Source organism: Providencia rettgeri (assembly GCF_023205015.1).
Classification (GTDB): domain Bacteria; phylum Pseudomonadota; class Gammaproteobacteria; order Enterobacterales; family Enterobacteriaceae; genus Providencia; species Providencia rettgeri_E.
On the sequence record NZ_CP096258.1, the window covers coordinates 1 to 57,671 of the forward strand.

A 57,671-nucleotide genomic window follows, 5' to 3' on the forward strand; every position below is an offset into this window, starting at 1 on the left:
GTGTCACTTTCGCTTTGGCAGCAATGTCTTGCCCGATTGCAGGATGAACTACCTGCCACAGAATTCAGTATGTGGATACGCCCTCTTCAAGCTGAATTAAACGACAATACACTGGCACTTTATGCCCCAAATCGTTTCGTTCTCGACTGGGTTAGAGACAAGTACATCAATAATATCAATGAATTATTGAATGACTTTTGTGGAACTGACGCGCCTGCACTACACTTTGAGGTAGGCATAAACCGATTACAGTCGCACCGGCAGCAACACAAGCACGTACAGCTCAACAGGTACCTGCGTTTGCCGTTCCGTCAGCCCCAATGAAACCGAGTTGGGACAATTCAGCCAAAGTACAACCCGATGTTGCTTATCGTTCTAATGTAAACCCTAAGCACACTTTTGATAACTTTGTTGAAGGTAAATCGAACCAATTGGCTCGCGCAGCGGCGAGGCAAGTGGCAGAAAATCCAGGCGGTGCCTACAACCCATTATTTCTTTATGGTGGGACTGGTTTAGGTAAAACCCACTTACTACACGCTGTCGGCAATAGTATTATGCAGCATAAAGCCAACGCTCGCGTGGTTTATATGCATTCAGAACGTTTTGTTCAGGATATGGTCAAAGCTCTACAGAACAATGCAATTGAAGAATTTAAACGTTATTACCGTTCTGTTGATGCACTGCTTATTGACGATATCCAGTTTTTTGCTAACAAAGAGCGCTCACAAGAAGAGTTTTTCCATACTTTTAATGCGCTACTTGAAGGTAATCAACAAATTATTTTGACCTCCGACCGTTATCCAAAAGAGATTAACGGTGTGGAGGATCGCTTAAAATCGCGTTTTGGCTGGGGCCTAACCGTTGCAATCGAACCACCAGAGTTAGAGACTCGAGTGGCGATTTTAATGAAAAAAGCAGATGAAAATGAGATCCAACTTCCGGGTGAAGTCGCCTTTTTCATCGCCAAACGCCTTCGCTCGAACGTTCGTGAGTTAGAAGGGGCGCTAAATCGCGTGATTGCCAACGCAAACTTCACTGGCCGAGCGATTACTATCGATTTTGTCAGAGAAGCACTGCGTGACTTATTAGCACTACAAGAAAAGCTGGTAACTATTGATAATATTCAAAAAACAGTTGCTGAATATTATAAAATTAAGGTAGCAGATTTACTGTCTAAACGCCGTTCCCGTTCTGTCGCACGTCCGCGTCAAATGGCAATGGCTCTGGCAAAAGAGCTGACTAATCATAGTTTACCTGAAATCGGGGATGCCTTTGGCGGCCGTGACCATACCACGGTGTTACATGCTTGTCGTAAAATTGAACAATTACGGGAAGAGAGCCATGACATCAAAGAAGATTTTTCTAATTTAATCAGAACATTATCATCTTAATTGCTATGAAATTTACAATAGAACGCGAGCAGTTATTAAAACCGTTACAACAGGTTAGTGGTCCTTTAGGTGGGCGTCCAACTCTGCCTATTTTAGGTAACCTTTTATTACAGGTAAAAGAAGGCACCCTCCAACTCACTGGAACCGACCTTGAAATGGAGATGATGGCCAATGTTGCCCTAACTGGGGAGCATGAAATTGGCGCAACCACCGTGCCCGCACGCAAGTTTTTTGATATCTGGCGTGGGTTACCAGAAGGTTCTGAAATTCATGTAGAGTTGAATGATGACAGACTACTCGTCCGTTCTGGGCGTAGTCGCTTCTCATTATCCACTTTACCCGCAGCTGACTTTCCAAACTTGGATGACTGGCAAAGCGAAGTGGAGTTTTCGCTTCCGCAATCAATACTGAAACGTTTAATTGAAGCGACTCAGTTTTCAATGGCACACCAAGATGTCCGTTATTACCTCAACGGCATGCTATTTGAAACCGAAGACCAAATGCTCAGAACCGTTTCAACCGATGGGCACAGGCTTGCCGTCTGTGCAATGGATATTGGTCAATCGCTACCTTCTCATTCAGTGATAGTGCCTCGTAAAGGGGTAATCGAGCTAATGCGTTTGTTAGATGGTGGTGATACACCTCTACAGCTGCAAATTGGTAGTAATAATATTCGCGCTCACGTTGGGGATTTTATCTTTACCTCTAAATTGGTTGATGGTCGTTTCCCTGATTATCGTCGCGTATTACCCAAAAACCCAGACAAAACCTTAGAAGCTCGCTGTGATTTACTCAAACAAGCTTTTTCTCGCGCCGCTATTTTATCGAATGAGAAATTCCGTGGTGTGCGCTTGTATTTCAGTGAAAACCAATTGCGCATTACGGCCAATAACCCAGAGCAAGAAGAAGCTGAAGAAATTGTTGATGTTAGCTACCAAGGTACTGAGATGGAAATTGGCTTTAACGTCAGCTACATCTTAGATGTCTTAAATGCGCTAAAAAGTGAAAATGTGCAACTTCTGTTAACTGACGCAGTTTCCAGTGTGCAGATTGAAGACGCTGATAGTAAAGCAGCGGTGTATGTTGTCATGCCAATGCGTTTGTAATCGGTATTTATGATCCTTTCGCGTTTATTGATCCGTGATTTTCGAAATATTGAAAGCGCGGATCTCTCCCTTGCTAATGGGTTCAATTTTTTAATTGGCCCCAATGGGAGCGGTAAAACCAGTATACTGGAAGCCATATATACACTCGGTCATGGCCGTGCCTTTCGCAGCATTCAAGCGAACCGAGTTATTCGCCATGAGCAAGAACAATTTATTCTTCATGGTAAACTGAGCCATTTAGATAAACAGCGAAACGACCTTTCATTAGGCTTAAGCAAAAATCGCGAGGGTGACAGTAAAGTCCGAATAGACGGCACTGATGGCCATAAAATTGCAGAGCTAGCAAAATTATTGCCAATGCAACTGATTACCCCAGAAGGGTTTACCTTGCTAAATGGCGGCCCTAAATATCGACGTGCTTTTATTGATTGGGGCTGTTTTCACAATGACCCGCTGTTTTTTTCAGTGTGGTCAGATTTAAAACGGTTATTAAAGCAACGCAATGCCGCTTTGCGACAAGTCACCCGTTATGAGCAAATTCGTCATTGGGACAAACAACTGGCACCGCTTTCCGAACAAATAAGCCAATGGCGTCATGACTATATTGCAGGTATTGCCGAAAATATTGAGCAAACTTGCCAACAATTTTTACCCGAATTTTCACTCTCGGTATCCTTCCAGCGTGGTTGGGATAAAGAAATTGATTATTCAGAACAATTAGAGCGCCAATTTGAGCGTGATAGAGCACTAACCTATACCGCTTCAGGGCCACATAAAGCAGATTTGCGTATTCGAGCAAATGGAACTCCTGTTGAAGATATGCTTTCGCGGGGTCAATTGAAGCTGCTTATGTGTGCATTACGGTTAGCGCAGGGTGAGTTTTTCACCCATCAGAGCGGGCAACAATGCCTGTATCTACTGGATGATTTTGCTTCTGAACTTGATGCCGGCCGTCGCCAATTACTGGCAACCCGTCTCAAAGCTACACAAGCACAAGTGTTTGTCAGTGCCATTACACCTGAGCAAGTTAATGATATGATAGATGCAAATAGCAAGATGTTTCGTGTAGAACATGGCAAAATAGAAGTTCAACCTCAGGAATAGAAAGAGCAGGAAACGTTGATGTCGAATACATATGACTCCTCAAGTATCAAGGTATTAAAAGGACTGGATGCGGTGCGTAAGCGCCCGGGCATGTATATCGGTGATACAGACGATGGAACAGGTCTTCATCACATGGTTTTCGAGGTTGTCGACAACGCCATCGACGAAGCCCTCGCAGGCTTCTGTGATGATATCGTGATCACTATCCATGCCGATAACTCTATCTCCGTACAGGATGATGGACGTGGTATCCCTACAGGTATCCACGAAGAAGAAGGTGTCTCCGCCGCAGAGGTTATCATGACCGTTCTGCACGCAGGGGGTAAATTTGATGACAACTCCTATAAAGTCTCCGGCGGTTTGCACGGTGTTGGGGTTTCCGTTGTTAACGCCTTATCTGAAACACTTGAACTCGTTATTCGTCGTGATGGCAAAGTTCATGAGCAAATCTACAAACACGGTGAGCCTCAAGGGCCTCTGACTGTTGTCGGCGAAACCGACCAAACAGGAACCCGTGTTCGTTTTTGGCCAAGTATGGACACCTTTAAAGGCGTGACTGAGTTTGAATATGACGTCTTAGCAAAACGCTTACGTGAGTTATCATTCCTAAACTCGGGTGTTTCTATCAGGCTCATTGATAAACGTGATGGCAAAGAAGACCATTTCCATTATGAAGGTGGCATCAAAGCCTTTGTTGAGTATTTAAGCCGTAACAAAACCCCTATCCACCCTTCTGTCTTTTATTTTTCCACTGAAAAAGACGGTATTGGCGTTGAAGTCTCAATGCAGTGGAATGATGGTTTCCAAGAAAACGTGTACTGCTTCACCAACAACATTCCTCAGCGCGATGGGGGGACTCACCTCGCTGGTTTCCGTGCAGCAATGACACGTACATTGAATAACTACATGGAAAAAGAAGGCTATCAAAAGAAAAGCAAAGTCAACGCAACAGGTGACGATGCTCGTGAAGGCCTGATTGCGGTTATTTCAGTAAAAGTTCCAGATCCTAAATTCTCATCACAAACCAAAGAAAAATTGGTCTCTTCCGAAGTGAAAACAGCGGTTGAAACAATGATGAATGAGAAATTAGTTGAATATTTACTTGAAAATCCAAACGATGCGAAAATCGTTGTGGGTAAAATCATTGATGCCGCACGCGCACGCGAGGCAGCACGTAAAGCCCGTGAGATGACTCGCCGTAAAGGTGCGTTAGACTTAGCTGGCTTACCGGGTAAATTGGCTGACTGCCAAGAACGCGACCCTGCGCTATCTGAACTGTACCTTGTGGAAGGGGACTCCGCGGGTGGCTCTGCAAAACAGGGTCGTAACCGCAAGAACCAAGCGATTTTGCCACTGAAAGGTAAAATTCTAAACGTCGAAAAAGCGCGTTTTGATAAAATGCTGTCTTCACAAGAAGTGGCAACCCTGATCACAGCATTAGGCTGTGGTATCGGTCGTGATGAATATAACCCAGACAAACTGCGTTATCACAGCATCATTATCATGACGGATGCGGACGTCGATGGTTCGCACATTCGTACACTACTATTGACCTTCTTCTACCGCCAGATGCCTGAAATCGTTGAACGTGGCCATATCTTTATCGCTCAACCACCACTGTATAAAGTGAAACGTGGTAAACAAGAGCAATATATTAAAGATGACGATGCGATGGACGATTACCTGATTTCTATCGCTCTTGATGGCGCGGAATTGCATTTAAGTGCAGAAGCGCCAGCCATGAAAGGTGAAGAACTCGAAAAACTGGTTGTTGAATATAATGCTGCGCACCGTATTATTCGTCGCCTTGAGCGTCTTTATCCTCAAGCCTTACTTAACAGCTTAGTTTATCAGTCAACCCTGACGGAAGATGATTTAAAAATCAGCGAAAAAGTTGAAGAGTGGGCGAAAACGCTGGTTAAACGCTTAGAAGATAACGAACAATTTGGTAGCACTTACAGCTACACCATTAACGAAAACCGTGAGCGTCAATTATTCGAGCCAACTATTCGTATTCGCACCCATGGTGTTGATACCGACTACAACCTCGACTTTGACTTTGTTCATGGCAGTGAGTACCGCCGCATTACGCATTTAGGTGACTTAATCAGTGGCTTAATTGAAGAAGGTGCTTACATCAAGCGTGGTGAACGTCGCCAAGACATCGATAACTTTGAAGAAGCTTTGACTTGGTTAACACGTGAGTCACGTCGCGGTCTATACGTACAGCGTTATAAAGGTCTTGGTGAAATGAACCCAGAACAACTTTGGGAAACCACCATGAACCCTGAGACGCGCCGTATGATGCGTGTAACGGTCAAAGATGCAATTGCAACCGACTTACTATTCACCACATTAATGGGTGATGCTGTTGAGCCACGTCGTGCATTTATCGAAGAAAATGCCCTAAAAGCAGCGAATATTGATATTTAATTATTCGGCTAACTAAATAATATTTAATAACCCCATACGAAAGTTTGGGGTTATTTTTTTATAAATTTTTTGATCACTATTATCTTATTTCCACTCCTTAATTAAACCAGTAATAAAAAAATAAAAAAACAAAGCCCATCAATAGAGAACCACATCATAAAAAACAAAACAATTTAAAATAAAGTTTATTACTTTAATTAATAACGATTTTGTATTTTCAAAACTGTCATAAAAAATAAATATATTATAAATAAACTCCGCCAAATGAAATTTTAACCAATAGCATCGGCGGGATTACAATGAGAAAAACCTGTATATCAGCATCAATAACTTTATTACCATTCATATTCACAAGTACTCTAATAGCAAAAAATCATATTATAGAATTAGAGAAAAATATTATCGATACAAGAAATGTATGGCTTGAAGATATAAAACACAATGTTATTAATAATACCCCTAAAGAAGGCAGCGAAGTTGCTGAGCAAGATAGGCTTATTAGCAATGAATACATCAATATCACGGGTGAAAGAAAAAATTTAGCACTCGCAGATAAATCCCAAAGCTCAGATTATTTATTTAATAGTTATCAAACGATACTGTTTGGCGAACAGGATATTAATATAAAAGACCATAAACAATATAAAGAAATCCGTTCGTTACATGATACAAGCACTCGTGCCTATGATGAAAAAAAACAACGTACTAGGTCAATTGATTTTATTCTAAAAGACCATTTTAAGCGTGGTCGTCCTTACCAAGTATTGGATGACGAAGGTCATTATATTGCAGGTTATTCACATATACAGGGCTCATCTTACCCTAGCGGCCATACATGGAATGGTTTTAAACAAGCGGCAGTATTGGCGATGATTTTCCCTGAAAAAGGCAGTGAAACGTTCAACCGAGCGATTGAATACGGTGAAAGCCGCGTGATTGTTGGTGCACACTTCGCTACCGATACCATCGCTTCTCGTGTCGGTAATTATTATTTATTATCACAGCTGCTATCCGATGAAAAAAACAGCAAATTCATTGTTGAGTCGGCTAAAAATATTCGTACAGATATTTCATCGTCATGTTCAAATAACAGTCAAAATTGCCTAACCGTATCTAACCCTATAACCAATGACCATATTGGTTACTATGGAAAAAAAGAAACGCAAAAGATATCTATGATCGAGCCTAAAAATATATCTAAAACAGCGGGTTATTTACTTCGATTACGCTTCCCATACTTGAATAAAACACAGTGGAACAATATTTTAGCCAGCACTGCGTATCCAAGCCAATCAATTGCGGGTTGGAATATCAAAGAAAATGATCCAAATAGCTATTGGGGGTTAATTAACTTACCTGCGGCTCATCATGGCCCCTCCTATTTATATGAAAACTTTATCGTCAATCAAGACGTTAATGACTTTGATATTGCCAATGTCGGTAAGCTAGATGAATGGAAAAATAATATTCAAGGTACGGGAAAGTTAACGAAACAAGGCCTAGGGACATTAGTATTATCTGGCAACAATACCTTCGCAGGCTTTACAGTAAACCAAGGCCATTTAGTCTTAACGGGTGAGAATAAATACTCGCAAAAATCCCATATAAATGGCGGAACGGTTACCCTTAAAAAACACTTAGATTCCGCAGTTGATGTCCAGAAAGGAACGTTAGTCTTAGATGACGGAAAAATCGGTGCTTCGGTGAATATTAACCACCACGGTTTACTGACGGGTAATGGGAGCATTCGACAATTAACCGCCAACCAAGGTGCAGTTGTTGCACCCGGTCACTCAATTGGCACAATTAACATCATTGATTCCGTAACTTTTGCCCCCAACAGCCATTATTTGGTTGAAATCAATTCAGCAGGTAAAAATGATAAAGTCATCAGCCAAGGCTCAGCTTCATTAAAGGGTGGTACCGTCAGTGTCACGCTTGAAAATCAAAATAACCCGCTTTCTAAGCAAGATATCAACCAGTTATTTGATACACAATATACGATATTAAGCGCTCAAAAGGGGGTTGATGGCCAATTTGATGCTGTTGTGCCTAATTACCAGTTTATTGGAACGACACTAAATTACACCCCCAAAGAGGTTACACTTAAGGTAGGGCGCAATAACACTGCATTTTCCAGTGCAGCTGCAACGCAAAACCAAACCGCTGTGGCTAACGCTATTGAAACGCTTCCTACGCACCATGCTCTCTATAACCAAACGTTAAAAAGCCAAACAAAACAACAAGCTCAAGCGATATTTCGCAATGTCACCGGGCAAATATACGCGGACCTATTATCCAATCAAATAAATAATAGCCGTCAGATTAAAGAAACAGTACTTGAACAAGCTCGCTTGTCTGGATCATGGGGTAGCGAAAGCAAAGGCAATGTATGGGTCAAAATGCTCTATGATTGGGATAAAACGACTGGCGATAACAATGCCACTGGGTATAAGTCATCAAATTATGGTCTATTGCTTGGGGCAAATCGACGTTTTATTAACGAAAAAATGACATTAGGTATCGCCGCAGGTTTTAGCCAAAGTGACTTATCTAACCACTTTGACCACGCTAACAGTAATAACTACCATGCCGCCATTTATGGTAGCGCTTTATGGCAACCTATCGCGGTTCGTGCAGGGCTCGGTCACACTTCACATCTCATTCATACCGAACGCTCAATCAGTGATGGCACAAGTCACTCAGCGAGCTATTATACCAACACACATCAAGCTTTTATGGAGCTGGCCTATCCAATTAACTCAAATGGGATAAATATTGAGCCATTCACCAATCTCACTTATATCAGCGCAATGAATCATGCTATTAATGAAAACATCAACAACACATCACTACAGGCACGTAAACAGCGCATCAATACGATGTTATCTACCCTTGGGCTACGCCTTGATAACCAATGGAAATTGAGTAAAACATCCAATATCGGTTTACACGGTGAGCTTAACTGGCAATATCAATACGGGAATTTAAATAGAGGACTAAAATTGAATTTTACCGATACCCCGAGCTCATTTACAACGCATAGTGTTCCTGCATCACGCCATGGTGTCGCATTAAAAATCGGTACTGATATCAATATAAAAGAAAATACTAAGCTATCAATTAATTATAATAAATTTTTATCAAAAAATTATCACGATAACAATATTGATGCCAAAATTGCGGTAACTTTCTAACTCAATACTTTACCTCCCCTCGCAACTTGTGGGGGGCAGGTCATGACTAAACCTAACGCTCTTTTACAGTTTTTTACGCCATTATTTTGATTACCTTACCTTTTTTTATGTTATAAACGAACAATGTCTTAAGTTAATTAGATGTTAACTTATTATTTTAAATTGCCTCTATAACCTCAGGTAAGGTCAAAAATACGTAAAATAACACTATGATACGCCAAATTATTATTTCAATTTATGCATTATTGATATCTATCACCCCTGTATTTTTCAGTGGAGATGTTAGCATTATCGCTGATATGGCCATCGTAATTTCAGGAGCACTGATAATACTGTTGTGTGCAGGTATTTATCGTTTTTTGCTTGGCAAAATTTTCACGGTGTTTGTTTCACTCCTGTGGGCTCTCAATTTATCTGTTTCATTCTTCTTTTATCAAAAACACGATATCCGCTTTTCTTCTTCGATTGCAGAAACTTTTATCAATACCAATAGCAGTGAAACTGTAGGAATGCTTTCCTATAACATTGGTTATGTTATTTTTTATTTATTTGTTTTTTCTGCTTATTTAGCATGTATTCATCAATGTGCAAAATACATGAATCGTCGTATAACAACGACAAGTATGGCTCTACTTTGTGGCTATCTATTAGCTATTCCAACCTATTACGCCTCATTACTAAGCAAGCCTGATAGCGCGTTATTGATCACAGAAAAATACTTCTTAAATACCCCTTTCTACAATGCGGCAGCTTTAGTCAAAAATTTATATGAAAACAGAGGCATAAAAAAAATATCATCACAAAAGGTCGCATTTAACTACCAGAAAAAAGCGTCTGAAACTGAAATCTATGTGCTTGTCATTGGTGAGTCATTACGCCGTGACCATATGAGTTTTTATGGCTATCAATATGATACAACGCCCAATTTAAATCAGCGAAAATCACAAATATTGGCGTTTCAACAAGCCTATTCCCCTGCACCGGTGACTATCTTGTCAGTCCCTATTTCACTGTCCAATATTCGTTTTGAGCAAATGCAGGAGAAATCACACTATTCCGACAATATCATTTCATTAGCCAATCATGCGGGCTTTAAAACCTATTGGGTCAGCAACCAGGGAAAAACCAATAAACGTACCAGTATCATTTCTGCTATTGCTTCTATGTCACAAAAGAAAACGTGGAACGAATTTGTCGGCTACGATGAAGAGCTGCAAGATGACTTCAATAACGCGATCAATGACCCTACTGATAAGAAAAAACTCATTGTGTTACATACTTATGGTAGCCATGAACCTGCTTGTAACCGCTTCCCTGAAACTGAACTAAAAACATTTAGTGGCCAAGAAGATGACGATTGCTACGACAGTTCCGTCGCTTATACCGACAAATTTATCGAAAACCTAATACAACAACTCGAAGGGAAACCTGCGACTTTGATGTACTATTCAGACCATGCGTTGCAGCGCTTAGACAGCGATAACAATATTCACTACCACCATGGTGTTAACAACCCAAGAAAAGAAGCCTATGAAATTCCTTTGCTGATTTGGTACAGCGAAAGCGCCAGTAAACCAAACATCAAACCAGTAAACTTGCAGTCACCTTATTCTACAGCGAATAATTATTGGCTAATCAGTGATTGGCTTAATATACAACAAGGTGTACAGCAAGCTTGCTTATCACCTTTACGTGAGTGTTATCAACCCAATAAAAATATTCAGGTCATTGATGGCAATCGAAATATTTTATCCATTAGCCAATTACCTTCTGAAACGATAGATCCACAATAAAACAGACCTACAATAAAACTCGATATTTTGGCAATATTTGCTCATAGTTAACAAATATGAATCCAATACACTTATCGAGTCGAGGCCTGAATGTTCGATTTAGTTTTTTTACGTGAATTACTGGTGTCTAGTGTTCACGTGCTTCAATTACTGTTAGAAGCAATTTCAGTTATCTGCGTAGTGATTGGGTTAATCAAGACCCTGATCGTGTGGATGAGAACCCAAAAAACACGAATGGCTCGCTATTGTTTTGGTGATTGGCTAGCCACTGCGTTAGAGTTCCAATTAGCCGCTGATATCTTAGCCACAACCGTTGACCCAGATTTAGATAGCCTCATTAAACTCGGTATTATTGCTGTGATCCGAACGTTCTTGAACTATTTCTTAGCAAAAGAGTTAGAACACCAGCCGCCGCAGAATGAACCGGCTCGTCACTAATTTAGGTACAAAAAAACCTGCATATTAAATTATGCAGGCTTATCGAATACGACTTATTGCGGTGCCGCGCTTATAATAAAATTCTTAACATACGACGAAGAGGCTCAGCGGCGCCCCACAGCAATTGGTCACCAACCGTAAAGGCGGATAAGTATTCAGGGCCCATATTCAGTTTACGCAAGCGACCAACAGGGGTGCTAAGCGTGCCAGTGACAGCCGCTGGAGTTAACTCACGCATAGTGATTTCGCGGTCATTAGGAACCACTTTCACCCAATCATTATGTGAGGCAAGCAATTGCTCAACTTCATTCAACGGAATATCTTTTTTCAGTTTCAATGTGAAAGCTTGGCTATGGCAGCGCAGCGCACCCACACGGACACACAGCCCATCAACTGGAATAATATTACTGCCCGTTTCCAAAATTTTGTTGGTTTCTGCTTGGCCCTTCCACTCTTCGCGGCTTTGGCCATTTTCTAACGCTTTATCAATCCATGGGATCAGGCTACCCGCTAATGGTACGCCGAATGCATCCGTTGGCATTGTGCCACTGCGAGTGAAATCTGTGACTTTTTTCTCGATATCTAAAATAGCGGAGGCCGGGTCTTGGAGTTCTTTAGCCACTTGCGTGTGCAAAGACCCCATTTGTGCCAGAAGCTCGCGCATATTGCGTGCCCCAGCCCCTGAAGCAGCTTGATACGTTGCCACAGATGCCCATTCCACTAAATTATTAGTGAACAACCCACCTAAAGACATTAACATTAAACTTACCGTACAATTCCCACCGACAAAGGTCTTAATGCCTTTATTTAAGCCGTCTTGGATATGTTGGTTATTCACGGGATCAAGAATAATAATCGCATCATCTTTCATGCGTAATGAAGACGCAGCATCAATCCAGTAGCCATTCCAGCCAGACTCACGCAGTTTAGGATAAACTTCATTCGTGTAGTCGCCGCCTTGGCAGCTAATAATAATATCCAATGCTTTTAGTGCATCGATATCAAAAGCATCCTGTAAAACGCTACGATGGCCACCATAAACCGGCGCTTCTGCACCCTGTTGTGATGTGGTAAAGAAAACAGGACGGATCGCATCAAAATCACGTTCTTCAACCATTCTCTGCATCAATACTGAGCCGACCATTCCACGCCAGCCAACAAACCCTACATTTTTCATTTTTTACTCACCCTGTTCGTTTGAATTTTAACCAAAAAATTTCTAGTTTCGACCCCTCAAAGTAAATACCGTCATTGTTGTCATTCATTCAGTATCCACAAAAATTGAAGCTAGAAATTTTTCGGATGTATTAAACCTGACAAAATATGCATCTATGTGCAAGTGAATTTCATCACTAATAATAAGAAGATTAGTAATCATGCTAATGATCGAGGGAATCAGTGGACAAAAAAAACAAATAAAAAAAGCCACGGCAGAGAGCAATAATCTGCAATGGCTAAGCAAATAAAATATAAAGCGATACAGGAAATTTTATAATTATATTTAAATTCAATAGTTAACGTTTTTTCTTACAGCCTTGCACTGCTTTAAAACGCGGGTTTGTTTTGCATATCACATACACCCGGCCGCGGCGGCGAACAATTTGGCAATCTGGATGACGGGTTTTTGCCGTTTTTAATGAACTCAGTACTTTCATCTTTATTTACCCTCTGACTGTAAAAAACGACCAAAACGCTTTTGAAACTGTGCCGTTTTACCTTCCTGTGAAATCATTTTTTGTTTACCGGTATAAAACGGATGCGACTGAGAAGAGACATCAAGCGTGACATACGGAAATATTTCACCCTCATACTCGATTGTTTTTTCGGTTTTTATTGTTGACCCTACTTTAAAATAGGCATCTGCACTTGTGTCATGGAAAACCACGGTACGATATTGTGGATGGATCCCCTGTTTCATAATAACCACCTAAATGTAATGTTATAATATAACAATACATTTTTTTAAAAAACGATGCAATAACTTTGTCGATAATAATAACAACTAGCAATCAACTAATTGTTTTATATAGCTTAATATCTTAATTGTTAGTCATGTCATTATAGATAAACAATCTTTATTTGATACTGTGTTTGTCTGTTGATTGATAGTTTTATCGAGAAGTATCCCAATCAATAAGGACTCCTTATGACATCAATATACAATAAAATTAAGTGCGCAATTACACACAGACCTAATTCAACAGTACCCGATACCACCAATCTAGTATTGAAAAATATAGTATCGATTAAGAATCAATCGCCACAAAGTACACCCAATAATATCGGTAACAACATTTCTGTAGGACTTAATGACGGCAAAACCAAAGGGCAGGCTTCATTTCATAACATGAAAGAACTCTCCGGCGATGATGTAGATGGCTCTCTTTTGGGCAGACATACAGAAAAAAGAATTCCTGGAAAGCCATTTCAATTAGCTATTGCTTATTCAAATAAATTTAATATAGAGAAGAAAGAAGCAATAACCTGTTTTGATAGCGTCACGGTTATTGGTGACAGCTTATCTGACTCTGAAGGAAGGATGTATAAAAAGTCGGGTGGATTACTCACTAATGCTAACCAATACCATGATGGGCGGTTCACTAATGGTTTCACATGGCCTGAGTTTCTCACCATGCCAAATACGATGAAAAGCCATTCAAGTAAAGGTAAAGTTACACTCACAAATAAGTCTGAAGGTGGTTCAGCTTGCGCACCTTATTTTAAGTCCACACTTCACCCTCAATTTGCCATACTTTCAAATATTGAAAAACAAACAAAACACCTTAAGTTTGATGAAAAAAGTTTAGGTATTATTTTTCTTGGTGCCAATGACTATATGACCTATTCGAAAGAAAATGTCGATGTCGTTATCTCTAGTCAAGAAAAAACAATCAAAAAAATGATCAAAAATGGTGCGAGAAATATCCTCGTGATGGGACTCCCTGATCTATCCCAAACCCCTGCAATAAAAACCTGCTCACCGAAAAAACAACGAAAAATACAAAATCTCAGCATAGAGCATAACAATAAGCTTCAGACCCTAGTTAATCTCTTAAAATTAAACAAAAACATTAACATTAATTACTTCAATGTTAATGACGTAATGAAAAATATAACTAATATTGTTGACGATATAAATAAAAACTCTCTGGGAGCATATAATAAAGAAAAAGCTTTTACTAATGGTTATATTCTCCGCGATAATTCTAAACCATTAGAAATTGACCCCCATTATATTTTTATCGATGATGTTCACCCTACTCAGGAAGTCCATAACATTCTTGCGATGGAATTGCATAACTTTATCTTAAAAAAGTATCAACCACTAAAAAACCAAAAATAACGCGTTATATATCAATCAAAGCTAGCAGGTACCTCCTAACTTTGATTGATAAAACGAGATAAAAGTGTGATTTTTTCACTTTGTTTTATCCGATGAAAATCAATACCTAGTTTGACTAGCCCCAAATATTGTATGTTTGTCAGCAAACTAAGGCTAACTTCATGTAAATATAAAAATAAATATTAAATCAATAATTCTTTCATCAAATAACTTTTGTATAATCAGGCTAATTAGTACTTTCATTTATTATTTATCATATAGATACATGATACATAAATAACTAAAGGATGATGAAAATGTATTACGGCTTTGACATGGGCGGGACAAAAATTGAACTTGCCGTCTTTGACAACGAATTAAATCAGGTCTGGCAAAAACGCGTTCCTACACCTAAAGATGATTACCAGACACTCTTAAATACGTTTCTCGAACTCACTCAAGAAGCAGATAAAAAATTTAACTGCCAAGGAAAAGTCGGTGTTGGCGTCCCTGGTATCGTAAACCATGCGGAAGGAACCGTATTTACAACCAATGTCCCTACTGCACAATACAAACCTTTAGTTCATGACCTTGCTAATATATTACAACGTCCAGTAAAAGTGGAAAATGACGCCAATTGTTTTGCATTATCAGAAGCTTGGGACCCTAATTTCAAGCGCTTCCCTACTGTTCTTGGCTTAATTTTAGGGACTGGTGTGGGCGGTGGGTTTATTATAAATGGCAAAGTTTTATCCGGTAAAAATGGAATTGCAGGGGAAATAGGTCACATGAATCTCAGCGTTCGTGGAGCCAAGCTATTAGGGGAAAAAGTCCCTGAAATAACTTGTGGCTGTGGCCAAACAGCTTGCTTTGAAACCTATCTATCCGGTCCGGGCTTTGAGCGTATTTATTCCTCATTCACCAATGAAAAACGTTCAGCTATCGAAATTATTGAGCTATATAAGCAAGGTAATATTCAAGCAAAAGAACATGTTAACCGTTATATGTCATTACTTGCGATGTTTATGGGGCAAATCGTCACTGTTTTTGACCCCGATTTAGTGGTGATTGGCGGAGGCTTATCACAGTTTGAAGAGATCTATAAACAACTACCAGAAGTGCTTCCACAATACCTATATGGCATAGCAACATTACCTGCAATCGAAAAAGCACGTTATGGTGACTCTGGAGGCGCACGAGGTGCGGCATTCCTGAACTTGATAGACTAATCTTACTTTTTTGCGCTTCATAGATAATTTAAATAATGAAGCGCAAATTTATCACCCTAATCATCCCTATTCTCCCCATTTTGTACTTTAAACACCTGTTCTTTGTTTGAGAATGATTATCATCAACTTAATTTTTAATGGTAAAATCCTATCTCATTGATGCCTTGCTGTTATCAATAAAACTTTAGGAATAACTTCACCAAATAAGGCTGGATAAATAACCAGCATTATAAGAAACTCAAAAAAATAAAAAGTGCTTATAGACTAGTCTGATACTGCTATTAATTAAAAAATATATTATTAAGCTAAATAATTTTATGGTGATAAATTAAACAAACGTTCCTTTTCACATAAGCTCAATAATGCATTAATAATAAAGAGAAAACCCTATGAGTTTGTTTTTCCATAACAGTTTGATGTTCCCGACAATTATCTTTAGTGGTTTGCTAATCATTGTTCTATTTTATTGGTTATGTGCCGCTTTTGGATTATTGGATATCGACATCTTTAATCTTGATACCGAATTTGACGCCGGTATTGATGCAACGGGTTTCGCAGGCTGGTTAACCAAACTTGGCTTAGCAGGGATCCCGGTCACCATTATTGTCACGTTATTTACTCTTTTTGGCTGGATAATCAGTTATTTCAGCGTACATATCTTTATTCGCTTCATTGATACTGATTTATTACGTTATCTCGTCAGCTTCGCCGTTTTTGCGATCACCCTATTTATCTCTCTTCATTTAACCGCTTTGTGCTTAAAACCTGTGCGCAAAAAATTGGTGAATCTCAATAAACCTAAAACAGTACAACAGCTTATCGGTAAATACGCCACAGTACGTTCAGGAACGGTAAATGAACAAAATGGCGAGGCACTATTAGAAGATGGCGGGGCTGGGTTAATTTTACAAATACGCGCCCCATCCTCCGAGCAGTTAAAACGCGGTGATCGTGTTGTCATCATTAGCTATGACGCATCATCGCACAGTTACCAAGTTGTCAGTGAAAATGAGTTTCGCCACGGATAACTTCACTTTTAAAAAATAAATATCTTGCTTGCATAATCGAAATGACGTCATCGTCAGAACCAATGGAGAATTAATATGGATTTGGCTGCACTAATGCCCTTTTTAACCATTATCGGGGGGATCATCCTAGTTATTCTAGGCTTCTTTGGATTATTCAAAGCCTTCTATATCAAAGTTCCACAAGGTACTGCTTTGATTGTCAATGACATGTCGTCACAGCCTAAAGTACATTTTACTGGGGCATTAGTTTACCCTGTCATCTATAAAAAAGAATTCATGCGCATTTCATTGCTGACCTTGGAAGTTGACCGCCGAGGCAAAGACGGGCTGATTTGTCATGATAACTTACGTGCTGATATCACTGTTGCGTTCTATTTGCGCGTAAATGAAACGACAGAAGATGTACTGAAAGTGGCTAAAGCTATCGGTGTTGACCGTGCATCAGACCATCAAGCAGTCAGTACGTTATTTAGCGCTAAATTCTCTGAAGCGTTAAAAACAGTGGGTAAGCAACTGGATTTAGCCACTTTATTTGAAAACCGACAAGACTTTCGTGACCGCATTGTTGATGTGATAGGAAAAGACCTTAACGGCTACGCACTTGAAGATGTGGCGATTGATTACCTAGAACAAACACCAAAATCAGCCTTAGATCCAAACAATATCTTTGACTCCGAAGGTATTCGTAAAATTACTGAAATCACCGCGATCCACAATATTGAAACCAACCAAAAAGAGCGTGACCAAGAGCTCGCAATTCAAAAGAAAAATGTTGAAACTCGCGAAGCAAGTTTGGCTTTAGAGCGCCAACAAGCCGATGCCGAAGCACGCCAAAAGCGTGAAATTGATAATATTCGCGCCCGTGAACAAGCTGAAACCTTACGTGTTCAAGAGGAAGAGCGCCTTAAAGCAGAGCAAGCACGTATTCAAACCCAGCAAGAAATTGAAATCCGCGAAGAGAATCTCATGCGAGAAGTTGAAGTCGCACAACAAAACCGTACTCGAGCTGTAGCTATCGAAGAAGAACGAGTGAGCCGCGCACGTGAACTTGAGATTGTTGCCCGAGAAAGAGAAGTTGAGTTACAACGTATAGAAAAAGAAAAAGCACTCGAAGAAGAACGCAAAAATATCTCCAATGTTATACGTGAGCGTGTAGCCGTTGAAAAAACCGTGGCACAAGAAGAAGAGCGCATCAAAGAAGTTCGTGAAGTCTCTGAAGCTGAACGCATGCGCCAAGTCACCGTGATTAATGCACAGGCAGAAGCAGAAGAGTCACTCGTTCGCCAAGTGAAAAAAGCCGAAGCTGATGAAGCCAGTGCTAAACACCGTGCAGAAGAAATAAGCACCATGGCACAAGCAGAACTCGAAGCATCTGCAAAGCAAGCTGAAGCCAAAAAACGCTTAGCTGAAGGGGTTGAGGCCGAACACGCGGCATTAGGTTTAGCAGAAGCTCGAGTTCGTCAAGCAACTGCAGAGGCAGAAGAAAAAGAAGGTCTTGTTCTTGCCAATATTACGGCTGAGAAACTGTTAGCAGAAGCTCGAGGGCTGAAAGAAAAAGGCTTAACGGAAGCTCAGGTTATGGAAGCTAAAGCTAAAGCAGAGCAACAACAAGGGTTTGCTGAAGCAAAAATCCTTGAAGAGAAATTAGCAGCCCAAGCTCGTGGTGAAGAACAACAAGCAAATGCTAAAGAAAAACTAGGCTTAGCTGACGCGAAAGTACTGGAAGAAAAACTGGCAGCACAAGCTCGAGGGGAAGGACAATTAGGTTCAGCGCAAGCCGAAGTTATCCGCCAACGCTTGAAAGCTGAAGCCGATGGTTTAACCGACAAATTTAAATCAATGGATCACCTCAGCGATACCGCACGTTCACATGAAGAGTTCCGTATGCGCCTTGAGAAAGAGTTCGAACAATCCATGGCCTCTATCGACGCAAATAAAGAAATTGCCCGCGAGCAAGCTGATGTACTGGCTGCAGCACTTAGCAAAACCAATATTGAAATTGTGGGCGGCGACGGCAGCTTCTTCAATACCTTCTCTAAAGCACTAAGCCTCGGTAAAGCGGTTGATGGCTTTATGGATAAAAGCAGTTTTGCAAAAGAAAATGTCGAAAAGCTCATTAATCGAAGCAAAGAAGACAAGAAAATTGATATTGCAGCATTACTGAAAAACCCAGAAGTTCAAGACCTTATAAACGGTTTTATGGCAACTAAAGGCACTAACCAGCCAGCCAAAACAGTCTTGTCAAAACCGATTCCACCAACGGATGACCAGCTGTAAACCTTTAGCACATTGGGGTAGTGAACCTGCCCCCTATTATTTTCCATTATTTGTTTTCCATTTTTATTGTCTTAGTTAAGGGAATTCGCTGCGCAATGTCAGATATTCAGGATACGGATCGCGAACAAGAAATACTCGATAGCGCTGTTGCAGAAGGCGGTGCTTATGAAATATTACGTAAACGCCTGACAGACCAAGGGCAACAACTGCATCAAAAAGCCGCACAACTTAATGAAATGCGGTTGGATGAATTTGGTCAAAGCCAAATGGATATTATTGGTCGTATTCGCATTCGTACTGAAAATAATTGCCAAGCAAGGGATATTGTCCGCGTCGGTGAATGGCTTTTATTTGGCTATAACGTATTCCTCGGCCTAAAAAAAGAAACACACCTCGAAGATGTATTTTCACTATATCGGTTAATTGAAAACAACGATGAGTTTGATGTTGAAGCCGTCCCTTATGAAGAAACTTTCTTAAATGATAATCGCTTTGTTCAAGACTTTACTGAACTCTATACCTATTATAAGAACACACAGTTACTGCAACTTGTTGAACGGGACGGCAAACTTCTCGCTAGCTTTCAAATTGGCGATCGCATCACGGATGTGCGAGTTTTCCGCTGGTCAATCTCCAGCGACAAACGCAAAATTGAGTATATTGATAACCGGGGTGAACGCGATATTGCCCTCCCACCTGCTTATGATTTTGAATGGCAAAAAACCACGCGGGAAGACACCGTTAACGGCCGATACCCTCACATCAATGTTCTTGACACTGTATTCATAGAAACTATTGGTGGTGATTTAACCATCAAATGTGAAAATAATACTGAAGATGGTTTAGGGATTTACCGAGAAGCAGTTCTTGATAAAAACCAATCTTTAGATGACGCACAAATTGAATATGCACAAACTGGCAGCCTAATTCTCTTAAAAGTTTTACCTTATCGGGAAGAAACTTGGCGTTACTTGGTTTACAACACACTCTCTCAATCCGTACAACGTATTGATGCTATTGGGCAAGCATGTGTCCAGCTACCAGAAGACCACGGTATTATTTTCCCTGGCGGCTACTACTTACAAAATGGTGACTATAAAACGTTTGAGCAATCTATGGATGGAATGCGTTTTCGCCGTTTGCGTCGTTCTCCAAATGGAGAGGATGTCCTATATGTTTTCTATTCACCAAATCAAGGACGCATTGCCCTATTCAATTATAATTTAATTGAACGCACACTTTCGGTTCCACTTATTGGCCATGGCTATGCCATGCTTGAAGATGGAAAAATGGTGTTATTTGAAGGTGAAGGGGAAGAAGCGACTCGCGTTCACCCTATGCAAGTTTGGCAGACCCCATTTTACTCAGAAGAATTTGCCGACCAACAGCCAACTCGTAGCGGTTTTTTAGGGCGTATAGGCAATGCAGATTTAGTTCGGGGCATTTCTGAAATATTGAATATTTCCAAAGAAATAGAAGGCAGCCAAATTTCCATCGCTCGCTACGAGCTACTCAGCCAACAAGCGAAGAATTTACTGGATATTTATTACTGGTTTGGTGATGAACAATGCCTTGGTATTGGCAAATTGCTCAAAGAAATCACCCAAACAAGTGAGCTCGTTCTTGATGAATATGAAAAGGTCGAAAGCATACGACAGCAATCTGCCAAATCAATGAATGAGGCCATCAGCCGCCAAAAGTCACTACTTTCACTGACGTTACCTGAAAGTTGGGCTGATATTCAACAATTTGTTGATGGCTTAAATGCCCTAAGTGCTCAGCGCGGGCACTTGATTTCACTACGTGAATTTCGCTATATGGATTTAGAAAAGCTTAGCGAAATGGAAAGTGAAATAGAGAAAAATCAACAGTATGTCTCACAAGAGACCGCTGTCTTTCTCGCTAGCGATAAAGCATTACAGCCCTTTAAAACACAATTAACTGTTTTCGAAGAACAAATAGAAAAAGCCCAAAACAGTGCTCAGCTAGACATTCCAATGAAAGATATGGAAAAAATGTCTACTGATTTAGATATGCTATCAAACTTAATGGCTTCACTGAGTTTCAACGATGTCACACAACAAACTCACATTATTGATGCTATTTCGCAAATCTATGCTCAGCTAAACCAATCTCGAGCTCGTTTACAACAAAAACGAAAATCGCAAAGCAGCGTGGAAACTGTTGCTCAATTTGGCGCACAATTCCGGCTGTTCAGCCAAGGCATTACCAATGCCCTGTCTCTTGCCACTGATCCTGAGCGTTGTGATGATCAGCTATCAAGATTACTTGTTCAGTTAGAAGAACTCGAAAGCCAATTTAGCAATCATGATGAATTTCTTGATGATATCTTGGCTAAGCGGGAAGAATTACTCGAAACATTTGAATCACATAAACAAGTTCTTATTGATGACCGCCAGCGCCGCGCACAAAATTTAGTTACTGCGGCTGATCGTCTACTAGACAGCCTGCAACGACGAACAGCTCGTTTACAGTCTCAAGATGAACTCAATGCCTTCTTTGCCTCAGACCCTCTAGCGCTTAAAACACGTGAAATAATTGAAAAATTAAGGGAAATTAACGATAACGTTAAAGCTGATGACATTGACGCACGTTTGAAATCCTCTCGGGACCAAGCCATTCGAGTTTTGCGTGATAAAACAGATATTTTTGAAGATGGTGGAAATGTCATTAAGCTCGGGCGTCACCGGTTCAGCGTAAACACCCAAGAGCTTGACCTTACTATTTTACCCAAAAATGAACAACTCTGGGTTTATCTCACAGGAACAGACTTCCAAGAACCCATAGAAAATGAACAATTATCACAGCTCAAACCTTATTGGAGCGCTTCATTAGAATCTGAGTCTGATACGGTTTACCGTGCCGAATACCTCGCTTATTCAGTTATCTATGCCGCAACAAAACGCCAAGATGGGCTAGATTTTGACATTCTAAAAAACGCATTAACATCAACAGAAAAACTTGAAAAAATTGTCCGTGATTTTGCGAGCCCACGTTATAAAGAAGGCTATGAGAAAGGTATTCATGACCACGATGCAGTCGCTTTACTGAAAAAACTACTGCCACTCGGTGAAAGTGCAGATTTATTACGGTATAGCCCAACAGCCCGTGCTATCGCAGCTATTTATTGGGAGCAAGTTCAAAACGACGATTTCCCCGCTTTATGGCCTGAACGTGCAAGAACAGCTATGAATATTCACCAATTATTCCATAATGACAATGCACTGATTGACCTACAAGCTGAAATCGAAGCGGGGATTAGCTTATTTTTACACGATAACCCCATTCAATGCCAAGCCTATGAGCAAACCCAAGCCGCTGAATATCTTAGTTTTGTATTAGCAAGAACCCCAATAGAGCTCGTCTATAGCAAGTACGCCAGGGAGTTAGTTTTAGCGCTCCAGAGCCGCTTAGAAGACGCTCATATGTGGGGTGATTTTAATCGCTCACAACAAAATTTAGGCACTCGCTACGCTCAGCGCTGGTCATTAGTTCAAAACTGGCTACAAGGGCTGTGCTCAACCCCTGAGTTTGCTGACCTTGTTCCATACATACCGGGTGCTATTGCCATTATTATCTTAGATAAAGTCGCTTCTGCTCGTTTTAGTGAAGCTGATCTTTACTTTAAGGTTAGTGGGTTGCTCGGGGAACACCCGACCATTGAAAACCAAACTCTAGCACTGAGTTTAGATAACTACTTCAGTCGTATGCGTGGTCAAAGGAAGCGATTCATTCCCGAATTTCGTCAGTACCAAGCGCTGCGCCAACAGATTGTGACTGAAGAACGTAGTCGTTTAAAACTGCATGAATATAAAGCAAAGCCACTCAGCTCTTTTGTACGTAACAAACTGATAAACGACGTCTATTTGCCTATCATTGGCGATAATATGGCAAAACAAATTGGGGCTTTAGGGGAAGGTAAACGCACTGACCTCATGGGGCTGCTATTAATGATTTCACCGCCCGGGTACGGTAAAACCACATTAATGGAATATGCCGCTGACCGTTTAGGGCTAATTTTTATGAAGGTCAACGGCCCAGCTCTTGGCCATGATGTACTTTCTCTTGATCCTGAACAAGCACCCAACGCAACCGCAAGACAGGAACTAGAAAAACTCAATCTAGCTTTAGAAATGGGTAATAATGTGATGCTATACGTTGATGATATTCAGCACACACACCCTGAGTTTTTGCAAAAATTTATTTCCTTATGTGATGGGACACGGCGTATTGAAGGAGTTTGGAAAGGCAAAACCAAAACATATGACATGCGGGGTAAAAAATTCTGTGTCGTTATGGCAGGGAATCCATACACCGAATCTGGGGAAGTATTCCGCATTCCAGATATGCTAGCAAACCGTGCGGATATTTATAACCTTGGTGAAGTGCTTGGTGGTATGGATGAAGCATTTGCTTTGAGCTATATCGAAAACAGCCTGACATCAAACCCAGTATTAGCCCCTCTTGCATTACGAGATCTAAACGACCTGTACTTATTTGTCGATAAAGCGATGGGCAAATCCGTCTCTACCAATACCTTAAGTTACCCATACTCTGATGCTGAAATTAATGAAATCACTTCGGTAATCAGCAAGTTAATTAAGTTACGGGATGTTGTATTGAAAGTGAATCAACACTATATCGCTAGCGCAGCGCAATCCGATAAATACCGGACAGAGCCTGCATTTCGCTTGCAAGGTAGTTACCGTAATATGAATAAACTCAGCGAAAAAATCTCTTCAGTGATGAATAATGATGAACTTGAAAGATTACTCGATGACCACTACTTGGGTGAAGCACAGCTTCTCACAACAGGTGCAGAAGAGAACTTACTCAAACTGGCTGAACTGCGTGGTACATTAACAGAAAAAGATTCTGCACGGTGGCAACAAATCAAGAAAGACTTTATGCGTAACAAATCGTTAGGTGGAGATAATGCAGATATTGGTGATCGGGTTGTTGGCCAGCTAGCGTCACTTGTTGAAAGTATTCAAGCACTAGGCAACCACTAATGAGCTATTTATCAGGGTATCCTCGCGTTAAGTTATTAACCTCAATTGTTGCAATTTTTATTATTGTTCAATCGGTTAATAGCTTAACTGCTGGCGGACTAACCCAGTTTGGGCTAGTTCCACGTACAGAATGGGGCTTACTCGGTATCTTCTTCGCTCCATTTATTCATGGAAGCTGGGAGCATCTACTCAGCAATTTGCCCCCATTTATCATCTTAAGCGCATTATTGCTTCATCGCACCATCAAAGCTTACATATTGGCATCACTGTTTATCATTATTGCGGGTGGATTAGCAGTTTGGCTCATTGGTAGGAATGCAGTTCACATCGGCGCAAGCGGGTGGGTTTTTGGTTTATGGGGGTTGTTAATTGCTCAAGGCTTCTTCCGTCGAAACTGGGTTGATATCGCTATCGCATTATTAGTGCTGTTCTATTTTGGCACAATGGCGAGTGGCTTGTTACCGACTCACTTATACATTTCAACGGAATCTCATATAGCGGGGGCTATTGCTGGGGCTATCTATGCATGGCTGAGTCATCGTTACCATCAAAAAACCAATAATCGCTCACCTTAAATTAGCACCATCACAATTATGACTCACTTTTTATGCTTTATTTAAATTTATGTATCTTTTTATGTGATCGTGGTTCATATATTAACAGTTAACCACAAATTAACTATTTATTAACATTGCAATAATGATAGTCTCGAAAAATAATAACAACATGGGACTCAATAAATGAAAAAACACCTCATCTCAATCGCTATTGTTCTAAGTTTAAGCTCCTTATCACTGTCATCATTTTCTCAATCAACTCAAATTAAAATTGAACGAGATAATTATGGCGTCCCTCATATTTATGCCAATGATACTTATAGCCTGTTCTATGGGTACGGCTATGCTGTGGCACAGGACCGATTATTCCAAATGGAAATGGCCAAACGCAGTACCCAAGGTACTGTTTCTGAAGTATTAGGTAAGGATTATATTTCTTTTGATAAAGAAATCAGAAACAACTATTGGCCTGATTCTATCCATAAACAAATCACTCAGTTACCCTCCCAAGAACAAGATATTTTAAGAGGGTATGCAGATGGTATGAATGCATGGATTAAACAAATCAATACTAAACCAGATGACTTAATGCCAAAACAGTTCATTGACTATGATTTTTTGCCATCCCAATGGACGAGTTTTGATGTTGCTATGATTATGGTCGGTACAATGGCAAACCGCTTTTCCGATATGAATAGTGAAATTGATAATCTAGCATTACTCACTGCGCTTAAAGATAAGTATGGTGAACAATTGGGAGTAGAGTTCTTTAACCAAATTAATTGGCTTAATAATCCCAATGCGCCAACAACAATATCATCAGAAGAGTTCACCTATTCAGATTCACAAAAAACAAAAAATATATCTCAATTGAATCAAATTAGTGATTACCGACTTACTGCTCCCATGTTTGAACGCACAGCCAAAGATACAACTGGAAAAGTCATTGCGCTTTCTTCTCAAGAAAATAATGCGTTAATCGCTAAGCAATATGAACAAAGTGGTGCGAATGGGCTAGCTGGCTATCCAACCACCAGCAATGTTTGGCTTGTTGGAAAAACAAAAGCTTCTGGCGCAAAAGCCATTTTACTTAATGGCCCACAGTTTGGTTGGTTTAACCCAGCCTATACATACGGTATCGGCTTACATGGGGCAGGGTTTAATATTGTCGGAAATACACCGTTTGCTTATCCCGCGATTTTATTCGGCCATAATGGACATATATCTTGGGGTTCTACCGCTGGGTTTGGTGACGGTGTTGATATATTTGCAGAACAAGTTTCACCTGAAGACCCGAATAGCTACTTCCACCAAGGGCAGTGGAAAAAAATGCTTTCTCGCCAAGAGACATTGAATGTAAAAGGTGAACAACCCATTACTTTTGAAATATACCGTACTGTGCACGGTAATGTGGTTAAACGAGATAAGACAACTCACACCGCCTACAGCAAAGCTCGCGCATGGGATGGCAAGGAGCTTACATCCTTAATGGCTTGGGTAAAGCAAGGGCAAGCGCAAAACTGGCAGCAATGGCTAGACCAAGCACAAAATCAAGCACTGACGATCAATTGGTATTATGCAGATAAAGATGGAAACATTGGCTATGTCCATACCGGACACTACCCCGATCGCCAAATAAACCATGATCCTCGTTTACCAGTATCAGGCACGGGAGAATGGGACTGGAAAGGTATACAACCTTTTGCTAATAACCCAAAAGTGTATAACCCCAAATCAGGTTATATCGCCAACTGGAATAACTCCCCAGCTAAAAATTACCCCGCTAGCGACTTATTTGCCTTCTTATGGGGCAGTGCAGATAGGGTGACAGAAATCGATAACCGCATTGAAGCCTATGATAAGTTAACGGCTGATGATATGTGGGCGATTTTACAGCAAACTAGCCGTGTCGACCTTAATCATCGCTTATTTACACCATTTCTAACTCAAGCGACACAAGGTTTGCCATCAAATGACAGTAGCGTCAAATTAGTGTCCATGCTCCAGCAATGGGATGGCATAAACCAGTTATCAAGTGATAGAAAACATTATATTCACCCAGGGTCTGCTATCCTCGATATCTGGTTAAAAGAAATGCTTAAAGCCACCCTAGGCCAAACCGTCCCTGCTCCATTTGATAAATGGTACCTAGCGAGTGGTTATGAGACGACGCAAGAAGGCCCAACAGGGTCATTAAATATCAGTACAGGTGCAAAATTACTGTATGAATCTCTCTTAGAAGATAAATCCCCCATACCTCAGTCTATCGATTTATTTTCAGGACAACCGCAGAATGATGTTATTAGAAAGGCTTTGAATACCACTTACCAAAAAATGATAGAAAAATACGGTGATGACCCGGCTAATTGGCAAACACCAGCCACGGCATTAACCTTCCGTGAAAATAATTTTTTTGGTATACCACAAGCCTTACCTCAAGAAAATTTCCATCAAAATGAATACCATAATAGGGGAACTGAAAACGACTTAATCGTGTTTACCGAAGAAGGGGTGAGTGCATGGGACGTTGTAGCTCCAGGGCAAAGTGGCTTTATCTCCCCGCAAGGAAAACCTTCGCCTCACTACCAAGACCAACTCGCTTTATATCAGCAATTTGGTAAGAAACCGTTATGGCTTAACAGCGAAGAGCTGGCGCCACATATTGAGTCAACTGAAACACTAATAATTGAGAGATAATACTATTATTAAGCTAAATACCAAGGTATCTCGGTATTTAGCTTTTAACCTTCACACGATACACACAGCGCCCAGCTCCATTTAATAAGTACTGTTCGCGTTCAATGCTACCATTATCACCCACAATCTCACTGAACAACGTCAATTCTGAACGACAAAAGTTTTGGCAAGCAGTGGCTGCTGCACAAATTGGACAATGGTTTTCGATAAACAACCAACTGTCACCATCTTGCTCAACCTTCGCCATATACCCTTCTTCGCTACGCACTTCAGCCAATGCTTCAAGCCGCTCAACTAATGGTAAATTTTTACAACGGGTTAAATATTTTTCTCGGCTTTCCATTTCCCTTTGGTTAATCAGCTTTTCTAGGCCTTCATCGCCAAAAATAGTACGAACGGAATCAATCAATTGAAGAGCAAGCTGCGCGTGTGTATCCGGAAAACGTTGATGCCCCAACTCCGTTAGCACCCAATTTTGTCGAGGTCGTCCTGCTCCTGTTTGCGATAAGTACTGCGCCCCCTCAACTAACCCTAATGACGTCAGTTTTTGGATGTGCTGCCTTGCCGCTTCTCCGGTCATATTTAAATCATTTGCGATCACAGCGGTAGAAATTGGCCCTTTAGTTTTGATACAAAAAAGAACCTTATCCACGGCCTGTGTCAAATTTAAATTATCAAAGTAATTACTTGCATTAATCATTATGCGACTCTATTATCCAAGCTATTACTTGGATAATACCTCTTTTTCCACTATTCCGTCTAGCGGGTCTCTCTTATGAGCAATGAAACATCAACCATACCTCAAGCCAAATGGGCTGATTTACTCAGTGGCACTAATGCATTACTCACTATTGCCCTAACTGGAGGTGTTGCACTACATGCTATCAATATTTATATCGTAACAACCATATTGCCTAGTGTCGTTAACGATATTGGTGGTCTCGAATATTACGCATGGAATACCACTTTATTTGTAGCAACATCCATTGTCGGTTCAGCGCTTTCCAGCAAGGTATTAGACCGTTTTGGGCCTAAATATTCCTATTTATTCGCACTTATTCTCTTCTCTTTGGGGTCTATTTGGTGTGCGGCATCCCCATCAATGCTGGTATTACTCGGTGGCAGAGCATTGCAAGGGCTGGGTGGCGGTATTCTATTTGCTCTTAGCTATGCATTAATTCGCATTGTTTTTACTGAAAACTTATGGTCCCGAGCCATGGGCGTTGTTTCGGGTATGTGGGGAATAGCAACACTCTGTGGCCCTGCAATTGGGGGGATTTTTGCAGAAAGTGGCCACTGGCGTTGGGCATTTTGGGCTTTACTGCCTGTCGCTGTTTTTCTCGCACTCATTGTCATCAATCAACTTCCTAAAAAGCAAACTCAAGCACCAAAAACCAGCAAAGTTCCATTCTTAGCGATTTCTTTGTTAGTGATATCCGTTCTTGCTATTTCAATTGGAAGTTTGTCTGAAAGTTTATTTATAAACCTTATTGGTTTGTTAATTGGCCTAGCCATACTGCTGACTATTGCCTTACTTGATGGCAAAAATGACAGACGTTTATTACCAACTGGGTCCTATTCACTCAAAAGCCCACTTGGCGTCATATTTTTAACCATGTGTTTGTTAGTTGGAGGCATGACAACAGAAATTTATGTCCCATATTTCTTACAAACCATCCATCAGTTTTCTCCTCTCACTGCGGGTTATTTAACGGCAATAATGGCTGCAGGTTGGACCATCGGGGCGCTCTTTAGTGCCAATAAAACGGGGGCGATTGTTATCCGAATTATTCGAATAGGGCCGGTCATCATATTGATGTCTTTAATTGTTCTTGCTGTTTTAACGCATAATCAACAGCTTATTGAGTCATGGCCACTATTCGTTATTTATCTCATCGCCATGGCTGGGGTGGGACTAGGGATCGGAGTGTGTTGGCCTCATCTCGTATTGCGAGTTTTTAAAAATGCGCCAGAGGGAGAGGAAAACCTCGCATCATCATCCATTATTACTATTCAATTGTATGCAACCGCACTATCTGCCGCCTTAGTGGGAGTTGTCGTCAATAACAGTGGGTTAATTACCCCCGGGGGGATCGCGGGAGCACAACAAGCGTCAATCTGGTTATTCACTCTATTTGCGATTAGCCCATTACTCGCAACTATATTAATCCGAAAAATAAAATAAAGTGTAAAAGGGAGCCTAAGCTCCCTTTTGCGAACGTAAAAAATAAGGCAGAACAATAATACTGATCAGCAGAACAAAAATAGTTGCCATCATCACCCCTAAGAATGCATGATCAAAAGCAATATTGGCCTGATTTATCAACGCAGATGCATTATTAGCTGGCAGTGATTCAGAAACTAATAAGGCCTCATCAATACTGTCATAAACTTTATCACTGACAGTTATACCTTCGGGCAGTGATAGTTTTAACGTATAGATAGCACTCATTAGTCCCCCCATAAACGTTACGCCTAAAACACTGCCAATTTCATAAGCAATTTCTTCAATTGACGCTGCCATGCCCGCTTTTTCATCAGGGGCATTTAACATCACTGTCGTTGATGCCGTCGTGAATATTGCACCAAGACCAAAACCTATCAAAAAGAGGAATGAAAGTAACAGAACACCTACCGAGGTTTGGTACACCATCGTTAAACCAACGACACCCATTAATGTACAAGTAAACCCGAAAACAGTGAGTTTTACTTCACCAAATTTATGAAGACACATACCAGCCAATGGTGCAGCTACCACCGAAGCCAATGGAATTGGAATGATATATAACGCTGCCTCAAACGGGGTATAACCCAAAACCAGCTGTAGACGTTGACTTAGTAATAACTCGACACCAACAATAACTACAATGGATAAAACCGCCATCATCAGCCCTGCATTGAATTTAGGGTGCTTTAATAGCGTGAAATCAATCATGGGTGATGTAGATTTAATTTGTCGATTTCTAAATACCACCAAAAATAAAACCCCAATCACGCCTGAAACCAATACTGCTGGCCAGTCTGTATAAGGTTTACCAAGCTCCTTCAACGCATAAATAACGCCAATTAGACCAATTAAGACTAAAATAGAACCTAAAATATCAATTTTTTTATCACTGTTACCACCGCATTTAGGGATCAAATAACACGCAAACGGAATAACCAATAAAACAACCGGCACATTAATGAGAAAAACAGAGCCCCACCAGAAATGATTAAGTAAAACACCGCCAATCAATGGGCCAATTGCCGCCCCACCTGACGCAACTGCCGACCATATTCCAATAGCGAGAGCTCTTTCTTTCGGGTCTAAAAAAACATGTCTTACAATCGCAAGAGTGGCAGGCATACTTACTGCGGCACCTACAGCCAAAAAGCCGCGAGACAAAATCAAACTTGTTGCTGTTGGTGAAAATGCAGCACACAATGAAGCCATCCCAAACAGAGGCAACCCCAACAAAAACATTTGCTTGTGACCGACTTTATCACTTAGCATCCCTGCCGCAGGTAATAAACCAGCGACCACCAGTGGGTAAGCATTCATTATCCACAGTTTTTCAGATGACGTAGCGCCTAAGTCATGGGTTAATTTAGGTAAAGCGGTATACAGTACAGTGACATCAATAACGATAAGAAATAGTACACTTGAAACTAATAGAAGCACTATCCAGCGCTTATAATCGGTTAACATAAAATTCTCTCAATGAGTTTATTTGATCATGATTTCTGTGCTGATCGTGCTACAATATAAATCCATACGCGCGTATTGAAAAGGGGTTTTTCTAAATGGGACGTCAACGAACAATCGATAGAGAAAAATTACTTGATGCCGCTGAAGACATTGTTCTACAGCAAGGTGCTACAGCACTCACAATCGATGCAGTCGCCAAAGCAATGGGGATTTCCAAAGGCGGTGTTCAGTACTGTTTTGGCAATAAAGATGCCTTAATCGATGCAATGTTTGAGCGTTGGGGCCAGTCCTATGATGAAATTTTCAATCAAACAATTGAGCAAGATAACTCCCCCGAAGGGAAAATTTTTGCGCATATGCAAGCGACCCACCAGCACGACAAAGTCTCGATGGCAAAAGGCGCTTCTTTAATGGCATCCTTATTACAAACCCCTGAATATCTGGAAAGTACGCGTACTTGGTACCGTGAACGGCTTGCTAAGTTAGATACCTCAACAGAAAAAGGTAAACAGGCCAGAATTGTTTTTCTAGCCACTGAAGGCGCTTTTATGCTGCGCTATATGGGATTCATGGAAATTGATGATAATGAATGGCAATCTATATTTAGTGATTTGGAAAGTTTATTAAAAGGCCAGTTTTAGTCTCTTTTTTTGATATCGATAATAACTCCACTCCAATAAACTAAAAATAAGAAATAAAATGGAGATAATTTAAAATGAAAGTAAATGAATTAAAATCACTTATAGAGACAAATAAAAACAATAATTTTATTAATAATAAGAAACCATTTATCTATAATATAAAAGAAAAGCCCATTAACACTGACTGTGTAGCTTCATTAAAAAAGAAGTTTGAAGAGTTAGATAGAAAAACAGGCAGTTTTAAAAAAACACAAACGAATAAACCACAAAACCATATAAAAAAAGAATTATTAGAATACGACAATTACGCTTTTGGAAATGATTTGAAGAAAAAAAACCTTTACTTTATTTACAGTTCGCCAGACTCAAAAAAAATAGAGCTAATACACAATCATAATGAGAACAAAATAAATAGTGACAATGCAATTTTTATCAATATGTTTAGTTTATTAAAAAATGAAACTGATGGTTCCATATATAAAATACATGACTTTATCATTAAAATTGCAAATAAAAATAAAGAATTATCAACAAATCATAGCCAATTTACTCATATCATAACCTTAGCCAATGGGAGGAATGTATTAATAGAAAAATATAAAAAACAAAGTAAATATTCATGTTATTAAAAATAAAAGATAAACCCGGAAAATGTAGATTTCCGGGCTATTCTTATTATCTATATTACGAATTTATTTTTCTAAGATGCTTATATATTGTCGCTGAGCTAATCCCTAATTCGACAGACACAATTTTATGCGCAGCAGAAAATTCAAACATACCACAGTCATGGAGTTCTTTAATGATTTCAAAGTTTTTATTTTTACTTGGAATGTTTTTATTTAAATAGATCGTATTTTTAATGGGTTCAAGATGATCCATAATTAATTTATTAACATCTTGCGAAAAGTTTTCATTTTTAGAATTGTTCCCCCCGCCCATCAAATCAACCATCGCATTCATTGGCATATCTAATGCCCAATTCATACAAACCATACCAATCGGCTGGTTATCTAAATTCACAATTAAGGTTGAAGACGAGCGAAATGGGCGAATACTTTTAGTATTAAAATACACTTCCCAAGATGAATGATTCTTTTTAAAGCCAGCTAATTTCTCTAGCGCAATATTCGTTGCAGGAGCTCCAAGTGTTCTCCCTGTTAGATGGCCATTAGCAATGTGGATCACGGAACTGTGTAAATCTTCAAAACTATGCAAAACAACTTCGCAATATGGCCCCAAAAACTCACCGAGACACTCAATCATAGGGGTGTATGACTGCAATAATTTTCGATCTTGCTCAGTAAAAACATAATTAATATTCATATCCATACTCAACAACCCACTGATTAAATTCCCATAACTTTAATAAATTAGAGTAAATTTTTCAATACTTAATCCATAAAAACACACCTTAGTATAATTTTTTTATACTTAGTCAAAAAATTGATAATAATCACGGAAGGGAAAATATGATTGTGATTTAATCATCAGCGTCAAGATAACAACCAAAGGAACCAATAATGATTATTTCAACTGAAAATGCCCCTAAAGCCATCGGCCCTTATTCCCAAGCCCGAAAAGTTGGCAATAGCGTTTATATCTCGGGCTGCTGCCCTTTCCATCATGAAGATGGCTCTGTCGTTGGTGCCGACATCACCACACAAACAAATCAAGTCATGAAAAACCTAAAAGCCGTTGTTGAAGCCGCGGGATATTCTATGGATGACGTGGTCAAAACCACCTGCTTCATCAGTGATATGAATAATTTCGTTACCTTTAATGGTGTCTATCAATCCTATTTCTCTGAAGGTATCTACCCCGCTCGTTCCTGTGTAGAAGTTTCTCGCCTTCCAAAAGACGTATTGATAGAAGTTGAAGCGATCGTTTTGAAGCAATAAACGCTAAATATAATAATTAAGGCGGATTTATGAATAAGTGGATAAGACTCAGTTTTCTCATTCTTGGTGCTGGTACTATTTTTAAATTATCCAGTATGAAAGATGTTTTTTACGTTCCTATGCAGCAAGATTGGGGACTAACAAATGCCCAAATTGGCTTTGGTTTTACGGTTTACACTATTGTTCAAACCATTGGTCTATTCTCATCACTATATATTGCAGATAGATTCTCGAAAAAAATCCTTCTACCCGTAGGGTTAATTGGGGTTGGGCTTTGTGGTGCATACTTATCCACTCTTCCGCCATTTACCGGTTATCTCATATCCTTTGCCGTCATGGCATTGTTTGCAGATGTTATTTATTGGCCAGTACTACTTAAAGCCGTACGCTTACTCGGTGATAAAAAAGAACAAGGCCGCCTATTTGGTTTCCTTGAGGCTGGACGCGGTATTGTAGACGTAATTATTGCTTCCGGTGCATTGTATGTCTTTGTCCTGTTCGGTGAAGGCAAAGAAGGTATGCAAGCTGGGTTAATGTTTTACACCATTGTGACCGTGGTTATTGGGGTTATCACTTATTTCATCGTTAGCGATGATGACAAAAAAGTTGCAGACAATTCATCAGAGGCAAATAAACAAGTTATTGAAGGGATAAAAAGCGTCATTAAATGTCCTAACTTATGGCTTGCATCGATGACTATTTTCTTTATCTATGCATCATATTGTGGATTAACTTACTTCATCCCATTCTTGAAAGATATCTATGCGTTACCCATTGCATTAGTGGGTGCCTACGGGATCATCAACCAATATGCTCTAAAAATGGTAGGAGGCCCTATTGGTGGTTTCTTATCGGACAAAGTATTTAAATCACCTACTAAGTTCTTACAGTTCACCTGCTTATTATCTGCCGTCGCAATGAGTTTATTCATGATGTTACCTCATGAAAATATGAATGTTTATCTCGGTATGGCGGCAACATTAGGCTTCGGAGCTATTATTTTTAGCCAGAGAGCTATTTTCTTCGCCCCGATGGAAGAAATTGGAACTAAACGTGAGTATGCAGGTTCTGCAATGGCATTTGCTTGTATTCTTGGTTATATGCCTGCGATGTTTGCTTACGCGATTTATGGCTCTTTCCTAGATAACTACCCTGGTATAACTGGCTATAACTTTGTTTTTGGCATGATGATCATGTTTAGCTTGTTAGGTTTCGTGACCGCTAAAATTTTAACTAAACGTATAAAACAACGCGAAATCAATGTAGCAACAGAAAATGAATAGAATTGACATTACAGGTGAAAAAATGAATAACATCGAAGCACAAAAAATTATTGATCGTATTGATTCAATGCCACTGTACCTCCACGCTTATGCCTTCCATTTAAACATGAGAAAAGAGCGTATTTTACCCGATGACTTATTAGAAATAGCGAAAAAGCATCATTTAACAGGCGCTAAGATTCATGTTGAAGATGGTGAAACTAAAGCCCTAAAAACCATGAGTGATGCACAATTAGAGGCTTTTGGACAAAAAGCAAAGGAATATAACCTCGATTTAAAAATTGAAACGAGTTCTTCTGCCGCCAATGCAATTGATGAAGCCGTACACATTGCACTAAAAACACGTGCTAGCTCTATTCGCTTTTACCCTCGCTACGAAGGTCATCTGCAAGATGTACTTAAAAAAGTCAAAGCTGATATCCAGTATATCAAAGAAACTTATGAGCACACGGGCCTGAAGTTTGTTATCGAGCAACATGAAGATCTAAAAAGCCATGAACTTAATCAATTAGTCGAAGACGCTGATTTTCCTAATTTTTCATTGCTGTTTGATTTCGGCAATATGTTCAATGCTAATGAACTACCGTTAGAAGCTTTTGATAAAATGAAAGGCAATATCACTCAGGTCCATATGAAAGATGCCGTTCGCCTTCCTGAAGGAAAAGGATTTGGTCACAAAGCGAGCCTTTCAGGTGAAGGCGAAGTACCTTTCAAAGAATTAGTCAAACAACTAATTTGCTTAGGTGATGAAAAACCACAAGTCATATCCTTTGGCTTAGAAGAAGAAGTTGACTATTACGCACCTGCTTTTCGCTTTGATGATGAAGGGGATAACCCATGGATCCCATATCGTGGCGCAAGTGAAACGCCAATGCCAACAGAAGGATTGGATGCACGGTTAGAAAAAGAGATGACCGATGCAATGAATCAACTGACTTTTGTGAGAAATATTGCTGAAGAATTAAAGCAAGAAGCTCTCACAATCCTCAATAAATAACAATTCTATGACTCAATAAAAATCCGATTTCATGATAAATGTTATCGGGTTTTTTATAATACCTTTATCTCTTTCAATGCGAGCGTAAAAAAAATTTTTCTTTCTGCATCTAAATCCATTTCCTTGTCGTCTCTATTAGTGACATTCAAATACCACAAGGAAATAACGATGAAAACATGTATTGCTACTTTGCTAAGCTTGTTTGCCTGTACTGCTATGGCGTCAGATATTTCAATCAAAGAAACCTCCCTCGGAAATGTTTACACCAATAACCAAGGTATGACTCTCTATTATTTTGATAATGATAAGCCGGATCACTCTGTTTGTTATGATGATTGTGAAAAATTATGGCCTCCATTATTGGTGACAGATGAAACTACCAAACTTTCTGGACTAACCAAAATTCAACGTAAAGATGGGAAAATACAATGGGCAATCAACCACCAGCCACTCTATTTATGGAGTAAAGATCAAAAGCCAGGAGATATAACAGGCGCTGGGGTCAAGAATATTTGGTCAATTGCTCGCGCAGATAATGTTCCAGTCGATGTTTATACAACAGAAAAAAGAAAGCTTTTAACGAATAAAGCGAAAATGACACTTTACACCTTCACTAAAGACAGTGATGGACTATCATCATGTAATGACGAATGTGCCATTAAATGGCCACCACTAGCTGCCCAAAAAGAGGATATAGCCAGCGCCCCGTTTAGTATTATTACGCGCAAAGATGGGTCTTACCAATGGGCTTATAAAAATAAGCCTTTATATACATGGATAAAAGACCAAAAACCTGGCGATATCACAGGGGATAATGTAGCCAATGCTTGGAACCTAGTCCCCCTGCCATAATGTTTATGAGGTATATGTGATCGCAGAAAACAATGAGCTACAAACGTTATTTTTAAAAATAAAACGTCAAGATAAACAAGCTTTTGAACGATTTTATAACCTAACTAATCGTAAGCTCTATGGATTGCTAATCAATATTGTGGCTGATCGCGAAATAGCCGCGGAATTGCTACATGAAGGCTATCTCAAGATTTGGTTTTCTGCGGATAATCACCATGTTATTTATCCATGGGCGTGGAGCTGCCAGCTGATGCGTAATTTAGCTATCGACTATGTTAGAAAACAGGGACGCAGCCCCGCCTTTGAAGAAATTGATATCTCACATGAAGTATTCACCCAAACAGATATAACTGATGAAACAGAAACATTAGCGCGTTGTTTTCATGAGCTAACTAAAGAAAAACAGCAAGCCATAAAATTAGCGTATATCCATGGTTACTCTCACGAAGAAATTGTTACGCGGTTATCCCATCCACTTGGAACAATTAAATCATGGATACGGCGGGGCTTAAAGGAGCTAAAACAATGCATCAACGCTTAACCCCTGCTCGTTATAGCCATCCTGTTATACGAGATCACCTCGTTAGCCAGTATGTTATTGGTACTTTATCTCGCCGAGTAAGCAAGCGCCTCGAATCAATCATGGCTACAGATGTAACTTGGGCTGAATTAGTGATGCAGTGGCATTCATACCTTGATGAGTTAGAACCAATGACTTTAGATAAGCCTCCTTCATGGGTATGGCGCGATATAAAAATGGTAATAGGCCAAGAGAAAAAGAAACCGTTTTATCACAATTTATTGCGTAACAAATGGTCTTTAATACCTCTAGCTTGTTCTGTATTCCTTTTTATATTTGCTAGTATGATGTTGTTAATGGTAGAGCCTCAAACATCAACACCTAGCTATGTCGCCACAATGTCATCAGCGGATAAAAATAATTATTTTATATTGATGGCATATAAAGGCAATAAACCGGGTAAATCTAGCCTTAAATTAGAGTGGAATAGCCAGTATCCACCTCTAGAAGCAGATATGGAAAAAGCCATGATTTGGGCAAAAAATAGAACGACGGGGAAAATTTCATTATTAGGGCATTTCAATGAACTACAGTCTGTTCGATTACTTACACCAACAGAATGGAAAATGATAAAAAATAGTAGTGAATTATTTATTACTAAAAATAATGATCCAAATAGCCTAATACTCTTTAAAGGCGCATGTATTGAGTTACTCAATACAGATAACTCATAGCTAAAGTTTAACTAATAAAAAAACCGGTACAGCAGCGTCTGCTGTACCGGTCATCTGTGGGATGACAAAATAGTCCTAAAATAAACTACGCTACAAGCCATATTTTTTGGCTCTACTTTAAAAATAAATGACAAAATAGATCTAAAATAAATTTTAAGCTTGCCATAATCTCGCACCCAATAAGTGACAAAATAGATCTAAAATGATATCAGGACATGGTTAAACATCTGTTTTAAATCAACTTTCCATGTCTATTGATGACGTAAAAAGGCTTTATAAAGCGGGCTTCATCCTGATTGACCCTGTTGGCGAAAATAAAGCTTCAGTCAGCCTGCCGAGGTACAAAGTTCTTATTTCGGCTTTAGAGATATTAATTTTTATGATCCTATATTTCTGGCCGGCAGTAATTTTTTCAGGGTTAACGAAAACTGAAGGCAATCTTAGTATGCTAGCGTTCGTTTTCGTAACCTCGCTTCTAGGTTTATCTCTAATTTATTTCCAGTACCAGAGAAATATTCTGCCAATCCTCATTTTAAGGAGGCATGGATTTAATTTGGGTGATCATTATGTATTACCGACGCCATAAGGCGTCGGTAATACGGTTAAAATGAATAACCAGATAACCATCTAAATAACTGTTCCTAACAGTACACGACAAAGCGAGTTTAATCTGCTTGTTTGCTCCCTTTAGCAAGGTAAGCCTTTAACTCATCACTCAGACCTTGACTTATAACGGGGTTGCGAAACGGGCTGTCAACAATCTCTTTATGTTCCTCTGGCTTTGGTATTTTAACTTCATGTTCAGTTTTAATTTTGCTTTCCAATTTGCCCAGTTTTTTACCCTTCAAAACCACTTTGTAATCTTCACTTCCGCGTCGGTAGGGTGAAAGCACCAGTGACTTTGGATTAGTGGCCAAATGCTTTAAAACATCCAGATTTTTTGGCACCTTAAGTGGTAGCCCCAAAGTGTATAAAGTTTTACCGCTGTAACCAATTACGACAAAGTAGTGTTCCGTTTTCATCGAAAGAGATAACCGTTGTAACTGCAGCCGTCGATTTACAACTTTTACTGTTGGCTCATTAACGTGTTTTACAAGGGCTGCTTTGTCTGGCCTTGCAGGAACGCCCACTGTGTTCATTTGAGGCTCTGTAGTAAGTGCCGCGTTGTTATCCTTACTCGTTGGAATGCTCGGCGGAGGAGTATTTAGTACTACAAAGTTTGTAAATACGCTTGTTTGCTTTAGGCCGCTACTTACGGCAACCTCTGCCTGAGCTTTTAGGGGGGTAACCATACCAAGTATCAGCGATTCGTTTACTGTTTTTTCATCAATTGCTAATAGTTTCACTTGTGCTGCTGACAGTTCAAAGCGAAGCGTTCCACCCTCAAAAGTCGCCAACACTCTAAGGCCGCCACTCGTTAAACGCACAGCCTGATTAAACAACATAGGCCGCCATTGAGATTTTTTGAGTTTTGGCTGAGCTCTCTTTGCTTTTATGTTGTTATGTGAGGCTGATTCATAACAGGGGTGCTTTGGCCATGGCGGCCCGAGCTGGTCAAACAGAACCTTTGCACCGTTAGGATGCTCGTAATAAAACACCTTTTGGCCGCATGTTCGGCATACATAATTGGGTGCAGTAAATGCACTGTAACTTTTAAACCCATCGTACTGCGTCGGCCTCGTGATTAAAGGCCGAGCAGGCGCACTTGCAGTAGGCTTAGCGTTTTCTATATACACCACTCTTCCATCTGGAAGGGTTCTAAATCCCATTTATGTCTTTCCTTATGACTTTGTTCCTTTTTAGCTTAATGCCCTTCGATGGGCAAGCAGAAATTTGGCTTGAGGCACCAGATGCAAGCACTGCCCCTTCAGATGGCTCATTATTTTGATTTACGCAGATTAGTTGGAATTTATTCAGCTACTGATATACTGTAATTATATACAGTTTTGAGGTTTATATGTCAGCAGTTTATCTCGGTGATGCCAGTGCCTGGCCTAAACGTAATATTCCACTATATGGCGACCCGGTAAAAGCTGGGTTTCCATCGCCTGCACTTTTCCCATATTGCTCTTTTTTGTCAATGTTCTGAAATCTATTAATAAATAACGAAAAAATAATAAGATAGTAAGATAAATCTCGTTCATACCTACTTTTACGGCGTTGACAACTATCACTCGGTCGAGTTTTTTCACTGATCCCCGCTGGGATCCCCTAATTGGTTGCCTTAGCGCTCATCCGAGCAAAGTTGAGTTAGGCTAGTTAACTAAATAATATAAATGGCCTTGTCCGACTCAGGCGAGACGGAACAACTTCGGTGGCCTCGATAAGCGCTGGCCCACTCCGAACCGTGAGAGTTTTTAAACAAACTGGTAAAGCAGACGCAATTCTCTTTCACTCGAAGCTGCTTTAAACCGCAGGTCGCGACCCATAACAGACGATAATTCTTTAATCGATATTCGTTTTGATGTATCATCGCGAGCAGGAAACACCTTTCTTTATATCTAGGAAAAAACTATCGTATGTACTCCAAATTTGTTGTTTTTGTATCGCTGTTAAGCAGCTTAACCCTCAGCATTCCTGCCAACTCTTCTCCAGACCTGATAGTCAACAGCATCAAAGAGGTAGAGCAAAACCTGGGTGCTAAAGTAGGAGTCTCAATCTACAGCGTTTCTGATGGTTACCTTTGGCATTACAACGGCGATTCACGTTTTCCGTTGATGAGCACCTTTAAACCTCTTGCATGTGCGAAATTGCTCCACGATGTTGAAACGGCGAAGCTGTCGATTGATCGATCTGTGAAGATTGAGGAACAAGACCTTATTACTTGGTCGCCGATAACAGAAAAGCTTGTTGGAGAGAGCTTTTCCCTCAAGCAGGCTTGCACGGCTGCATTGGTTATGAGTGACAACACAGCGGCTAATATAGTACTGGACGGTATTAGTGGCCCATCTGAATTGACCTTGTTCATGAAAGAACTCGGTGATGAAGTAACGCGACTGGATCGTATAGAGCCTCATTTAAATGAAGCGCGAAGCGGGGATGAGCGTGATACAACAACACCTAACGCGATTGTAAAAAGCCTCGGGAAACTGCTTTATGGCGAGAAACTCTCAAGTGGCTCTAAAGAACAATTAATTGAATGGATGGCTGGCAACAAGGTGTCCGATAGCTTGTTGCGTTCAGTGCTACCAGAGGGGTGGTCAATTGCTGATAGGTCGGGTGCTGGTGGTTTTGGGTCTAGGGGAATCACCGCTGCGATTTGGTCAAATGAACAGCAGCCATTAATTGTTGCGATATATCTCACCCAGACTGAAGCTTCGTTTGACGAGAGAAATAAAGCTATTGCCAAAATAGGTAGAGAAATTTTCGCTTCTTATAACTAAGGCAACTTGGCGGGTACTAAGCACCTCAGCATCATAAGATGAGAGGTGTTCTTTCAATCTTCCTTTATAGCGGCAGCTAAATCGCAGCTAAAGACATCGATCAGGCCGCTCCGTATGTCCGCATTGTGCCGACTCCGGTATATGCGCAGGAAAATCATCTAACGTCCGGTTCCGGAAATTTCAGTTGGCTCTGTTAAAGCAACAGTGAGCGTATGCCCTCTCCCCCTTTAACGCTGCTCCTCAGAGACGGCTATACGGTAGTTATCTGCGGCCGTAGTTGAGCAGTGTGGTCATTTAGCAGTATCTCGCGCTATAAAAAACTGTATGTATATACAGTTTTTTATAGTAGGCTTATCTTGTAGAGCAAGGTGAGTGAGATCTCTTTATGAGTCGGGTTTCCCCAAAAAGTTTTCCCCAAGGTATCATTACGAAAGGCCACACAGATAAGAATTTCCAGTTTCTGGTTCTGTCCGGTAATGTTTTGCTTCTAATTCAATCTCACCTTGCTAATTTACCGCCGTCCCAGCGGCGGAGCGCTAATAGGGCTGTGTTCTACTTCGAATGTTTCCTGTGGCTAATCAACCATCCACCTATCACAAGCACTCTAGACCTTCGAACAAATGCTTTTCTGAGCATTCAGCGCCTTTTCTATGGCGCGCTTTACTCAAACTGTTTTCTGGCTGCTGAAGTAAAATACTCAGGCAGACAGAGACTTGTCCGGTATTTCTTTAAACTCCTCGCTGAGCTGTCTAAATCGTCTCCTATCAATATTTTTGTATATTCAGACCTTACAGATAGCCAGGTCCGAGAATGCATCGCTCAGTTTGAAGCTATTGGGATTGACCCTGTACGAGCAGCCAAGCTCATGGGGTGGCAAGTCGCAGACAGAAGCGCGAACTCATTTCGATTAAAGATGGGAGCCATCTTCGATGTTTTTGGGCCTGATTTTACGATGGAATTACACCAGGAGAGTAAGAAGCACGCCTTGGCTCATAGTCATTATAGTAACTACGCTAATGTGGTCTCTCGATTTGATGATTTTCTGCGCTGGTATGACGATGATCCGATAGACAGACCTTCCTTAAACGCTCACGTGCTCCAAGATCCAGTCTTTGTATATCAGCTTTTCTGGAGCTTTCAGCGCTGGCATTTCGAAGGGTACTCCGAGCGGAGCCAAACCCAACCGACGGAACGGGTGTTGGCAAACCTTCAGCGCCAATGGATCAGAATCATCTGTTGGGCAAAGTCTGTTCTGGTTAGCGGAGGGCTTATGTGTTCCCCGCTTGGCGATGTGTGGCCCGAAGGGAGCAAAAAGCTCACTCGATTCCTCCATGAAGTAGGCCACCATCGATACGCTGATGGTGAATCCCTTGTATCACAAAAGCTTTTGACCCAGATCCCACTGTCTGTCACAGATAAGGAGGCAACGGAGCTTCTATTCAGACAGATCGAAGACGACTTCAATAAAGTCGTTCGGTGGGCTCGACGGGAGATTGATCACATAGCTCATCGTTTGAACGTTATTGATCAGGCCTGCGATCAAGGGGATCTGATAACGCTAGGTTCTCGAATATCTGCTCGGGCTTATGGCCAGCCTGTGATGGGGATGAACAGCCTTATCAGAACTGTAAAAGAAACCCACAACGGATTTGCAATCATCGACCACGCTATGCGCGGCCACTTGGTAAGCGCAACAGGGAGTTCTTTTTCAACATCGGAGTTAGCGGCGAATCTGGCTATGCCGACGAAGTATGCGATTGCTCCCATCGCTCTCTGGCTAGTAGCGCAGCATCCCGTTCTGACCGAGGCATCTCTATTGAAATGCGAGTTATTCGACCGAAACGGTAAGCGAACCGGCTTTGTTAAGACCGACTCTGGATCTGTGCTTGTTGTGAAGAAAAACCGGAAAGGGAAGCAACAGGAGGTTGTACTGAGCGACGACGCAGCTTCGGTGGTCGAGCTGCTTATCCAGATCACGGCCCCGGTTAGGCGCTATCTCAAGGAGAAAAGGGATGATGCCTGGCGACGATTGTTCATCGTCGCGGGTGGTCAGGGCTTTCAGGAACCTTACACTTTCACAAACCAGACCAGCTTCGCCAAGATCCTCCGGCAGAAAGCCTTTATACAAGCTCATAGCGCCGAGTTAGGAGACATGGTCTCCGTATTGTCGCTGGCCCGGATAAGGGCTACCGCAGGTGTTCTCGTCTACCTCAAGTCGTTAAGCATAGAGAAAATGGCAGAGTCACTAGGCAACTCGAAACGAGTCGCCATGAACCATTATCTGCCGCCTACCATCATGCAGTTTTTCCAAGAGCGGTGGGTCAGGATTTTCCAAAACGCGGTGATTGTCCACGCTATGAAGGACTCTCCTTATCTGCTTGATGCAACGGACTTTAGCAGCATGAGTGAGTTGGATATGTTTCTAGAGGCGCATGCCCTTCGAACGCCGCCTGAAGAACCCGAACAGCTGAGTAGTTCCTCTGAGCAAATATCTGGTTCGTCAGATCCAGAGATCGTTATTTCTATCGATGAAGGCGTTCTTGGTGTGCTCCTCTCGCTAAAAATGGCCGTTGAGCAAGCTGGCCCACGTGCGGCGGGAACGGCTGTGTACTGGAGCCAGTTCGCAGCGAAGATAGAGGCTCACATTGAATCTGATGGTTATCTAGATCCATATATCCGCGGTTGTCTAGTTAAGGCTAAGGGGATAGCGAATCCTCAACAGTTTGAGGGTCTAGTCTATGGATGATAGCAGCGCGCTACCTCGCGAATTGGACTTCATAACGCGATCAGTCGATGCGGATCTAGGACTATTCCGAAGCGCTGAATGGCTCAATTCGAAGTTCGATGACCCAGTATGGAGCGCTCGTTTTGCCGAAAATGGCAAGAGAGACACTGTTATTGATTTCAGGGTTAGGCTCGATGATGGGCTACTGCTCACCCACCCAAGACATCACAACCTTTTGGAAAGCATAAAGGCATATTTATGTCTGTCGTCCCATCCGTTGGCCACCGGAGGCAGCCAGCTTGCCCCGAAGACGGTACAGCAAAGGGTTCGTACGACCTTAGGTATCATCGACTACTTTCTCCTGAGAGCCGAGCATTTCCAACTGGCATCCCATCAGTTCAAGCTAATTACGCCGCATGACATAACTGAGTTCATGGCTGTGTTGGCTACTGATCAGTACGCTAAGAACAATCTCTACGCTGCGCGTGAAGAGCTACAGCGTTTCCTTCGCCTCAACAGCCATCAGGTTACGAAGCTGGAGACACAGTACGTTCTATCAAAGGTTCCTGGAATCGCTATTGTTGATGATGTAGATGAGAGCAACCTTGGCTTATCAGAGTCGGAGATTGTTGCGGCTAGGATTTTTCTGTGGATCAACGGAAACTACAAACGCATACCGATTAAGGCGGGTAGTCATGGGCATTCATTTTTTAGTCATCAAGTTTCTCCAAACAGTATCTACTCTGAAATTTATCATGAGCGAACTTTAGTGACGCCTAAATTCCGGGGGCTGGTGCTGGACGAGCTCCACTTTAGCCCATCCGAGAAGACCTTTAGAGAGTATCCCATGGTTTCGTCCATGGTTCTGTATGATGATCCACTTCCCTCTGAGGCTGGGGTTGATTTCTACCGACAATCGCTTAAACGGATGGAACTCCTTAAGCTCTGTGGGCTGGACCATATCAACCATCTTTCGCTAACAGCCTTGGATAATAGAGCTTTCCTCGGGCAACTTAAGATGAAGGGCACCGGGCGTTACCGGTCGCTGCCTCGGGACGTCGTATTTTCATCGTTTCGGAACGCAGTGGAGTTCTACTTAGATTTGGGTCAGGTCCTTATCGATGGTTATCTGGCCTTGGCGCGAGAGGCTGATGCACGTGGATGTGCCATCGGGGATTTGACCCAATCTGAAACGATAGAGCTGATCCCAAAGAGGTTGCGAGACATCGGAGTAAGTATCTGGGATCTCTCGGCAGATTTTCGCGGGCAGAACCGTGGAGGCGGTAGCGCTCTGTTTTTTAAGCGGTTCAGAGAGAATGAGGGACTGCTCCAGCTAATTGAGGTACTTTATGGTGCCATCTGGATAATACTCGCTGCGCTTAGTGCCAGACGTTCTGGAGAGCTTAGGGATCTTAAGGCAGATACCTGCCTTGTTAAGAAGTCCCATGGCTATTATTTACAGTTTGACTTGCGGAAACGGAACTTCGGCAAGACTCGTGAACAGGTCCTTCGTCCCATTCCCAATGTCGCGGCCCGGTGCATTCTGAGCTTGGGTGATCTTCGTCAGAAGCTCTCCTTGCTTAGTTCAGTTACGATTTCAGATAGGCTGTTCAGCAAGCCTCATTATCGCGAAGTTGGCCTGTCTGCGATGGGTTCAGTAGACGCGGCCAAGGTGCTAAACCGCTTTTCTGACTATTTCGAAGTCCAACAGGACGCTACTGGGCATCGTTATTACATTCGTACCCATCAACTTAGACGCTTCTTCGCTATGACATTCTTCTGGGCCGGCGGATTTGGCGGCCTAGACACACTTCGGTGGTTTTTGGGTCATACGAATGTCGAGCATGTTTATCACTACATCACAGAGACCGTTCCAGGAGAGGTGTTGCGAAGAATCGGTGCCGAATACGCATCTGATGCACTTCTCATAGGGCAGAGCAACACAGAAGATCTGGGTAATCTCCTACGTGAGCGTTACGGATTGTCATCATTTTCCATCATGCAGTCGGATGAAGTCGCAGACTATATCGAAGACCTAATGATGGAAGGGTTGCTAAAGATAGAGCCAGTCTTCTTCGACACACCGACAGGAAAGCGCCATGAGATCCTCTTTAAAATCACCGGAGAAAATTCATGAAGAAAGCATCACGGCAGGTGTCTGCTCAGCTTGAGATTAGCAACAGATCTGTTCTTTCTCGCGTTGAGTATCTCGAATCGATTATTCACTCACCCGCCGAGCATCAAGAAAACATAACACTTTTGATCGCTTTGAAGAGCCAAAGTGGACTTGCAAAGCTGGCGGTTAGCGAAGCTTTTATTTCTCCTATGTCTCTCAATACGCTTAAGAACAGAGCGAATGACATACTCCCTGGTGGGTTTACGACTATTGATCACCTGAGACGCCAGGCCGCAAAAGCTATTCACGATTCAACCGTAGTCAAGCCTTCATCGTCCTCTATAACCAAGCAGGACCTCAAAGATAAGATTAAGGCTCAGGAAAGGACCATCTCTCAGTTGTGGGATGAAATCGCACTGGTTACGAATGTTTTTAGAGAATCAGTAACACTCGCCCAACAGTTTGCCGAGAAATGCCCAGACCCGGCAGATCTGATCCTTTTCAAAAAGCGCCGTAGAGAGCTGCTTTTAATGTTCTCATTAAGCAAGCGGCCTCAGACGCCTTTACATGAGAGCCCGTCCAATGCCGAAGGATGAGAAACTCTATAATCTAACGAGCGATGTTTTCCGATTACCTTACGGGGTTGATCGAAATAGCCACGTCCTCAGCGTCAGAGCTGATAACATTCCGCTTCTCTGTTGGCCCGATGGCAGGCCGTGCACCGAGGCGAACCTATATATGCTGCACTGTTTTGAGCGTGGACTTTCCCGTAAGGAAGGCGGTGGGACACTTACTCAATATGCCAAGCTTCTTTCACACCTTATTCGCTTTTGCTTTAACAACAACTACTCATTCATAGGGTTGACTGATTCTCGCTTTTCACTATTCATCAGAACGCTCCAAGGAGAAATGGATCCACGAAAACCAGAGCAGAGAAAACGGAGAGCAGCCCATGTGGCAAACATAGGGAGAACCTGCCTCGGCTTTTTAGGATTCGTTGGAGAACTCTATCTAGAACCGTCGTTCGTCGGCGCCGCAGGAACGATCAGGGCTGAGACGAAGGAGTTCAAGCTGGCTGGTCAGAGAAAGCAGATAGTCCATACCTATTGGCATCACCATTCCTTTCCTAACCCCGAGCCTCCAACACGGCGCTTACCTATCAATTCTACAAATATCGCAAAACTGATCGAAGTGATTCCGGATGTGAGCACGACGACCTATCAGAGAAGACGGCGTTTCATTCTGGTCAAGCTTTTGGAGATTACTGGGGCAAGGCGAGTTGAGATCGCGAACATCAGAGTCGAAGACATCTATAACGCGAGGAAGATGAAGCAAGAGCCTGTTCTCAAGGTCTTCACCGCCAAGCGCTCGGGAGGAAGGGAAGAGTACAGATACTTGCCGGTTTCCAAAATGGACCTTGAATTGATCGTAAATTTCATCGAAAAGTTCCGACACCGGATCATTAAGAAGACCATCGGTAGCGCTAGTGACTTGGGCTATCTGCTGATTTCGGAAAGTAGTGGACTAAGGCTCGCTACCGAGACGCTGACGAATGAACTACTGCTGCTTGCCAAGGCTGCCAAGATCGAAGAGCAAGCCTGCGCACACATGTTCCGGCATAGATTCATTACCAAGCTTTTTGTGGCTTTGATTGAGCAACATGAATTCGAAAATGGGGACGATTTTCGGCGTGCTCTCCTGGATGGTGAGACCCTCAAGAGAAAGGTTCAAGAGTACACGGGGCATACTTCGATCAGTAGTCTTGAACCGTATATTCACTTGGCTTTCGAGGAAGTGGCGAGGTTTGGAAGTACCTTAGACCTGATTAAAGCAAAGCTTGCCGTTGAATCGCTACGGTCCAATCTCAAGGACATTGCTATCGAACTCAGACACGGCAGGAGTCCTACTGAATTGAGCGCCCTCCTCCGCGACTATATCGACTTGGCGCTGGAGGAACTCAGTAGCGCCTCAATTTCTACAGAGAGCTGACAAGATATGGGCAGAATGAGTTCATATGGGAATCCAGCGCAAGACTATGTCGAGCGCACACTCGATTTAAATGAGCTATGCATCCGCCACCCTAATGCGACTTTCTTCGTACGTGTTAAAGGTGATTCCATGATTGAAGCCGGCATTTATGACGGCGACGTATTAGTGGTAGACCGATCTATTGATGCCGAGCATGGCGATATCGTGGTTGCTGCTGTTGGTGGTGAGTTTACGGTGAAAGAGTTTTGCACGCGCCCGTCGTTGGCTTTACTGCCCCGAAACCCAGCTTACAAACCGATACGGCCACGGAATGGCGAAGAGCTGAGCATTTTTGGCGTGGTGACTAACGTTATCCGGCAAATGAAACGCAAATGAGCCAGCCCATCTACGCCTTGGTAGACTGCAATAACTTTTACGCCAGCTGCGAAAAGCTGTTCCGTCCAGACTTGGCTGATACACCTGTTGTTGTGCTGTCTAACAACGATGGATGTATTGTCGCTCGCTCGAGAGAAGCCAAAAAACTAGGCATTAAAATGGGCGTACCGGTATTTCAGGTGCGTGAGCTGATGCAAAAGCGCGGCGTAGTGGCCTTCTCATCTAACTATGCGCTTTATGCGGATATGTCGCAGCGGGTGATGAGTACATTGGAAAGCCTAGCGCCCCGGGTTGAGGTTTATTCCATCGACGAGTCCTTTCTTGATTTAACCGGGGTAGATTTCAGCCAAAACCTGACGGAATTTGGTTTAACGGTAAGGCAAATAGTGCAAAAGTGTACCGGCATTACCGTATGTGTTGGCATAGCGCCAACCAAGACATTGGCAAAACTGGCAAACCATGCAGCCAAGACCTGGCAGAAAACCCGAGGTGTAGTCGATTTAACCAGTAAAGAACGCCAGCGCAAGCTGCTAGCATTACTGCCAGTGGATGAGGTCTGGGGTATAGGCGGCAAGCTAACAAAACGCCTACAGCAGTTGGGCATCGACACCGCTTTGCAGCTGGCTGATGCTGACCCTAAGTTTATTCGGCAACATTTCTCGGTTGTGGTAGAGCGCACAGTGCGTGAACTTAATGGCGAGTCGTGTATTGCACTGGAAGAAATGGCGCCAACAAAAAAACAGATTGTCAGTAGCCGGGCTTTTGGTGAACGCATCACCGATAAACAGCAAATGCGCGAAGCTATAAGTGAGTACATTAGCCGCGCCTGTAAAAAGCTTCGTCAGGAGCAGCAAGAAGCTAAGTACTTAACCGTGTTTCTGCGTACCAGCCCCTTTAGCGACAAAGATGCACCTTACAGCGCCAGTAAAAGCATCGAACTTGATAACCCCACTAGCGATACCCGTGCTTTCCTTGCCAAGGCTATGCAGTTATTAGACGGCCTCTGGCTGGATGGATACCGCTACGCCAAAGCCGGCGTGATGCTGTCAGACTTTTACGACCCGGGCGTATATCAACCTGGACTTTTTGATGAGCCGCTCATTAAAAGAGAATCAGACCAGCAGTTAATGCAGCTGATAGATAATTTAAACGCCAAACATGGAAAGACCATCTGGTTTGCCAGCCAAGGTACCAAGCAGGATTGGAGCATGAAGCGTGAATTACTGTCGCCGGCATACACCACCAACTGGCAGGAGTTACCTGTGGCGAAGTAAAGCAGCACATAGTCAAATACCGATGTGAAACCATGCTCATTTAAACTTAAAATCGAATTGTCATTACAGACCGGGACCAGGAAACTGGAGTAGTGATGCCGGAGCAACGTTCCCCCAGCCTGTGAGCGGGATAAAAAGGCGACCCGGATTTACGCCTTTAAAACAACCCACCTGACAAACGTGGTAAAGGTATGCACATGCAACATAATCAAGCTTATTCAAAAGCACAGCTCGAGCAGGAGCTAAATGCATTTTTTGGTAATGACACCGCCAAGATAAATCAGTGGCTTGATACGCCTATTCCTGGGCTAGACGGCCAATATCCACGTAGCATGCTTGCAGCAGACGATAAACGTGCTGAGCTTTTTCAGGTGCTGGAAGAAATGAAGTTTGGGGATTTGGTTTAAAGTCCGCTTTGAGCGAAAAGCAGAGATTCAGCACCTCAACACAATCCGCATGCGAATGACCGCTTTTACCGCAAAACCGGACATGAAGCCCGGTTTATTTAAAACGAAATTATCGGTCTATAGGGCTAATTGTCCCTGATGAATGTTGACCGATGACATGTGTATATATTTGAGTTGTCTTCAAATCCGTATGCCCTAACAGCTCTTGAACTGTACGAATGTCTGTTCCCGCTTTTAAAAGCTGCGTTGCGAAAGAGTGCCTGAATGTGTGTGCGGTAACGTGTTTCTGAACACCTGACCGTATAACAGCGCTCCTTAATTTCTTTGTTAGGGACGTCCAATGCAAGTGATGGCGGCAAACATATCCATCCACTGGATGCTTACACCTGACAGATGATGGGAATATAAATTGCCACTTAAAATCAGAAATTGCGTAAGGGTATTTTCGAGCGAGCCCTGGCGGGAGACTTGTTTTACCCTCACCTTCGCAAAGATCCTTTTCGTGAAGATCACGAACCTTTTCAATATGCAATTTAAGGGGTTCAACAAGCTTTTCAGGTAACATCGTGACTCGATCTTTACCGCCTTTGCCACGAAATACATAGACATTCCTTGACTCAAAATCGATATCTTTAACCCTTAGCATTAATAGTTCTGCTTTCCTTAGCCCACAACCATATAAAAGCGAAAACATCAGTTTATAGCTACCGGATAGCTGATTGATGATACTCATTGCTTCGTTATGAGATAAGACGGATGGAACCCGTTTAGGTGCGCGTGCTTTTATCGTATCAGGTAGTAAAGTAAGTTCTCTCTGAAGTATATGTTTATACATGAAGACGATAGCGCAAAGCGCCAAGTTTTGAGTAGACGCCGTAACTTGTCGGTTTACGGCTAAATATGTCAAAAAATTAGTTACCTCTTGTTCCCCCATGTTCTTAGGATGCTGTTTTTTGTTAAACAAAATGAAGCGTTTTATCCAAAGTAAATAGGTTTTTTCAGTCTGAATTGAGTAATGCTTGGTTCGCATAACCTGTCTGATGCTTTCAAGGAAAGGTGAACGAGTCATGTAAGCTCCTTTGTTGATTATCGAGTGTGTTACTGAGACTTCTCAGTAACACCTGATGATAAGGAGGCTAAACCAAGATAAGGCATTGATATTAATAATATTACCCCGTTTTGGGGTGGAGACATTACTGAGAAGTCTCAGTAATGTCGTAAATTAAAAGTAAATTAAGTCCTTAACTAGCTTCTTAAGTTATTGATCTTCAGTAAACTCATAGGTATAAATTTGTTTTGCCTTTCGGATGTTACTGAGAGGTCTACATAATAACTGTTAAGTAATCATTAGTAGGAAGAATGAACATAATGAAAGGAAAGTGTTTGTGTGAAACTGTCGAGTACGAAGTCACAGGCTCGCTCGGCCCAATCTACAACTGTCACTGTTCAAAATGCAGGCGCTGGCATGGTTCGGCCTTTAGAACTCGGGCATCTATCAATAAAAACCAGTTCAAATGGCTAAACGGCTCTGAAAACTTGTCCTCGTATAAATCATCTGAAAATGTTACAAAGTTTTTTTGCAAAACCTGCGGCTCGCCTTTAATTAGCACATATGAAAACAAGCCTGACATTTTAGGTATTCCTCTGGGTGGCATAGAAGGAATTACCGAGGCCAATATTGAGGCGCATATTTTCGTAAGTTCAAAAGCAACATGGCACAAAATTACTGACTCTGTACCACAATTTGAAAATTGGCCTGGGTCTGAGGAAGCAGTTAGAAAAACAAATACTTAACAAGGCGTTGCAGCACCGTTACGGCTTCGCCTCCACTGGACAGTTTGTAAGTTGCGCTTTTGTGGTTTTGCTTCGCAAAAGTATTCCACAACGCACAACTTACAAACTGCCGCTGAACTTGGCGTTAAATGTATGACTATGGAACGCACATTTTTCTATTACGAAAGAACGAGAGCGCAGCAGGCAAAAGTTCTTGCTTTCAATATGCTATTTTTACCGTTTATTTTTTGGCTGTTTTTGTTGCTAATCCCAAAATCAGAACCTATTTATAATGAATTTGTGCTCTACACGAAATATATCGTAGTGTTGGCAGAGCTTGGGTTGCTGTCCATGGTGGCCTGGTTTCTTACCCATCCGGCAAAATTCTATATCAAGCTTACAAATTCTGAGTTCAGTTCATTTCATCCAACTTTTAAAGAATGGACGTTCTCAGTTAATCCGCAGGAAGTAGTTTCAATCGAGCACAGGACAGATATCGGAGCGAACTCAAGTTTCATTTCAGTAATAATGAATAATGGCAATTCGGTTTTATTGAGCCCAAACTACCCATATAATCGTAGCGAACTGTATGAGGCTTTGCGGTTGGCAAATCCAAATATAAAAACGCCTGAAAATACTTGGTCATTTCCTTATAAAAAGTAGTATCAAATAAAACATTTAACAAGGCGGTCAAACATCGTTCCGCTTCGCTCCACTGGACAGAAATTAAGTAGGTTTTTTGTGGCTTTACTTCGTAAAATGTTTCCACAAAAAAACCTACTTAATTTCTGCCGTTTACCGCAACGTTCTGCTAACACCTAAAAGCGGACTTTACAGCCTTAAAGTTGGAATGTCTGCAATTGGCACAAAGCCACTATTCGATACAGTGGTACTTTTAGTGAATTAGGTGGTGCTGTCAGTTTGCAACGAGTGGTGCAACCGACTTGCAAATAGGTGGTGTATTAAATGGAATTAACCACCCACCCTCTATGGTGTAGAAAATCTGGCTATCGCGCCCGGCTACAGGTCACAAAGCTAGTCTGAATAAAAATTCACAGTCATGAAAGATCAACTTTTAGTCAAATTTGATTTCTGATTAGGTGTAATGTGATGCCCCTCATTGCGAAAAGGGCATTTAATTAATCTGCTAAAAAAACACTACTTGTGTTGATTAAATGTCAAGCTAAAGTTGTTTCATCGCTTTTGATGCAAAAAAAATAATGTAGGTATAATTTAACGTGGGAGCATTGCCGGTGTTCTCGAGTGAAATTGGCGAAGCCATTGAGTGCCGGGTTAACCACTGGATAGATAATTTTCCTTTTATCTCGTAAAGCGGGCGCCAATTTGATGCACTTATAAAACCATCAAATTAATGCGATAAACACTGTGTAAAGCGTTGCGCCCAACTCTCAATCGACTCAACCGGAATGTTTCCAGCCTCTGCCCCTTGGTGCTTGGGGTGATTAATGCCGATGTGACAGTTTTCACCAAACAAACCATCCAATAACTCGTTAGGCCAAGATATTGATTTTGCGACCACACCTTTGCGGATAAGAGTGAAATGCTCGATCCAATCCCGTGCATCTGAGCCAAAAATCACTTTGGTTGAGAGCATTTTGATACCATCTGAGGTATCAACTTCTAACAGCACTACATCAGTCTGCATGTAACGAAGCCGAACGGCCTTAATCGCCCTTTGTGTGCCATTCTCCAGAAGGTGTTGTTTGCTGCGGCCGACCTTAGGCAATGGTAGTGTTTCTTCATGAAGAATTCGGCATTTATGTTTGAACTTTAAAACCTGCAGCATTCGATCGAAACTCTTGAAACGACTTGCAAATTGTCGCTCTCGGTCCGTAACGTCCTCTTTGCCACCAACATCTGCCGCAGGCAAGCTGCCGCCTTGATGAGGTTCTCCCGTGCTCACGTCCCTGCCTGCCTCTTTTTCGGCAAGTTCATCAAAAATCAGATTTGGGCGTTCTTTAACCACTTCCTGTTTGTAAACCCTGCTGGGCTTTGTAAAGCGGCACCAGGTTAAGTCTCCTTCTAGCATCAATGTTTCATTTTCATCAGAAGCGGATTGTTCGTCATCAATTTCAAACTCTTCGTCAGTTTGTTGCCAGGCGGTACCGCCAGAGCCACTGCGAGCTTTGCTGTCAGTTTGCTTGTTGTTGACAAAATCCGGATGAATGAACGCAACGCTCTCTGGCAAATTGACGTCAAAATCAATCCCGACAATTTCTTCCACTAAATAATGGCTTTTACCGGTGTTGTACCTACCGCGAACATGTAATTTCCAGTTTGTCATCGTAGGTGGCGTAAAGCTAAAACGCCAGCTCTCCAAACGATCTCTGAACTCACGCGTTTCTTGATAGCGTTGGAAGATGCTTTGGTAAGAGGCCATTGCCTGAGGATCTGTCAGTAGCCATGCCAAAAGTTGCTTAGTGCCACTTTGATCAAACGCAGATTTTGGAAAAGTACTGGTTTGTAGCACATGAATATTGACATGATTTTGTTCAGGTACGGGTTGAACATCAAATTCTAAGGGTAAGGTGGCACTGCTCAAACATGCCCGACAGAGATAGGAATTGACCAAGAAAATAGCCCTGGCAAGTTCAAGCTGTGGTATAACAATCCAATCGTCTTTGTTACCCCAACAGCAGAAAGCATTCTGAATTCCATCTTTATCTCGGATTGACTTAAAGCTGCTGATCTCTGGGAAATCAGCCAATTTTGCTTCGATAAGCTTATAGCCAGGTTCAAATGTGATTACTCTGTCTATACGGCGCGATTGTTTTTTCTGACTATTCGGCAGCTTCCCTCGGCTAAGTAGGGGTAAATTCGATAATCTGGCATGTTTTTTATCTTGCGTAGGCCAGCACCAAACGGCAATTGACCATTCAGGCACATTGTTGTACCGAAAGAAATCCCCGATATGAACTATAGTAGCGTCCTTGCCAAATCCTTTGATGCTCGTCACTCAATCTCCTAGGAAAATAAACGTAATTCAGCCAAAACACGTTTGCTGTCAGCGGTTAACCGTTCCTTACTTAGCCCTGCTTGACGCAAAATAACCCAACTTTTTAGTTGGCTAGTTTCTCGGTAAGCCTGGATACAGGCATTACTTAATCGCCTCAACTGATATTCGGTAATGGTTTCGGAATATCGCTGCAAAAACGTATGAACCAATGGCAGTTTGTTCAAGTTTTTTTCAACAGTGCTTTTATTCTTCAGCTGCGATAAAAGGTAGTTTGCTGACAAGCGTGGTACAGAATAGTCTATTTCACTTGCCCGAAACCAACGAAGCAAACGCCTCACAAGCATTAGATCACGTTTATGCCAATCAGATTTCAGCTGGGGGTTGGGTTTTCTCTGATGGTATTCTGCATTAAATTGAAGCAGCCAAGTTCTATCATTTCGATAAAGCCAAGCATATAACGCCTTACCTTTGCCGAATTCACGCGCTGCGGTTACCCCCATCTCTAATACGGCTTGCTGCCAAAGCTGGCGTTTGCGCAGTAAATCCTGATTATTTACCTTCTGTTGCTCGGTTGTACTGCAAAAAAATTTATTGTTTGGCTTAATTTTGTAAACCAGTGCCACAATTTCTTTTGTGGATAAATCGGGAATTAATGCCCTCCAAACTAAGGCATGCTCTAAGTAACTAAAGGCCTTTCGATGTTTGCGGAAAATACTTTTTAGCCAGCAAGAATCTCTCGAGGGATTGATTTGCAGACGCAGTTGCTCAAAGGTTTTATGATGGAATGCATCACTGATTCTTGAATAAACGTCATCGTGCTTAATGTGCTTGCCCCTGCACAAGCGAAGGTCTAAAGCTAGATCATGGTAGAAAGTTGTCCATTGTGAAAAGCTTGGCGAATATTCTGGCTCCATCGCTATGAGTTGTCTGGCGTATTTCGCTAAGTGCATTAAATCCGAATTGATAGGCACATCATTCATCAAATTTGGAATTTTAACATTTAACGCATGAAATTGATGACGCTGTTCAGTTGTGCCAACTGCAAATAGATGAAGAGCTCCATGCTCAGGACAAAGATTCAAACCTGGGAAAAACCAATTACGCTGCCAGAAAGTCTCGCCATACTGTTGGGACTGAACTTTTAAACATTCTGAGCAGTAACGCAAACGGTTATCGGTCTTAACCCTTGATGCGGCAACCCCAAGTAACAAGTGCACTGCGCCTTGTGAACGTCCAGCCATCAATTGCATAGCGCGTACTCTGTGAAGCTCTGTTACAAATGGCGCATAAAGTGGAAACATTGTGTGCCTATAAATCAACTCCTCTAACGAGAAGCGTCCAGTGTTTTTTAACTGTTCCGATAATGACTGTAAATGGCAGGGTAAATCTAACGTGGCAATCACTTTGCGGTTGTTAAAAATCTCGTCCAGTAGCTGCTTGGGGCTTGTAATACCATGATAAATGCTGGCACGCGCCACTGTGCTATATATCAGCTCATTCGGATATGGCACAGGGAAATTATGCATGGTATTACCCAGCCAAATTCAGCACGGACGTTAAATCTAACAGCATCCCCTGTTTGTTGAGTGCTTTGTGGACGTCGGTTGAGTTCTTGCACTGCGACTTGATAAAACGAAGGTCGTCTGATGGCAACTCATCCCAGCTATTGGGTTTGATAACCGTTGACTTTTCTTTGTTTTTTGAGCTTTTTCCCTTCATTGAAGTATTGCTGTTAGCGCCTGATGACATCCAATTCGAGACAATTGGTAATAGTTGAACCATGGTCAGCTGCGGATTTTCTGCAAAAGCTTTTCGTACTGTGGGCACTAACAGGTTGGAGTCATAAACATCTTTAAGCAACAAATACAACCGTCTTTCATCCTCAGTTGCAAGCTGCTGAAGAGCCTTTTCTTCGGTCGTTTTCTCTTTAATAGCAGCAATATCTTGCTGTAATTGGATAAGCCGCTTATCCATCTCAGGAACCATTAAATCTGAGTACTGTGCGATTTTCTCCGGTATGCCTGAACGAAGCGCCGCAAGCATAGGGTGTACCGGTATGAGCTCATCTTCATATACCTGACGCAACAATCCCTCCGTGATGCGTTCTTTGCCAATTGCAAGTGCGCGCAGTTGCGCCAATACAAACAGCTTTACCACGATATCCATCACGCCTTGGCTCAAGTCGTACCATACCGCGCGAATGTTTTCGGTCAGTAGCACATCTCGATTTTGCAGTAGCTGCAGCTTCCAGAGGTTGTTGGTAAAGGCAACCCACTCTTGATTGAGTTGCTCGGGTCGCCCTTGAGCCATTGGTTCCCAAAAAATGGCACCAAGGCCAGCACCTCTGCGAGCAGAACGCAAATCTGCTTCAAAAATGTCTCTCGCTTTTGGCGTACCAATCAACATGACCGGCACACCTATGGTATTG

Annotated in this window: 43 protein-coding genes and 1 pseudogene (1 of these 44 running past the window's edge); 33 read left to right on the top strand and 11 right to left on the bottom strand. The window is 41.8% G+C overall.

What is annotated here, in order from left to right; translation table 11 throughout:
* The 7 genes and pseudogenes from dnaA (at nucleotide 1) to M0M83_RS00035 (ending at nucleotide 11,462) form a co-directional block, all read left to right on the top strand.
* Nucleotides 1–1,391: pseudogene (dnaA, locus tag M0M83_RS00005) on the top strand (chromosomal replication initiator protein DnaA).
* 5 nt (nucleotides 1,392–1,396) lie between these two features.
* Complete coding sequence (gene dnaN, locus M0M83_RS00010) at nucleotides 1,397–2,497, top strand: DNA polymerase III subunit beta (RefSeq protein ID WP_004906243.1); 1,101 nt, start codon at nucleotides 1,397–1,399, stop codon at nucleotides 2,495–2,497.
* Between the two features lie 9 nt (nucleotides 2,498–2,506).
* On the top strand, nucleotides 2,507–3,601 hold the full coding sequence (recF, locus tag M0M83_RS00015; RefSeq protein ID WP_125893784.1) for a DNA replication/repair protein RecF: 1,095 nt from the start codon (nucleotides 2,507–2,509) through the stop codon (nucleotides 3,599–3,601).
* A gap of 18 nt (nucleotides 3,602–3,619) precedes the next feature.
* Nucleotides 3,620–6,034 (top strand): DNA topoisomerase (ATP-hydrolyzing) subunit B, encoded by a 2,415-nt coding sequence (gene gyrB / locus M0M83_RS00020; RefSeq protein WP_213913822.1) that lies wholly within the window; start codon nucleotides 3,620–3,622, stop codon nucleotides 6,032–6,034.
* Nucleotides 6,035–6,333: 299 nt separating this feature from the next.
* Nucleotides 6,334–9,231, top strand: a complete 2,898-nt coding sequence (locus M0M83_RS00025; protein ID WP_248467296.1) for an autotransporter domain-containing protein — start codon at nucleotides 6,334–6,336, stop codon at nucleotides 9,229–9,231.
* 209 nt (nucleotides 9,232–9,440) lie between these two features.
* Entirely contained in the window at nucleotides 9,441–11,024 is a 1,584-nt protein-coding gene (locus M0M83_RS00030; RefSeq protein WP_248467297.1) for a phosphoethanolamine transferase, read from the top strand.
* 90 nt (nucleotides 11,025–11,114) lie between these two features.
* Nucleotides 11,115–11,462, top strand: coding sequence for a DUF1622 domain-containing protein (locus M0M83_RS00035; protein WP_125893791.1), 348 nt, complete (start codon nucleotides 11,115–11,117; stop codon nucleotides 11,460–11,462).
* A 70-nt stretch (nucleotides 11,463–11,532) separates the two neighbouring features.
* On the opposite strand, the gene asd is transcribed toward M0M83_RS00035, so the two are convergent.
* The 3 genes from asd to M0M83_RS00050 form a co-directional block, all read right to left on the bottom strand.
* On the bottom strand, nucleotides 11,533–12,639 hold the full coding sequence (gene asd / locus M0M83_RS00040; RefSeq protein WP_213913826.1) for an aspartate-semialdehyde dehydrogenase: 1,107 nt from the start codon (nucleotides 12,637–12,639) through the stop codon (nucleotides 11,533–11,535).
* 337 nt (nucleotides 12,640–12,976) lie between these two features.
* Nucleotides 12,977–13,117 (bottom strand): type B 50S ribosomal protein L36, encoded by a 141-nt coding sequence (gene ykgO / locus M0M83_RS00045; RefSeq protein ID WP_004906260.1) that lies wholly within the window; start codon nucleotides 13,115–13,117, stop codon nucleotides 12,977–12,979.
* A 2-nt stretch (nucleotides 13,118–13,119) separates the two neighbouring features.
* Entirely contained in the window at nucleotides 13,120–13,380 is a 261-nt protein-coding gene (locus tag M0M83_RS00050; RefSeq protein ID WP_004906261.1) for a type B 50S ribosomal protein L31, read from the bottom strand.
* 228 nt (nucleotides 13,381–13,608) lie between these two features.
* Between M0M83_RS00050 and M0M83_RS00055 the strand changes: the two genes are divergently transcribed.
* From M0M83_RS00055 to M0M83_RS00085, 7 genes are all read left to right on the top strand, one after another.
* The gene (locus M0M83_RS00055; protein ID WP_248467298.1) at nucleotides 13,609–14,805 is read left to right on the top strand and encodes an SGNH/GDSL hydrolase family protein; all 1,197 of its coding nucleotides are present in this window, start codon (nucleotides 13,609–13,611) and stop codon (nucleotides 14,803–14,805) included.
* 296 nt (nucleotides 14,806–15,101) lie between these two features.
* Nucleotides 15,102–16,013, top strand: a complete 912-nt coding sequence (nagK, locus tag M0M83_RS00060; RefSeq protein ID WP_125893863.1) for an N-acetylglucosamine kinase — start codon at nucleotides 15,102–15,104, stop codon at nucleotides 16,011–16,013.
* 389 nt (nucleotides 16,014–16,402) lie between these two features.
* Nucleotides 16,403–17,041 (top strand): OB-fold-containig protein, encoded by a 639-nt coding sequence (locus tag M0M83_RS00065; protein ID WP_213913830.1) that lies wholly within the window; start codon nucleotides 16,403–16,405, stop codon nucleotides 17,039–17,041.
* Nucleotides 17,042–17,116: 75 nt separating this feature from the next.
* On the top strand, nucleotides 17,117–19,318 hold the full coding sequence (locus M0M83_RS00070) for a flotillin family protein (RefSeq protein WP_248467299.1): 2,202 nt from the start codon (nucleotides 17,117–17,119) through the stop codon (nucleotides 19,316–19,318).
* A 95-nt stretch (nucleotides 19,319–19,413) separates the two neighbouring features.
* Nucleotides 19,414–24,351 carry a DNA repair ATPase gene (locus M0M83_RS00075; RefSeq protein ID WP_248467300.1) on the top strand — a complete coding sequence of 1,646 codons (4,938 nt, stop codon included), beginning with the start codon at nucleotides 19,414–19,416 and terminating at the stop codon, nucleotides 24,349–24,351.
* Nucleotides 24,351–24,926, top strand: coding sequence for a rhomboid family intramembrane serine protease (locus M0M83_RS00080; RefSeq protein ID WP_213913833.1), 576 nt, complete (start codon nucleotides 24,351–24,353; stop codon nucleotides 24,924–24,926). Before M0M83_RS00075 ends, M0M83_RS00080 begins: the two co-directional genes overlap by 1 nt.
* Before the next feature lie 165 nt (nucleotides 24,927–25,091).
* Nucleotides 25,092–27,605 carry a penicillin G acylase gene (locus tag M0M83_RS00085; protein ID WP_213913835.1) on the top strand — a complete coding sequence of 838 codons (2,514 nt, stop codon included), beginning with the start codon at nucleotides 25,092–25,094 and terminating at the stop codon, nucleotides 27,603–27,605.
* Between the two features lie 37 nt (nucleotides 27,606–27,642).
* On the opposite strand, the gene M0M83_RS00090 is transcribed toward M0M83_RS00085, so the two are convergent.
* On the bottom strand, nucleotides 27,643–28,305 hold the full coding sequence (locus M0M83_RS00090; RefSeq protein ID WP_248467301.1) for a helix-turn-helix transcriptional regulator: 663 nt from the start codon (nucleotides 28,303–28,305) through the stop codon (nucleotides 27,643–27,645).
* Nucleotides 28,306–28,380: 75 nt separating this feature from the next.
* Here M0M83_RS00090 and M0M83_RS00095 point away from each other — a divergent pair, with 75 nt between their 5' ends.
* Nucleotides 28,381–29,790 (top strand): MFS transporter, encoded by a 1,410-nt coding sequence (locus tag M0M83_RS00095; RefSeq protein WP_248467302.1) that lies wholly within the window; start codon nucleotides 28,381–28,383, stop codon nucleotides 29,788–29,790.
* A 15-nt stretch (nucleotides 29,791–29,805) separates the two neighbouring features.
* Here M0M83_RS00095 and M0M83_RS00100 read toward each other — a convergent pair whose 3' ends face one another.
* Nucleotides 29,806–31,296 carry an MFS transporter gene (locus M0M83_RS00100; RefSeq protein ID WP_125893811.1) on the bottom strand — a complete coding sequence of 497 codons (1,491 nt, stop codon included), beginning with the start codon at nucleotides 31,294–31,296 and terminating at the stop codon, nucleotides 29,806–29,808.
* Between the two features lie 95 nt (nucleotides 31,297–31,391).
* Between M0M83_RS00100 and M0M83_RS00105 the strand changes: the two genes are divergently transcribed.
* Together M0M83_RS00105 and M0M83_RS00110 are read left to right on the top strand one after the other, a co-directional pair.
* On the top strand, nucleotides 31,392–31,937 hold the full coding sequence (locus M0M83_RS00105; RefSeq protein ID WP_213913837.1) for a TetR/AcrR family transcriptional regulator: 546 nt from the start codon (nucleotides 31,392–31,394) through the stop codon (nucleotides 31,935–31,937).
* 74 nt (nucleotides 31,938–32,011) lie between these two features.
* The gene (locus M0M83_RS00110; protein WP_213913838.1) at nucleotides 32,012–32,566 is read left to right on the top strand and encodes a hypothetical protein; all 555 of its coding nucleotides are present in this window, start codon (nucleotides 32,012–32,014) and stop codon (nucleotides 32,564–32,566) included.
* 55 nt (nucleotides 32,567–32,621) lie between these two features.
* Here M0M83_RS00110 and M0M83_RS00115 read toward each other — a convergent pair whose 3' ends face one another.
* Entirely contained in the window at nucleotides 32,622–33,269 is a 648-nt protein-coding gene (locus tag M0M83_RS00115) for a helix-turn-helix transcriptional regulator (RefSeq protein WP_166267206.1), read from the bottom strand.
* A 191-nt stretch (nucleotides 33,270–33,460) separates the two neighbouring features.
* Between M0M83_RS00115 and M0M83_RS00120 the strand changes: the two genes are divergently transcribed.
* The 6 genes from M0M83_RS00120 (at nucleotide 33,461) to M0M83_RS00145 (ending at nucleotide 38,224) form a co-directional block, all read left to right on the top strand.
* Nucleotides 33,461–33,838: a RidA family protein gene (locus M0M83_RS00120; RefSeq protein WP_166267208.1), complete on the top strand. Its 378-nt coding sequence runs from the start codon at nucleotides 33,461–33,463 to the stop codon at nucleotides 33,836–33,838.
* Between the two features lie 29 nt (nucleotides 33,839–33,867).
* Nucleotides 33,868–35,121: an MFS transporter gene (locus M0M83_RS00125; RefSeq protein WP_248467303.1), complete on the top strand. Its 1,254-nt coding sequence runs from the start codon at nucleotides 33,868–33,870 to the stop codon at nucleotides 35,119–35,121.
* A 22-nt stretch (nucleotides 35,122–35,143) separates the two neighbouring features.
* Complete coding sequence (locus M0M83_RS00130; protein ID WP_248467304.1) at nucleotides 35,144–36,118, top strand: sugar phosphate isomerase/epimerase family protein; 975 nt, start codon at nucleotides 35,144–35,146, stop codon at nucleotides 36,116–36,118.
* Between the two features lie 168 nt (nucleotides 36,119–36,286).
* Nucleotides 36,287–36,970, top strand: coding sequence for a hypothetical protein (locus M0M83_RS00135; protein WP_248467305.1), 684 nt, complete (start codon nucleotides 36,287–36,289; stop codon nucleotides 36,968–36,970).
* 16 nt (nucleotides 36,971–36,986) lie between these two features.
* Nucleotides 36,987–37,511, top strand: a complete 525-nt coding sequence (locus M0M83_RS00140; RefSeq protein ID WP_248467306.1) for a sigma-70 family RNA polymerase sigma factor — start codon at nucleotides 36,987–36,989, stop codon at nucleotides 37,509–37,511.
* Nucleotides 37,496–38,224 carry a hypothetical protein gene (locus M0M83_RS00145; RefSeq protein WP_248467307.1) on the top strand — a complete coding sequence of 243 codons (729 nt, stop codon included), beginning with the start codon at nucleotides 37,496–37,498 and terminating at the stop codon, nucleotides 38,222–38,224. The genes M0M83_RS00140 and M0M83_RS00145 overlap by 16 nt, the downstream gene beginning before the upstream one ends.
* A gap of 665 nt (nucleotides 38,225–38,889) precedes the next feature.
* Here the strand turns inward: M0M83_RS00145 and M0M83_RS00150 are convergent.
* Nucleotides 38,890–39,993 (bottom strand): hypothetical protein, encoded by a 1,104-nt coding sequence (locus M0M83_RS00150; RefSeq protein ID WP_248467308.1) that lies wholly within the window; start codon nucleotides 39,991–39,993, stop codon nucleotides 38,890–38,892.
* Between the two features lie 750 nt (nucleotides 39,994–40,743).
* Here M0M83_RS00150 and bla point away from each other — a divergent pair.
* The 8 genes from bla to M0M83_RS00190 all read left to right on the top strand — a co-directional run bounded on the left by bla (nucleotide 40,744) and on the right by M0M83_RS00190 (nucleotide 50,493).
* Nucleotides 40,744–41,607 (top strand): class A beta-lactamase, encoded by an 864-nt coding sequence (gene bla, locus M0M83_RS00155; protein ID WP_102139633.1) that lies wholly within the window; start codon nucleotides 40,744–40,746, stop codon nucleotides 41,605–41,607.
* Between the two features lie 385 nt (nucleotides 41,608–41,992).
* On the top strand, nucleotides 41,993–44,353 hold the full coding sequence (locus tag M0M83_RS00160) for a hypothetical protein (protein WP_025441398.1): 2,361 nt from the start codon (nucleotides 41,993–41,995) through the stop codon (nucleotides 44,351–44,353).
* Nucleotides 44,346–46,469 carry a site-specific integrase gene (locus M0M83_RS00165; protein WP_025441397.1) on the top strand — a complete coding sequence of 708 codons (2,124 nt, stop codon included), beginning with the start codon at nucleotides 44,346–44,348 and terminating at the stop codon, nucleotides 46,467–46,469. The genes M0M83_RS00160 and M0M83_RS00165 overlap by 8 nt, the downstream gene beginning before the upstream one ends.
* Nucleotides 46,466–47,044, top strand: a complete 579-nt coding sequence (locus M0M83_RS21610) for a hypothetical protein (protein ID WP_025441396.1) — start codon at nucleotides 46,466–46,468, stop codon at nucleotides 47,042–47,044. Before M0M83_RS00165 ends, M0M83_RS21610 begins: the two co-directional genes overlap by 4 nt.
* A 313-nt stretch (nucleotides 47,045–47,357) precedes the next feature.
* Complete coding sequence (locus M0M83_RS21615; RefSeq protein ID WP_158088367.1) at nucleotides 47,358–48,437, top strand: site-specific integrase; 1,080 nt, start codon at nucleotides 47,358–47,360, stop codon at nucleotides 48,435–48,437.
* Between the two features lie 6 nt (nucleotides 48,438–48,443).
* Nucleotides 48,444–48,812, top strand: a complete 369-nt coding sequence (gene umuD, locus M0M83_RS00180) for a translesion error-prone DNA polymerase V autoproteolytic subunit (RefSeq protein ID WP_248467310.1) — start codon at nucleotides 48,444–48,446, stop codon at nucleotides 48,810–48,812.
* Nucleotides 48,813–48,820: 8 nt separating this feature from the next.
* The gene (gene umuC / locus M0M83_RS00185) at nucleotides 48,821–50,086 is read left to right on the top strand and encodes a translesion error-prone DNA polymerase V subunit UmuC (RefSeq protein ID WP_248468477.1); all 1,266 of its coding nucleotides are present in this window, start codon (nucleotides 48,821–48,823) and stop codon (nucleotides 50,084–50,086) included.
* Between the two features lie 197 nt (nucleotides 50,087–50,283).
* Nucleotides 50,284–50,493, top strand: coding sequence for an antitoxin Xre/MbcA/ParS toxin-binding domain-containing protein (locus M0M83_RS00190; protein WP_248467312.1), 210 nt, complete (start codon nucleotides 50,284–50,286; stop codon nucleotides 50,491–50,493).
* Nucleotides 50,494–50,602: 109 nt separating this feature from the next.
* On the opposite strand, the gene M0M83_RS00195 is transcribed toward M0M83_RS00190, so the two are convergent.
* Nucleotides 50,603–51,562 carry an integron integrase gene (locus M0M83_RS00195; protein ID WP_063100060.1) on the bottom strand — a complete coding sequence of 320 codons (960 nt, stop codon included), beginning with the start codon at nucleotides 51,560–51,562 and terminating at the stop codon, nucleotides 50,603–50,605.
* 314 nt (nucleotides 51,563–51,876) lie between these two features.
* On the opposite strand from M0M83_RS00195, the gene M0M83_RS21620 reads away from it, so the two are divergent.
* Nucleotides 51,877–52,287, top strand: coding sequence for a GFA family protein (locus tag M0M83_RS21620; protein WP_248467313.1), 411 nt, complete (start codon nucleotides 51,877–51,879; stop codon nucleotides 52,285–52,287).
* Nucleotides 52,288–52,419: 132 nt separating this feature from the next.
* Complete coding sequence (locus M0M83_RS00205) at nucleotides 52,420–52,929, top strand: hypothetical protein (RefSeq protein ID WP_248467314.1); 510 nt, start codon at nucleotides 52,420–52,422, stop codon at nucleotides 52,927–52,929.
* A 706-nt stretch (nucleotides 52,930–53,635) separates the two neighbouring features.
* Here the strand turns inward: M0M83_RS00205 and M0M83_RS00210 are convergent.
* The 3 genes in view from M0M83_RS00210 to M0M83_RS00220 are tightly spaced (at most 8 nt apart) and all read right to left on the bottom strand, a layout consistent with a single transcriptional unit that may run on beyond the window.
* Complete coding sequence (locus M0M83_RS00210; RefSeq protein ID WP_248467315.1) at nucleotides 53,636–55,243, bottom strand: Tn7-like element transposition protein TnsE; 1,608 nt, start codon at nucleotides 55,241–55,243, stop codon at nucleotides 53,636–53,638.
* 8 nt (nucleotides 55,244–55,251) lie between these two features.
* On the bottom strand, nucleotides 55,252–56,769 hold the full coding sequence (locus M0M83_RS00215; RefSeq protein WP_248467316.1) for a TnsD family Tn7-like transposition protein: 1,518 nt from the start codon (nucleotides 56,767–56,769) through the stop codon (nucleotides 55,252–55,254).
* 4 nt (nucleotides 56,770–56,773) lie between these two features.
* Nucleotides 56,774–57,671 carry the 3' portion of an AAA family ATPase gene (locus M0M83_RS00220; RefSeq protein WP_248467317.1) on the bottom strand. It continues 767 nt past the right edge of the window, so 898 of the gene's 1,665 nt are visible here — the last part of the coding sequence; the start codon falls outside the window, past its right edge — the gene reads right to left on this strand; it ends in the stop codon at nucleotides 56,774–56,776.

Excerpts from the sequence above, each read along its gene's own strand:
- dnaN (WP_004906243.1), top strand. The coding sequence starts at position 1,397 with ATGAAATTTACAATAGAACGCGAGCAGTTATTAAAACCGTTACAACAG.
- recF (WP_125893784.1), top strand. The coding sequence starts at position 2,507 with ATGATCCTTTCGCGTTTATTGATCCGTGATTTTCGAAATATTGAAAGC.
- gyrB (WP_213913822.1), top strand. The coding sequence starts at position 3,620 with ATGTCGAATACATATGACTCCTCAAGTATCAAGGTATTAAAAGGACTG.
- M0M83_RS00025 (WP_248467296.1), top strand. The coding sequence starts at position 6,334 with ATGAGAAAAACCTGTATATCAGCATCAATAACTTTATTACCATTCATA.
- M0M83_RS00030 (WP_248467297.1), top strand. The coding sequence starts at position 9,441 with ATGATACGCCAAATTATTATTTCAATTTATGCATTATTGATATCTATC.
- M0M83_RS00035 (WP_125893791.1), top strand. The coding sequence starts at position 11,115 with ATGTTCGATTTAGTTTTTTTACGTGAATTACTGGTGTCTAGTGTTCAC.
- asd (WP_213913826.1), bottom strand. The coding sequence starts at position 12,639 with ATGAAAAATGTAGGGTTTGTTGGCTGGCGTGGAATGGTCGGCTCAGTA.
- ykgO (WP_004906260.1), bottom strand. The coding sequence starts at position 13,117 with ATGAAAGTACTGAGTTCATTAAAAACGGCAAAAACCCGTCATCCAGAT.
- M0M83_RS00050 (WP_004906261.1), bottom strand. The coding sequence starts at position 13,380 with ATGAAACAGGGGATCCATCCACAATATCGTACCGTGGTTTTCCATGAC.
- M0M83_RS00055 (WP_248467298.1), top strand. The coding sequence starts at position 13,609 with ATGACATCAATATACAATAAAATTAAGTGCGCAATTACACACAGACCT.
- nagK (WP_125893863.1), top strand. The coding sequence starts at position 15,102 with ATGTATTACGGCTTTGACATGGGCGGGACAAAAATTGAACTTGCCGTC.
- M0M83_RS00065 (WP_213913830.1), top strand. The coding sequence starts at position 16,403 with ATGAGTTTGTTTTTCCATAACAGTTTGATGTTCCCGACAATTATCTTT.
- M0M83_RS00070 (WP_248467299.1), top strand. The coding sequence starts at position 17,117 with ATGGATTTGGCTGCACTAATGCCCTTTTTAACCATTATCGGGGGGATC.
- M0M83_RS00075 (WP_248467300.1), top strand. The coding sequence starts at position 19,414 with ATGTCAGATATTCAGGATACGGATCGCGAACAAGAAATACTCGATAGC.
- M0M83_RS00080 (WP_213913833.1), top strand. The coding sequence starts at position 24,351 with ATGAGCTATTTATCAGGGTATCCTCGCGTTAAGTTATTAACCTCAATT.
- M0M83_RS00085 (WP_213913835.1), top strand. The coding sequence starts at position 25,092 with ATGAAAAAACACCTCATCTCAATCGCTATTGTTCTAAGTTTAAGCTCC.
- M0M83_RS00090 (WP_248467301.1), bottom strand. The coding sequence starts at position 28,305 with ATGATTAATGCAAGTAATTACTTTGATAATTTAAATTTGACACAGGCC.
- M0M83_RS00095 (WP_248467302.1), top strand. The coding sequence starts at position 28,381 with ATGAGCAATGAAACATCAACCATACCTCAAGCCAAATGGGCTGATTTA.
- M0M83_RS00100 (WP_125893811.1), bottom strand. The coding sequence starts at position 31,296 with ATGTTAACCGATTATAAGCGCTGGATAGTGCTTCTATTAGTTTCAAGT.
- M0M83_RS00105 (WP_213913837.1), top strand. The coding sequence starts at position 31,392 with ATGGGACGTCAACGAACAATCGATAGAGAAAAATTACTTGATGCCGCT.
- M0M83_RS00110 (WP_213913838.1), top strand. The coding sequence starts at position 32,012 with ATGAAAGTAAATGAATTAAAATCACTTATAGAGACAAATAAAAACAAT.
- M0M83_RS00115 (WP_166267206.1), bottom strand. The coding sequence starts at position 33,269 with ATGGATATGAATATTAATTATGTTTTTACTGAGCAAGATCGAAAATTA.
- M0M83_RS00120 (WP_166267208.1), top strand. The coding sequence starts at position 33,461 with ATGATTATTTCAACTGAAAATGCCCCTAAAGCCATCGGCCCTTATTCC.
- M0M83_RS00125 (WP_248467303.1), top strand. The coding sequence starts at position 33,868 with ATGAATAAGTGGATAAGACTCAGTTTTCTCATTCTTGGTGCTGGTACT.
- M0M83_RS00130 (WP_248467304.1), top strand. The coding sequence starts at position 35,144 with ATGAATAACATCGAAGCACAAAAAATTATTGATCGTATTGATTCAATG.
- M0M83_RS00135 (WP_248467305.1), top strand. The coding sequence starts at position 36,287 with ATGAAAACATGTATTGCTACTTTGCTAAGCTTGTTTGCCTGTACTGCT.
- M0M83_RS00145 (WP_248467307.1), top strand. The coding sequence starts at position 37,496 with ATGCATCAACGCTTAACCCCTGCTCGTTATAGCCATCCTGTTATACGA.
- M0M83_RS00150 (WP_248467308.1), bottom strand. The coding sequence starts at position 39,993 with ATGGGATTTAGAACCCTTCCAGATGGAAGAGTGGTGTATATAGAAAAC.
- bla (WP_102139633.1), top strand. The coding sequence starts at position 40,744 with ATGTACTCCAAATTTGTTGTTTTTGTATCGCTGTTAAGCAGCTTAACC.
- M0M83_RS00160 (WP_025441398.1), top strand. The coding sequence starts at position 41,993 with ATGAGTCGGGTTTCCCCAAAAAGTTTTCCCCAAGGTATCATTACGAAA.
- M0M83_RS00165 (WP_025441397.1), top strand. The coding sequence starts at position 44,346 with ATGGATGATAGCAGCGCGCTACCTCGCGAATTGGACTTCATAACGCGA.
- M0M83_RS21610 (WP_025441396.1), top strand. The coding sequence starts at position 46,466 with ATGAAGAAAGCATCACGGCAGGTGTCTGCTCAGCTTGAGATTAGCAAC.
- M0M83_RS21615 (WP_158088367.1), top strand. The coding sequence starts at position 47,358 with ATGGATCCACGAAAACCAGAGCAGAGAAAACGGAGAGCAGCCCATGTG.
- umuD (WP_248467310.1), top strand. The coding sequence starts at position 48,444 with ATGGGCAGAATGAGTTCATATGGGAATCCAGCGCAAGACTATGTCGAG.
- M0M83_RS00190 (WP_248467312.1), top strand. The coding sequence starts at position 50,284 with ATGCAACATAATCAAGCTTATTCAAAAGCACAGCTCGAGCAGGAGCTA.
- M0M83_RS00195 (WP_063100060.1), bottom strand. The coding sequence starts at position 51,562 with ATGACTCGTTCACCTTTCCTTGAAAGCATCAGACAGGTTATGCGAACC.
- M0M83_RS00205 (WP_248467314.1), top strand. The coding sequence starts at position 52,420 with ATGACTATGGAACGCACATTTTTCTATTACGAAAGAACGAGAGCGCAG.
- M0M83_RS00215 (WP_248467316.1), bottom strand. The coding sequence starts at position 56,769 with ATGCATAATTTCCCTGTGCCATATCCGAATGAGCTGATATATAGCACA.